At 59.5% G+C, this 57671-nt stretch carries 51 protein-coding genes and 1 pseudogene (1 of these 52 running past the window's edge); 30 read left to right on the top strand and 22 right to left on the bottom strand.

Annotated elements, in window-relative coordinates; translation table 11 throughout:
- Both FQ182_RS22045 and FQ182_RS22040 read right to left on the bottom strand, forming a co-directional pair.
- A protein-coding gene (locus tag FQ182_RS22045; protein WP_149414696.1) for a non-ribosomal peptide synthetase crosses the window boundary here: on the bottom strand, nucleotides 1–4689 show its 5' end (the start). 8259 nt of this gene lie to the left of the window's left edge; only the first 4689 of its 12948 coding nucleotides appear in the window; it begins with the start codon at nucleotides 4687–4689; the stop codon falls past the left edge of the window.
- Between the two features lie 69 nt (nucleotides 4690–4758).
- Complete coding sequence (locus FQ182_RS22040) at nucleotides 4759–5517, bottom strand: thioesterase II family protein (protein WP_149414695.1); 759 nt, start codon at nucleotides 5515–5517, stop codon at nucleotides 4759–4761.
- A 303-nt stretch (nucleotides 5518–5820) separates the two neighbouring features.
- On the opposite strand from FQ182_RS22040, the gene FQ182_RS22035 reads away from it, so the two are divergent.
- Together FQ182_RS22035 and FQ182_RS30435 are read left to right on the top strand one after the other, a co-directional pair.
- On the top strand, nucleotides 5821–6372 hold the full coding sequence (locus tag FQ182_RS22035; RefSeq protein ID WP_133098807.1) for an RNA polymerase factor sigma-70: 552 nt from the start codon (nucleotides 5821–5823) through the stop codon (nucleotides 6370–6372).
- A gap of 391 nt (nucleotides 6373–6763) precedes the next feature.
- A pseudogene (locus FQ182_RS30435) lies at nucleotides 6764–6868 on the top strand (outer membrane lipoprotein carrier protein LolA); the annotation flags it as partial.
- 173 nt (nucleotides 6869–7041) lie between these two features.
- Here FQ182_RS30435 and FQ182_RS22025 read toward each other — a convergent pair.
- The 3 genes from FQ182_RS22025 to FQ182_RS22015 all read right to left on the bottom strand — a co-directional run bounded on the left by FQ182_RS22025 (nucleotide 7042) and on the right by FQ182_RS22015 (nucleotide 9657).
- Entirely contained in the window at nucleotides 7042–8055 is a 1014-nt protein-coding gene (locus FQ182_RS22025) for a GNAT family N-acetyltransferase (protein WP_149415263.1), read from the bottom strand.
- An 81-nt stretch (nucleotides 8056–8136) separates the two neighbouring features.
- Nucleotides 8137–8934, bottom strand: a complete 798-nt coding sequence (locus tag FQ182_RS22020) for an ABC transporter substrate-binding protein (RefSeq protein ID WP_149415264.1) — start codon at nucleotides 8932–8934, stop codon at nucleotides 8137–8139.
- Nucleotides 8935–9033: 99 nt separating this feature from the next.
- Nucleotides 9034–9657, bottom strand: a complete 624-nt coding sequence (locus tag FQ182_RS22015) for a TetR/AcrR family transcriptional regulator (protein WP_149415265.1) — start codon at nucleotides 9655–9657, stop codon at nucleotides 9034–9036.
- A 154-nt stretch (nucleotides 9658–9811) separates the two neighbouring features.
- On the opposite strand from FQ182_RS22015, the gene FQ182_RS22010 reads away from it, so the two are divergent.
- From FQ182_RS22010 to FQ182_RS21975, 8 genes are all read left to right on the top strand, one after another.
- The gene (locus tag FQ182_RS22010) at nucleotides 9812–11596 is read left to right on the top strand and encodes an acyclic terpene utilization AtuA family protein (RefSeq protein ID WP_149415266.1); all 1785 of its coding nucleotides are present in this window, start codon (nucleotides 9812–9814) and stop codon (nucleotides 11594–11596) included.
- A 12-nt stretch (nucleotides 11597–11608) separates the two neighbouring features.
- Nucleotides 11609–12496 carry an SDR family oxidoreductase gene (locus FQ182_RS22005; protein ID WP_149415267.1) on the top strand — a complete coding sequence of 296 codons (888 nt, stop codon included), beginning with the start codon at nucleotides 11609–11611 and terminating at the stop codon, nucleotides 12494–12496.
- 3 nt (nucleotides 12497–12499) lie between these two features.
- On the top strand, nucleotides 12500–14116 hold the full coding sequence (gene atuC, locus FQ182_RS22000; protein WP_149415268.1) for a geranyl-CoA carboxylase subunit beta: 1617 nt from the start codon (nucleotides 12500–12502) through the stop codon (nucleotides 14114–14116).
- Between the two features lie 50 nt (nucleotides 14117–14166).
- Complete coding sequence (gene atuD, locus FQ182_RS21995) at nucleotides 14167–15324, top strand: citronellyl-CoA dehydrogenase (protein WP_149415269.1); 1158 nt, start codon at nucleotides 14167–14169, stop codon at nucleotides 15322–15324.
- Entirely contained in the window at nucleotides 15324–16112 is a 789-nt protein-coding gene (locus FQ182_RS21990) for an enoyl-CoA hydratase/isomerase family protein (protein WP_218575102.1), read from the top strand. Before atuD ends, FQ182_RS21990 begins: the two co-directional genes overlap by 1 nt.
- A 633-nt stretch (nucleotides 16113–16745) precedes the next feature.
- Nucleotides 16746–18701, top strand: a complete 1956-nt coding sequence (locus FQ182_RS21985) for an acetyl/propionyl/methylcrotonyl-CoA carboxylase subunit alpha (RefSeq protein ID WP_149414139.1) — start codon at nucleotides 16746–16748, stop codon at nucleotides 18699–18701.
- 71 nt (nucleotides 18702–18772) lie between these two features.
- Nucleotides 18773–19315, top strand: coding sequence for an exonuclease domain-containing protein (locus FQ182_RS21980; RefSeq protein ID WP_149414140.1), 543 nt, complete (start codon nucleotides 18773–18775; stop codon nucleotides 19313–19315).
- Nucleotides 19316–19362: 47 nt separating this feature from the next.
- Nucleotides 19363–19647: a pyrimidine/purine nucleoside phosphorylase gene (locus FQ182_RS21975; RefSeq protein ID WP_149414141.1), complete on the top strand. Its 285-nt coding sequence runs from the start codon at nucleotides 19363–19365 to the stop codon at nucleotides 19645–19647.
- A 68-nt stretch (nucleotides 19648–19715) separates the two neighbouring features.
- Here FQ182_RS21975 and FQ182_RS21970 read toward each other — a convergent pair whose 3' ends face one another.
- Nucleotides 19716–20522 (bottom strand): MOSC domain-containing protein, encoded by an 807-nt coding sequence (locus FQ182_RS21970; RefSeq protein ID WP_149414142.1) that lies wholly within the window; start codon nucleotides 20520–20522, stop codon nucleotides 19716–19718.
- 62 nt (nucleotides 20523–20584) lie between these two features.
- Entirely contained in the window at nucleotides 20585–21520 is a 936-nt protein-coding gene (locus FQ182_RS21965; RefSeq protein ID WP_149414143.1) for a chemotaxis protein CheV, read from the bottom strand.
- 553 nt (nucleotides 21521–22073) lie between these two features.
- Here FQ182_RS21965 and FQ182_RS21960 point away from each other — a divergent pair.
- From FQ182_RS21960 to FQ182_RS21950, 3 genes are all read left to right on the top strand, one after another.
- On the top strand, nucleotides 22074–22520 hold the full coding sequence (locus FQ182_RS21960) for a hypothetical protein (protein WP_149414171.1): 447 nt from the start codon (nucleotides 22074–22076) through the stop codon (nucleotides 22518–22520).
- A 460-nt stretch (nucleotides 22521–22980) separates the two neighbouring features.
- Complete coding sequence (locus tag FQ182_RS21955; protein ID WP_149414172.1) at nucleotides 22981–23874, top strand: sensor histidine kinase; 894 nt, start codon at nucleotides 22981–22983, stop codon at nucleotides 23872–23874.
- A complete protein-coding gene (locus FQ182_RS21950; protein ID WP_149414144.1) occupies nucleotides 23871–24530 on the top strand; it encodes a response regulator transcription factor in 660 nt (219 codons plus the stop codon). The genes FQ182_RS21955 and FQ182_RS21950 overlap by 4 nt, the downstream gene beginning before the upstream one ends.
- Here the strand turns inward: FQ182_RS21950 and yegS are convergent.
- The 3 genes from yegS to moaB form a co-directional block, all read right to left on the bottom strand.
- Nucleotides 24514–25416, bottom strand: a complete 903-nt coding sequence (yegS, locus tag FQ182_RS21945) for a lipid kinase YegS (RefSeq protein ID WP_149414145.1) — start codon at nucleotides 25414–25416, stop codon at nucleotides 24514–24516. The genes FQ182_RS21950 and yegS overlap by 17 nt on opposite strands.
- 87 nt (nucleotides 25417–25503) lie before the next feature.
- Nucleotides 25504–26730, bottom strand: coding sequence for a gephyrin-like molybdotransferase Glp (gene glp / locus FQ182_RS21940; protein WP_149414146.1), 1227 nt, complete (start codon nucleotides 26728–26730; stop codon nucleotides 25504–25506).
- Nucleotides 26714–27253 (bottom strand): molybdenum cofactor biosynthesis protein B, encoded by a 540-nt coding sequence (gene moaB / locus FQ182_RS21935; protein WP_149414147.1) that lies wholly within the window; start codon nucleotides 27251–27253, stop codon nucleotides 26714–26716. Before moaB ends, glp begins: the two co-directional genes overlap by 17 nt.
- A gap of 76 nt (nucleotides 27254–27329) precedes the next feature.
- On the opposite strand from moaB, the gene mobA reads away from it, so the two are divergent.
- Together mobA and FQ182_RS21925 are read left to right on the top strand one after the other, a co-directional pair.
- On the top strand, nucleotides 27330–27926 hold the full coding sequence (mobA, locus tag FQ182_RS21930) for a molybdenum cofactor guanylyltransferase MobA (protein WP_149414148.1): 597 nt from the start codon (nucleotides 27330–27332) through the stop codon (nucleotides 27924–27926).
- An 86-nt stretch (nucleotides 27927–28012) separates the two neighbouring features.
- The gene (locus FQ182_RS21925; RefSeq protein ID WP_133098826.1) at nucleotides 28013–28234 is read left to right on the top strand and encodes a YgdI/YgdR family lipoprotein; all 222 of its coding nucleotides are present in this window, start codon (nucleotides 28013–28015) and stop codon (nucleotides 28232–28234) included.
- 63 nt (nucleotides 28235–28297) lie between these two features.
- Here FQ182_RS21925 and FQ182_RS21920 read toward each other — a convergent pair whose 3' ends face one another.
- The 3 genes from FQ182_RS21920 to FQ182_RS21910 form a co-directional block, all read right to left on the bottom strand.
- Nucleotides 28298–29188: a pseudouridine synthase gene (locus FQ182_RS21920; RefSeq protein WP_149414173.1), complete on the bottom strand. Its 891-nt coding sequence runs from the start codon at nucleotides 29186–29188 to the stop codon at nucleotides 28298–28300.
- Between the two features lie 72 nt (nucleotides 29189–29260).
- Nucleotides 29261–29596, bottom strand: coding sequence for a transcriptional regulator (locus tag FQ182_RS21915; RefSeq protein WP_149414149.1), 336 nt, complete (start codon nucleotides 29594–29596; stop codon nucleotides 29261–29263).
- Nucleotides 29597–29671: 75 nt separating this feature from the next.
- On the bottom strand, nucleotides 29672–29908 hold the full coding sequence (locus tag FQ182_RS21910) for a glutaredoxin family protein (RefSeq protein WP_133098828.1): 237 nt from the start codon (nucleotides 29906–29908) through the stop codon (nucleotides 29672–29674).
- A 187-nt stretch (nucleotides 29909–30095) separates the two neighbouring features.
- Here FQ182_RS21910 and FQ182_RS21905 point away from each other — a divergent pair, with 187 nt between their 5' ends.
- On the top strand, nucleotides 30096–31826 hold the full coding sequence (locus FQ182_RS21905) for a monovalent cation:proton antiporter-2 (CPA2) family protein (RefSeq protein ID WP_149414150.1): 1731 nt from the start codon (nucleotides 30096–30098) through the stop codon (nucleotides 31824–31826).
- On the opposite strand, the gene FQ182_RS21900 is transcribed toward FQ182_RS21905, so the two are convergent.
- Nucleotides 31813–33021: an ammonium transporter gene (locus FQ182_RS21900; RefSeq protein ID WP_149414151.1), complete on the bottom strand. Its 1209-nt coding sequence runs from the start codon at nucleotides 33019–33021 to the stop codon at nucleotides 31813–31815. The two genes, FQ182_RS21905 and FQ182_RS21900, sit on opposite strands and share 14 nt — an antisense overlap.
- A 362-nt stretch (nucleotides 33022–33383) precedes the next feature.
- Here FQ182_RS21900 and FQ182_RS21890 point away from each other — a divergent pair, with 362 nt between their 5' ends.
- The 8 genes from FQ182_RS21890 (at nucleotide 33384) to FQ182_RS21855 (ending at nucleotide 42317) form a co-directional block, all read left to right on the top strand.
- Entirely contained in the window at nucleotides 33384–33698 is a 315-nt protein-coding gene (locus tag FQ182_RS21890; RefSeq protein WP_133098832.1) for a YqjD family protein, read from the top strand.
- A gap of 2 nt (nucleotides 33699–33700) precedes the next feature.
- The gene (locus tag FQ182_RS21885; protein ID WP_149414152.1) at nucleotides 33701–34087 is read left to right on the top strand and encodes a phage holin family protein; all 387 of its coding nucleotides are present in this window, start codon (nucleotides 33701–33703) and stop codon (nucleotides 34085–34087) included.
- Nucleotides 34084–34425, top strand: coding sequence for a hypothetical protein (locus FQ182_RS21880; RefSeq protein WP_149414153.1), 342 nt, complete (start codon nucleotides 34084–34086; stop codon nucleotides 34423–34425). The genes FQ182_RS21885 and FQ182_RS21880 overlap by 4 nt, the downstream gene beginning before the upstream one ends.
- A 110-nt stretch (nucleotides 34426–34535) precedes the next feature.
- Nucleotides 34536–35699: an EAL domain-containing protein gene (locus FQ182_RS21875; RefSeq protein WP_149414154.1), complete on the top strand. Its 1164-nt coding sequence runs from the start codon at nucleotides 34536–34538 to the stop codon at nucleotides 35697–35699.
- Nucleotides 35700–35771: 72 nt separating this feature from the next.
- The gene (locus FQ182_RS21870) at nucleotides 35772–37103 is read left to right on the top strand and encodes a deoxyguanosinetriphosphate triphosphohydrolase (protein ID WP_133098836.1); all 1332 of its coding nucleotides are present in this window, start codon (nucleotides 35772–35774) and stop codon (nucleotides 37101–37103) included.
- A gap of 249 nt (nucleotides 37104–37352) precedes the next feature.
- A complete protein-coding gene (locus FQ182_RS21865) occupies nucleotides 37353–37814 on the top strand; it encodes a response regulator (RefSeq protein ID WP_149414155.1) in 462 nt (153 codons plus the stop codon).
- Between the two features lie 241 nt (nucleotides 37815–38055).
- Nucleotides 38056–38682, top strand: a complete 627-nt coding sequence (locus FQ182_RS21860; RefSeq protein ID WP_149414156.1) for a response regulator transcription factor — start codon at nucleotides 38056–38058, stop codon at nucleotides 38680–38682.
- Between the two features lie 8 nt (nucleotides 38683–38690).
- Nucleotides 38691–42317 (top strand): transporter substrate-binding domain-containing protein, encoded by a 3627-nt coding sequence (locus tag FQ182_RS21855; RefSeq protein ID WP_149414157.1) that lies wholly within the window; start codon nucleotides 38691–38693, stop codon nucleotides 42315–42317.
- A 48-nt stretch (nucleotides 42318–42365) separates the two neighbouring features.
- Here the strand turns inward: FQ182_RS21855 and FQ182_RS21850 are convergent, their stop codons facing one another.
- Nucleotides 42366–42848, bottom strand: coding sequence for a GAF domain-containing protein (locus FQ182_RS21850; protein ID WP_149414158.1), 483 nt, complete (start codon nucleotides 42846–42848; stop codon nucleotides 42366–42368).
- Nucleotides 42845–43735 (bottom strand): ATP-binding protein, encoded by an 891-nt coding sequence (locus FQ182_RS21845; protein WP_149414159.1) that lies wholly within the window; start codon nucleotides 43733–43735, stop codon nucleotides 42845–42847. Before FQ182_RS21845 ends, FQ182_RS21850 begins: the two co-directional genes overlap by 4 nt.
- 168 nt (nucleotides 43736–43903) lie before the next feature.
- On the opposite strand from FQ182_RS21845, the gene FQ182_RS21840 reads away from it, so the two are divergent.
- Nucleotides 43904–46228: a response regulator gene (locus FQ182_RS21840; RefSeq protein ID WP_149414174.1), complete on the top strand. Its 2325-nt coding sequence runs from the start codon at nucleotides 43904–43906 to the stop codon at nucleotides 46226–46228.
- Here the strand turns inward: FQ182_RS21840 and FQ182_RS21835 are convergent.
- The 3 genes from FQ182_RS21835 to msrB all read right to left on the bottom strand — a co-directional run bounded on the left by FQ182_RS21835 (nucleotide 46212) and on the right by msrB (nucleotide 47680).
- A complete protein-coding gene (locus FQ182_RS21835) occupies nucleotides 46212–46673 on the bottom strand; it encodes a MarR family winged helix-turn-helix transcriptional regulator (protein ID WP_149414160.1) in 462 nt (153 codons plus the stop codon). The two genes, FQ182_RS21840 and FQ182_RS21835, sit on opposite strands and share 17 nt — an antisense overlap.
- The gene (locus FQ182_RS21830; protein WP_149414161.1) at nucleotides 46670–47155 is read right to left on the bottom strand and encodes a glutathione peroxidase; all 486 of its coding nucleotides are present in this window, start codon (nucleotides 47153–47155) and stop codon (nucleotides 46670–46672) included. Before FQ182_RS21830 ends, FQ182_RS21835 begins: the two co-directional genes overlap by 4 nt.
- Nucleotides 47156–47287: 132 nt before the next feature.
- Entirely contained in the window at nucleotides 47288–47680 is a 393-nt protein-coding gene (gene msrB / locus FQ182_RS21825; RefSeq protein WP_149414162.1) for a peptide-methionine (R)-S-oxide reductase MsrB, read from the bottom strand.
- Between the two features lie 201 nt (nucleotides 47681–47881).
- On the opposite strand from msrB, the gene FQ182_RS21820 reads away from it, so the two are divergent.
- Nucleotides 47882–49093, top strand: coding sequence for a pyridoxal phosphate-dependent aminotransferase (locus FQ182_RS21820; protein ID WP_149414163.1), 1212 nt, complete (start codon nucleotides 47882–47884; stop codon nucleotides 49091–49093).
- 302 nt (nucleotides 49094–49395) lie between these two features.
- Complete coding sequence (gene htpX / locus FQ182_RS21815; protein WP_149414164.1) at nucleotides 49396–50283, top strand: protease HtpX; 888 nt, start codon at nucleotides 49396–49398, stop codon at nucleotides 50281–50283.
- A gap of 60 nt (nucleotides 50284–50343) precedes the next feature.
- On the opposite strand, the gene FQ182_RS21810 is transcribed toward htpX, so the two are convergent.
- A complete protein-coding gene (locus FQ182_RS21810) occupies nucleotides 50344–51000 on the bottom strand; it encodes a thiopurine S-methyltransferase (protein WP_149414165.1) in 657 nt (218 codons plus the stop codon).
- Nucleotides 51001–51102: 102 nt separating this feature from the next.
- Between FQ182_RS21810 and FQ182_RS21805 the strand changes: the two genes are divergently transcribed.
- The gene (locus FQ182_RS21805; protein WP_149414166.1) at nucleotides 51103–51870 is read left to right on the top strand and encodes a class III extradiol ring-cleavage dioxygenase; all 768 of its coding nucleotides are present in this window, start codon (nucleotides 51103–51105) and stop codon (nucleotides 51868–51870) included.
- 75 nt (nucleotides 51871–51945) lie between these two features.
- On the opposite strand, the gene FQ182_RS21800 is transcribed toward FQ182_RS21805, so the two are convergent.
- Complete coding sequence (locus tag FQ182_RS21800) at nucleotides 51946–53619, bottom strand: DEAD/DEAH box helicase (protein ID WP_149414167.1); 1674 nt, start codon at nucleotides 53617–53619, stop codon at nucleotides 51946–51948.
- 422 nt (nucleotides 53620–54041) lie between these two features.
- Here FQ182_RS21800 and FQ182_RS21795 point away from each other — a divergent pair, with 422 nt between their 5' ends.
- Nucleotides 54042–54833 carry a crotonase/enoyl-CoA hydratase family protein gene (locus tag FQ182_RS21795; RefSeq protein ID WP_149414168.1) on the top strand — a complete coding sequence of 264 codons (792 nt, stop codon included), beginning with the start codon at nucleotides 54042–54044 and terminating at the stop codon, nucleotides 54831–54833.
- A gap of 22 nt (nucleotides 54834–54855) precedes the next feature.
- Here FQ182_RS21795 and FQ182_RS21790 read toward each other — a convergent pair whose 3' ends face one another.
- On the bottom strand, nucleotides 54856–55611 hold the full coding sequence (locus FQ182_RS21790; RefSeq protein ID WP_149414169.1) for a spermidine synthase: 756 nt from the start codon (nucleotides 55609–55611) through the stop codon (nucleotides 54856–54858).
- A gap of 161 nt (nucleotides 55612–55772) precedes the next feature.
- Here FQ182_RS21790 and FQ182_RS21785 point away from each other — a divergent pair, with 161 nt between their 5' ends.
- Nucleotides 55773–57119, top strand: a complete 1347-nt coding sequence (locus FQ182_RS21785; protein ID WP_149414170.1) for a class II 3-deoxy-7-phosphoheptulonate synthase — start codon at nucleotides 55773–55775, stop codon at nucleotides 57117–57119.
- Nucleotides 57120–57671 lie beyond the last annotated feature (552 nt).

The following is a 57671-nucleotide window of genomic DNA, read 5'->3' as shown; positions in this document are numbered from 1 at the left end:
GTAGCCGATCAACTGCGCACCGGCAGCCGTTTCCCGCACCAACACCACGGCCTGGGCGATGCCGCCCAGGGCCAGCAGGCGGGCCTCGACTTCCTCCGGTTCAACGCGAAAACCGCGCAGCTTGACCTGATGATCCAAACGACCGAGGTATTCCAGCACGCCGTCGGTGCTCCAGCGCACACGGTCACCGGTGCGGTACAGGCGTGCGCCCTCCTCTCCCAACGGGTCGGCGACAAAGCGTTCCGCCGTCAGCCCGGCACGGCCGAGATAACCACGGGCCAGACCCACTCCGCCGATGCACAACTCACCCGGCACACCCACCGGCAGCGAATTGAGCTGGTCATCCAGCACCCGGCAAATCACGTTGCCCAATGGCCGACCAATCGGCGAACGCTCACCATCTTCGGCGCGGCAGTGCCAGTGGGTGACGTTGATCGCAGTTTCGGTCGGGCCATAACGGTTATGCAGTTGCACCGCCGGCAATTGCGCCAACACCCGATTGCGCAGCTGCGCGGGCAAGGCTTCGCCACCGGAGAACAGCCGACGCAAGCTGGTGCATTCGCCCGCCTGCGGCTCATCGACAAACAGCTGCAACAGCGGCGGCACGAAGTGCAGCGTGGTCACGCCATGCTCCTGCACCAACTGCGCGATGCGATGAGGATCACGATGCTCGCCGGGGCCGGCCAGTACCAGGCGGCAGCCGGTGATCAACGGCCAGAAACACTCCCACACCGAGACGTCGAAACTGATGGGCGCCTTTTGCATCAGTACATCGGTTTCGTCGAGTTGATACGTGGCCTGCATCCACTGCAAACGCTCGGCCAGGGCAGCATGGGTGTTGCCCACGCCCTTGGGCTGGCCGGTGGAGCCGGAGGTGTAGATCACGTAGGCGAGGTTGTCGCCATTGAGGTGCAGGCCAGGCGCGTGACTCGGCCAGCTGTCGAGCTTGAGGCTGTCCATGGCGATGACGCAGACGCCCTCGGCCACAGGCAGTTGTTCCAGCAAGTGGGTTTGCGTGAGCAGCAGTTGCACGCCGCTGTCCTTGAGCATGTACGCCAGGCGCTCGGCCGGGTAATCCGGGTCCAGCGGCACGTAGGCGCCGCCGGCCTTGAGGATCGCCAGCAGGCCGATCAGCAGTTGCGGCGAGCGCTCGGCGGCAATCGCCACACACACGTCGGGGCCGACGCCTTTGTCGCGCAGGTAATGGGCGAGGCGGTTGGCCTGGGTGTGCAACTGGGCAAAGGTCAGGCTGGCGTCCTGCCACACCAGCGCGGTGCGCTCCGAAGTGTGTTGGTTGAGTTGCTCCGGCAGCAGGCGTTGCGCCGGCAGGCACGGCGCCTCACTCCATTGGCGTTGCTGCGCGTGCTCGTCGGCATTGAGTAATGTCAGGTCACCAATGGCCTGTTGCGGTTGTTCGCACACCGCTTGCAGCAAGCTGACGAAGTGTTCGGCCAGCCGCTGGATCGTGGCGCTATCGAACAGTTCATCGGCGTAGTCGAAGGACAGGCTCAAGCGCCCGTTGCGGTCTTCTTCGCTGTGCAGTTGCAGGTCGAACTTGGCTTCGCGGCTGTGCCACGGCAGTTCCTCGGCGAGCAGGCCAGGTAAACGGCGCAAGGCACTGAGGTCGCGTTGCTGGTGGTTGAACATGACCTGGAACAGACCTTGTTCGCGGGCTTGCGGGAACACTTCCAGCAGTTGCTCGAACGGCAGCTCCTGATGCGCCTGGGCGCCCAGGGCGGCATGACGGGTTGCCGCCAGCAGCTCGCTGAACGGCAGACGCGCGTCCAGCTCGGCGCGCAGCACAAGGGTGTTGATAAAGAAGCCGATCAGGCCTTGGGTTTCCTGGCGCCCACGGTTGGCGTTGGGCACGCCGATGCGGATGTCGCGCTGGCCGCTGTAGCGGTGCAGCAGGCTCTGGAATGCCGCCAGCAACAGCATGAACGGCGTGGATTCATGGGCCTGGGCGGTCTGGCGAATAGCTTCGCCCAGGCTCGCGCCCAACCGCACACTGTGGCGTGATGCGCTGCGATGCTGTTGGGCCGAGCGCGGATGATCTGTGGCCAGGCTCAAGGTCGGGTGCTCGTCGCCCAACTGTTCCTTCCAATAGGCCAACTGCCGCTGACCTTCGCCCTCGACCAGCCATTGGCGCTGCCAGCTACCGTAGTCGGCGTACTGCAAGGCCAGGACCGGAAGTTCGATGGTTTGCCCCTGAGACGCGGCAGCATACAGGCGTGAGAATTCGTCGATCAGCACGTTGAGCGACCAGCCGTCAGCGATGATGTGGTGCATCGTCACCAGCAGTTGGTGGTCTTCATCGTCGAGGCGCACCAAGGTCACCCACAGCAGCGGACCTTTCTCCAGATCGAACTGGGTACGGGCTTCGTCTTCGCGGATTTGCTGGGCGCGGGCTTCGCGCTCAAAGGCAGGCAGGTCGCTGAGGTCGATGACTTGCAGCTCGAAAGCCGTGGTGGCGTCGACCCGTTGGAACGCCTGGCCGTCACGTTCAAAGAAGCGCGTGCGCAGGGCTTCGTGGCGCTGGATCAACTGCTGAAAGCTGGCGCGTACCGCGTCTTCATCCAACGCCCCGCGCAAGCGCAAGCCGCCGGGAATCGTATAGGCGCTGCTCTGCGGGTCCAGTTGCCAGGTGATCCACAGGCGGTTTTGCGCAAGAGATTGCGGCAGGTCGTCCTGGCGCGACAACGCATGGATCGAGCCTTGGGCCACGCCGCCGTCCTGTTGTAACAGCGCAACACTGGCAGCGAAGGTGGCGAGAGTCGGCGCTTCGAACAGCAGGCGCAGGTTCAATTCCAGGCCCAGGCTTTCCCGCAGGCGGGCAACCACCTGGGTGGCGCTGATGGAGTTGCCGCCCAGCAGGAAGAAGTGATCGTCGGCGCCAACCTGAGCCACCTGTAACTGTTCGCACCAGATGGCGGCAATGCGGCCTTGCAACTCGGATTCCAGGCGGGCGCTATCGCTTGTTTGCGCGTGCAACTGCGGGAACTGCGCGTAGCTGTCGAGGCTGCCATCGGCCAGACGATTACGGCAGGCGGACCGCTGGACTTTGCCGCTGGAGGTTTTCGGCAACGCGCCGGGGTTGAGCAATACCACTACGCACGGCGCTTGCTGATAGGCCTCGGCCACGGCTTGGCGGATGACCTTGATCAGCGCTTCAGGCGCCAGGATTTTTTGCACGCTACGGCTGATTTCGGCGGCAATGCCGATGCCTTCCAGGCCCTGGTCATTGACCGCAAAAGCGGCGACCCGGCCCTTGCGCACCACTTCCACTTCGCGCTCGATGGTTTGTTCAATGTCCTGGGGATAGAGGTTGTGGCCACGCACGATCAGCAGGTCTTTCAAGCGACCGGTGATGAACACCTCGCCATCGCGGATAAAGCCCAGGTCGCCGGTACGCAGCCAGGTGCGGCCGGCGTGCTGGACGAAGGTCTCGGCGGTGGCCTCGGGGTTGCGCCAGTAGCCGTGGGCAATGCTCGGGCCAGCGGCCCAGATTTCGCCGACGGCATTGTCGGCCAGCTCCGCCAGGGTATGCGGGTCGGCAATCAGCACCGCGTGTTCGGGCTGGCTGGTGCCGCAACTCATGATCGCGCAGCCAGGCCCCGGCTCGGCTCGGTTGGCGGCCAACGCCTGTTCGTCCAGGCGCAAGGCCGGGATGCCTTGGCCGCGAGTGCTGCCAGCGACAAACAGAGTCGCTTCGGCCAGGCCATAGGAAGCGAAGAAATTATTCGGGGTAAAACCGCAGGGCGCGAACTTCTCGGCGAAACGTTCCAGAGTGTCCAGGCGGATCGGCTCGGAGCCGGAATAGGCCACACGCCATTTGCTCAAGTCCAGGCGTTCCAGGGCCGAATCGCTGACCCGCTCGCTGCACAAGCGGTAGGCAAAGTCCGGCCCGCCACTGATAGTGCCGCCGTACTCGCTGATCGCTTCCAGCCAGCGCAAGGGCCGGCCGAGGAAGTAGGCCGGCGACATCAACACGCAAGGCACACCGCTGAAGATCGGTTGCAGCAGGCCGCCAATCAGGCCCATGTCGTGGTACAGCGGCAGCCAACTGACGATCACATCGTCGGGATTGAGATCAATGCCAAAACCGCGACGAATCAGCAGTTCGTTGGCCATCAGGTTGCCATGGGTGACTTGCACGCCCTTGGGCAGCGCCGTGGAGCCGGAGGTGTATTGCAGGAAGGCGATGTCATCGCCTGCCAGGTTCGGGGCGATCCAGTGGTCAGCGATCCCGCTATCCAAATCATCGACACACAGCAACGGCGGTGCTGCATTTATCTGCGCCAGCGAATCGCGCAGGCCCGTGGTGGTCAGCAACAACCGTGGCTCAGCGTCAGCGATGATCGACAGCAGCCGCTCCTGGTGATGACCACGGGTGGACTCCGGCGGATAGGCCGGCACCGCGATCACCCCGGCGTACAGGCAGCCGAAAAACGCCGCGACATAATCCGCACCGCTGGGAAACAACAGCACCGCACGGTCGCCCTGGCACGCCGTGGCCTGCAAGGCTGCGGCGATGGTGCGGGCACGCAGGTCCAGGTCGCGGTAACTGAGGACGACGTTTTGCTCGGCGGACTCGGCCAGAAAACGCAGGGCCAGTTGATCCGGGGTCTGCGCGGCACGATGCTGGAGGGACTGGACCAGGGTACGAGGAAGTTCGAAGGCGTCCATCATGGGGTTCCTGCCTGAAATCGGCTTACGGGGAAATCGAGGGAATGTGTGGCCAGGGAGGCAATGGCTTTTTCAGCCGGTCGCCTGGGCCAAATGCCGCACCGCGCCATTGCGCCAGCGGGCCAAGTGTTCGTCGGCATAACGCCTGAGGCAGCGCAACACGCTGTCTTGCTGCTGCACGAGGAAGAAGTGATGGCCGTCGAACATGTCCAGGGAGAAACCGGTGGAGGTGTCTTCCTGCCAGTCCAGCAGTTGCTCGGCACGCACGCTGTCCTGTTTGCCGCCAAACACATGGATCGGCATCAACAACGGCTCGCGCTCGCCGTACTGGAAACTGCCACAGAGGAGAAAGTCGGCCCGCAGGATCGGCAGCATCAACTGCATCAGCTCGTGGTTGGCGAGGACGTCTTCTGCCGTGCCCTTGAGTTCACGCAAGCGAGCGATCAGTTCTTCGTCGGTTTTCTCGACGGCGTATTCGCTGACATCGCGATGGGCCGGGCCAGCAGTACCGGACGCAAACAGCGCCAGCGGCTGTGGCAACCCACGCATGCGCAGGGCATGGGCCAACTCGAACGCCAGCAGGCCGCCGAGGCTGTGACCAAACAAGGCGTAGGGGCCATCGAGTTCGGTGCTGATTTCATCGGCCAGTTGCGCGGCCAGGGCCTTGATGTCGCGTTGCAACGGCTCATCCATGCGCATGCCGCGACCCGGTAGTTCCAGCGGACAAACCTGCAACCAATCCGGCAATGCTCTGCGCCAGCGGCTGTAGACCATGGCGCTGGCGCCTGAATAAGGCAGGCAAAACAGGCGCAATCGACTCGGCGTGCTCATTTCAGACCACCCCTACCTGGAACACGCTGTTCTCAAGACACGAACCCATTTTGTCCTCCTGCGGGTGCTAATCCTTGGCCGGTTTGTTAACTGGCCTGTCACCCATGAGAACGGATGGCGCCTGCAAATAATTAGTCCTCGGGGGGGCAAGCGAGACGCGGTTCACACCTCACAACAAGGCACAGGATTAGTTCGTCTTCTCATTTGACAATCATTATCATTAAGCATAATTTGTTGCCCGATGTGTAGGAGGACTCAGCACGGACGCCCTCCACTAACCTTATTTGCAGCAAGGTGATTTCCATGACGGAACAAGTATCCACAAGCAGGTGCGACTCACCGCTACTCCAGGCCTTTGTCGACAACCGGCTGATTCTGGTCAAGATCGCAGCACGTATCACCGGCTGCCGCTCCCGTGCTGAAGACGTGGTGCAAGACGCCTACTTCAGGCTGCAATCAGCGCCACAGATCACTTCTTCGTTCAAGGCTCAACTCAGTTACCTGTTCCAGATCGTGCGCAACCTGGCCATCGACCACTACCGTAAACAGGCCCTGGAACTGAAATACTCCGGGCCTGAAGAGGAAGGTTTGAATGTGGTGATTCACGGCGCTTCACCGGAAACCTCCCACATCAATTTCTCCACCCTGGAAAACATCGCCGACGCATTGACCGAACTGCCCAAGCGCACTCGCTACGCGTTCGAGATGTACCGCCTGCACGGGGTGCCGCAAAAAGACATCGCCAAGGAACTGGGGGTTTCGCCGACGCTGGTGAACTTTATGATTCGCGATGCGCTGGTGCATTGCCGCAAAGTTTCGGGCACTCATAGCGATACGTTTGCGCGGCGGGTCTGACAACCCTTGGGGGTGCTGAAAGAACCGGTTCAATGTGTTTGGGTTCGGCTGGGCTGGGTGCATATCCGTTATTTTGGTCGGGGCGGCTTAGGGTTACGCCCTTACGGCGTGTCACTTTGCAAAAGCGGCAAAGTAACCAAAGCGCTCTTGCCCCACCACTTGGTGCCTCGCTGTGGCTCGGCATGCCTTCTCTGCGGCATTGCTCCGTGGGCCGCCGCGATGGGCCATCCTTGGCCCAGCGCGGCTAAACCGGCGTCCTGCCGGTTTACCCACGGATCAATGCCTGCGTTCAGCCATCGTGGTTTAACGGGGCGCCTAAGATCAAAAGCAAAAGCACGGCGGCCTGGTAGCCGGCCTGAGTGGTGAAAATGTAGGAGCGAGCTTGCTCGCGATGGTCGTTAACGATGACACGGGCTTCCTGGATGAACGCGGCGCCCTCAGGTTCTTCGCGAGCAAGCTCGCTCCTACAGAAAAACGGATGGCTCTTGATCTGCCTGCCCATAAAACCAGAGGCCGAACGTAGGTGTTGCGCCGAGAGGTAGGGCAGGAGCGCTTTGGTTACTTTCGTCTGGGCCGGCATTCCGGCTTTTCGAAAGTGACACGCCGTAAGGGCGTAACCCTAAGTAGCCGTTACCGCAGCAACGGATATGTACACGGCAAGCCCCCGCCTCAAACCAACCCGCATCGATCAAAAAACCGCTCACGCCCCAGAATCATCAGCGCCGCGCGCTTGTGGGGAAAGTCGAATTCCTTCTCGCAGTGGAAACACTGGTTCTGCATATGGCTGATCATCTTCGCGTTATCGGCGCGAGGCTCGGCCACCACCCGCTGGGTGCGTGGGTCATCAAGAAACAGGTAATGCACCAGCGCCGACAACCAACTGGCAACCTTGTGCGGCCCACGGTGATGCTCCTCTCCAACCAGCATATGAATGCCCCGATCGTAATCGGCAACGTCATAGAACGGCGCAATGCGATCTTCCTTGGCCCAATAGGCCTCGAAATAGGCAAACGGCTCATCGTCGAAACAGCCCATCAGCGTCAGGGTATGAGGGTCGGCATCAAGCTTGGCCAGGTACTCTCGGTGCTGCTCCAGGCTGCCGCTTTCCTCCCAGAAATTCGCCACTCGCGTGCTGTTCTGCCAGCGATTGAAGCGGGTCAGGTCAACGTCGATCTCCACCGTACGCAATGACACCCAGGCGCCCAGGCACGTATCGAAACGTCGATAGACTTCACCGCGAGGCTTGGGCGCACGGGCGGGATGACGCTTGCCGGCACTGATGATCATTTGCTGCGCATAGCCGCCACTGAAGGGCTGGCCCAGCCAGGGTTGCGGCAATTGCCAGAACAGGGTGCGCTCGCAGTGGAATTGGCCTGCCGCCTCAGTGGCCACCAGCAAACCGCTGCACAAGGCGTCGTCGGGTGCGTGCTCAAGGTGCCAGGTCAGGCGCTGACGCAACGGTTCCTTGGCAAACAGCCAGTAACACGCTGCCCACAAGGCACGTACCGAAGGCACCTCACTCGGTATTTGCAGGTGAAGATGCAGCGCATCGCCCCGCTCCAGTCGCAGACGGATCAGCGGCTGGCCTTCCAGGGTCAGGATCAGCCGGCTATCGGTTTCATCTGCATTCAGGGCGGGCCCTGTCGGTAGCGGCAGGACAGACAAGTCATTGAGATTGGACATGGAGAGGGCTCACGGTAATCGTCGACAGTTAGACGAAGTGACGTGAGCCGGCAGGAAAAATTTAAGCCTATCTTGCGCAGGTCATGGCGTAGCAGGCACGGACAGGACGTCGATCCGGTAAGGTTCGAAGATTTTCAGCAGCTCGCCGCTGTCCCGCAAGCCCTTGAGCAACTCGGAAAACTCCGCGCCACTGATATGCGCCTTGGGCCGCAACAACGCGTAGTGGTGATACACCTGATCAGTCCGCTCGGACACCAGGAACTGCCCAGCCGTATCAGCATTGCGCACTAAAAAATCGCTGAGGTAGGAACGGGTCACCAAGGCGATGTCGGCGCGGCCACGGGTGACCATCAGCAGGTTGCTGTCGTGGGAATAGGTCAGCGTGGCGTTGAACTTCTCGGCCATGTATTTGGGGTCAGCGTTGAAGTTGGCAAAGGCGTAGTGATAACCGCTGAACACCGCAAGGCGCTTGTCATTCAAGTCGGTGAAGTACGACTGGTCACGACCGGGTTCACGCTGGGCGACGAATATTTCCGCGTCTTCCAGGCCCATGTCGACAGTGGTGTGGGCGATGTTCTGCCAGCCCCATTGCGGGTTCTCGAAGATCGCCATGTCGATCCGGCCTTGCTGCAAGTCACGAAAACGCCGGGGAATCGAAGTGGGTACCAACACAAACTGATAGTCGGTTTGCGCACGGTTCAAGGCTTCCACCAGTTGCGGCAGCAAGCCGGTGTCGGCGCCCTGCTCCGGGTGCACGGTGTAAGGCGGAAAATGCACGGCACCGATCCTCACCAGTTGGGCGGCCGAAGCAGGCATCAGCCACAGTGTGCCAAGCGCCAATAGTGTAAGTCCCGCAGCCAGCCGCAATGGCGAAAACATCAAGGCACGCACCGTTCAAAACTTTGATCGCGCTAAACTAGGCGTTTTTTTCTGGAGAGACAACTTTGTACCCAACAATTAATAGCTTGCGTAACTTTTCTAGTCAGCCTTGAGCACCAACAGCAGCGCTTCGTCTGCCAGTTGCTCCAGGGTCATGCTGCCCTGGGCACGGAACCACGTATTGGTCCAGGACAAGGCACCCGTGAGAAAACGCCGTGTGATAAACACATCGCCCTTGATATAGCCCGCCTGCTTGGCCTCGCCCAGCACCTGCAACCAGATGTCTTCGTAGACATCGCGCAACGCCAGCACCTGGGCCTGCCCTTCGGCTGACAGCGAACGCCACTCGTACACCAGCACCGCCATCGCCTCGCCACTGCCGCCCATGATCGACTGCAGTTCGCAGCGAATCAGCGCCAGCACTCGCTCGCGAACATCGCGGGCCTCGGCCAGGGACGCGCGCATCATGGCCGTGTTGTAGTGGATGGTTTCTTCCATTACCGCCCGCAGGATTTCATCCTTGCTCTTGAAGTGATGAAAGATACTGCCGGACTGAATACCCACCGCGCTGGCCAGGTCACGCACCGTGGTGCGCTCAAAACCCTTGTTGCGAAACAGGTGAGCCGCCGTTTGCAGCAACTTGCCCCTGGCACTGTCGGGGTCGGTCAATTGCCCGCCGTCGACCATGGTGCGCATTACCCGCAGGGCTTTTTGCTCATCCATGCTGCTCTCCTCAACTACTTTATGGCGTCATGGCCGGCAATTTAGGCCGTGACAGCCACCCAAGCAAGCGCTTGGGCGAAAGTTGCGAGCAGAGTTTACAAACCAAGCGCTTGCTTGGTAGTCTCAGCCCAGCGATTTCAGAGAAGGACTTCTCATGAACAAGACCGTTCGTATCGGCTGCGCCAGTGCCTTCTGGGGCGACACCTGCACCGCTGCCGCGCAACTGGTGCACGGCGGCGCGCTGGACTATCTGGTGTTCGACTACCTGGCGGAAGTCACCATGTCGATCCTCGCCGGGGCACGGATGAAAGATCCCCAGGCCGGCTACGCCACAGACTTTGTTGAAGTCCTTACACCCTTGTTGGCGGATATCCAGCGCCAGGGCATCCGCGTGATCAGCAACGCCGGTGGTATCAATCCCCAAGCCTGCGCCGCCGCGTTGCAGGCCGCCTGCGATCAGGCGCAGATCCCGTTGAAGATCGCCGTGCTGCTGGGCGATGACCTGCAACCCACCTTCAAACACCTGCGCGGCATCAGCGACATGTTCAGCGGCGCGCCATTGCCGGCGATGTGCGTCTCCACCAATGCCTACCTCGGCGCACCAGGCATCGTCGAGGCGTTAAAGCTGGGCGCCGATATTGTCATCACCGGCCGCGTGGTCGATAGCGCCGTGGTCAGCGCGGCGCTGGTGCATGAGTTCAACTGGTCCTGGCAGGATTACGATCACCTGGCCCAGGCCGCGCTGGCCGGGCATATCATCGAATGCGGTGCCCAGTGTACCGGCGGTAATTTCACCGATTGGCGTGATGTGCCGGATTACGAGCACATCGGCTTCCCCATCGTCGAAGTCAGCGCCGATGGCCAGTTCACCGTCAATAAAGCCCAAGGCTCGGGCGGGCTGATCAGCGAGCTTAGCGTCAGCGAACAATTGCTCTACGAGATCGGCGACCCACGCGCCTATCTGTTGCCCGACGTGATCTGCGATTTCAGCCAGGTCAAACTCCAACAGCAAGGCAAAAACTGCGTGCGGCTGCACGGCGCCAAAGGCATGCCGCCCACCGACCAGTACAAGGTCAGCGCCACCTACCCGGACGGTTTTCGCTGCACCGCCAGTTGCCTGATCGCCGGCATCGATGCGGTGGCCAAGGCCGAACGGGTCAGCCAGGCGATCATCAACAAGACCTCGCAGTTGTTCAGCCAGCGCGGCTGGGCTCCTTATACCGACGTCAGTATTGAGCTGCTGGGCAGCGAAGCCACCTACGGCGCCCACGGCCAACGCCAGGACTGCCGGGAAGTGGTGGTGAAGCTGGCGGTCCGTCACCCAGGCAAACAAGCCCTGGTGCTGTTCGCCCGGGAGATCGCCCAGGCAGCCACCGGCATGGCACCGGGATTGACCGGCATCGTCGGCGGCCGGCCAACGGTGTATCCGTTAATTCGGCTGTTCTCGTTCTTGATCGACAAATCCGCCTGTACGCTTTCGATCGACTTTCTCGGCGAACGTCACTCTTGCGACCTCCCGAAAAGCGCACCGCTGAACACCCAAGCCCTGCCCGTCCCTCTCGACCCACCCAAACCCCAGGGCTGCGCCGACGCCAGCGTGCCTTTGGTGAAACTGGCCGTGGCCCGTTCCGGCGACAAGGGCAACCACAGCAACATCGGCGTGATCGCCCGCCAGCCCGAATACCTGCCGTGGATCGCCGAGGCGCTGACGCCTGCGGTCATCGTCGACTGGATGAGCCACGTACTCGATCCGATTCACGGCCGCGTGGAGCGCTGGTATTTGCCCGGCAGCCACAGCCTCAACTTCCTCCTGGAGAACGCCCTGGGCGGCGGCGGGATTGCCAGCCTGCGCATCGATCCCCAAGGTAAGGCCTTCGCCCAGCAACTGCTGGAGATACCCATTGCGGTGCCGCAACACATCGCTGATCAACTTAACTAGAGGACGCACGCCGTGGCCTTCGACTCGATCTTCAAAGCCGATCTGTTCCAGGGGCAGACCATTATCGTCACCGGTGGCGGCAGCGGCATTGGCCGTTGCACCGCCCATGAGCTGGCGGCCCTCGGCGCCCATGTGATCCTCGTGGGTCGCAAGCCCGAGAAGCTGCAAAAGGTCGCGGCGGAAATTACCGAAGACGGCGGCCGCGCCAGTTGGCAGGCCTGCGATATTCGCGATGAGGAAGCCGTCAAAGCCTTGGTCAGCCAACTGATCCAGGAGCACGGCGCGATCCACGGCCTGGTGAATAACGCTGGCGGCCAATACCCCTCGCCCCTGGCATCGATCAATCAGAAAGGCTTTGAAACCGTGTTGCGCACCAACCTCGTCGGCGGGTTCCTGATGGCGCGGGAAGTGTTCAACCAATCCATGAGCAAGCCTTCCTTGGGAACAAAAGGCGGCGCCATCGTCAACATGCTCGCCGACATGTGGGGCGGTATGCCGGGCATGGGCCACTCCGGTGCGGCGCGTTCAGGCATGGACAATTTCACCAAGACCGCCGCCTTCGAATGGGGTTACGCCGGGGTGCGGGTCAACGCCGTGGCACCAGGCTGGATTGCCTCAAGCGGCATGGACACTTACGAAGGCGCGTTCAAGGCCGTGATCCCGACCTTACGCGAACACGTGCCCCTCAAACGCATCGGCACCGAGTCGGAAGTCAGTGCGGCGATAGTGTTTCTGCTCAGCCCCGCCGCCGCCTTCATCAGCGGCAGCACCTTGCGCATCGACGGCGCCGCCAGCCTGGGCAGCCGTGCCTGGCCGCTGCACAAGGCGCACCCTTCGAGCGCACCCTTTAACGGATTTCACCGGGCGTATCTGCCAGATGTGCTCAAGGAGGAGAAATAAGCCATGCCGGTGATCGACTCGCAACTCGACGTCCACAGCCCGCCGTTTGCCCAGAACCGCGAAGTCATGCTCACGACCCTCCACCACCTGCGCCAACTGGAGCAAAACCTGCTGAGCAAGGCCCTGGAGGCCAAGCCAAAATTCGACAAGCGCGGGCAACTGCTGCCCCGTGAGCGCCTTAACCTGTTGCTCGATCCGGGTGCGCCATTTCTCGAACTGGCTAGCCTTGCCGGCTACAAACTGCACGATGACAAGGACGGCAGCCAGGCCGGAGGCGGGCTGATTGCCGGGATTGGTTTTGTCTCAGGCGTACGCATGCTGGTGGTGGCCAACAACAGCGCGATCAAGGGTGGAACCATTTCCCCCAGCGGCCTGAAAAAATCCCTGCGCCTGCAGCAGATCGCCATGGAGAACAAGTTGCCGATAGTGACCCTGGCGGAAAGCGGCGGCGCCAACCTCAATTACGCGGCAGAGATCTTCGTCGAGGGCGCCCGCAGTTTCGCCAACCAGGCGCGGATGTCGGCCATGGGCCTGCCGCAAATTACCGTGGTTCACGGCTCGGCTACGGCAGGTGGCGCTTATCAGCCGGGGCTTTCGGATTACGTAGTAGTGGTGCGTGGCAAGGCCAAGCTGTTTCTCGCCGGCCCACCGTTGCTCAAGGCAGCTACCGGCGAGGTGGCCACCGATGAAGAGTTGGGCGGCGCCCAGATGCACGCACAAATCGCCGGCACCGCCGAATACCTGGCCGAAAACGACGCCGACGGTGTGCGCATCGTTCGGGAGATTGTCAGCCTGTTGCCCTGGGATGATCGGCTACCCGTCACGCCGGCGCGGCCCTATGCCGAGCCGTTGTATCCGGTGGAGGAACTGTTGGGCCTGATCCCCGATGATCCGAAAAAACCCTACGACGTTCGCGAAATCATTGCGCGGGTGGCGGACGCTTCCAACTTCCTCGAATTCAAGGGTGAGTTCGATCCCCACACGGTGTGCGGCCACTTGCAGATCCAGGGCCGCGCCTGCGGTTTTATCGGCAACAACGGCCCGATCACCCCCAAGGGCGCGAGCAAGGCGGCGCAGTTTATCCAGCTGTGTGACCAGAGCCAGACGCCGCTACTGTTCTTCCACAACACCACCGGTTTTATGGTTGGCACTGAATCGGAGCAACAAGGCGTGATCAAGCACGGCGCGAAGATGATCCAGGCGGTAGCCAATGCTCAAGTCCCGAAACTGACCATCGTCGTCGGCGGCTCCTATGGCGCCGGCAACTACGCGATGTGCGGCCGTGGCCTGGACCCGCGCTTTATCTTCGCCTGGCCCAATAGCCGCACCGCGGTGATGGGCGGCGCCCAGGCGGGCAAGGTGCTGCGCATTGTCACCGAGGCCAAACAACTCAAGGACGGCCTGGTGCCCGACCCCAAGGTGCTCGACATGCTCGAACAGGTCACCGCACAGAAACTCGACAGCCAGTCCACGGCGCTTTATGGCAGTGCCAACCTGTGGGACGACGGGCTGATTGATCCACGGGATACCCGCACCTTGCTTGGGCTTCTGTTGGATATTTGCCATGAAGCCCAGGTGCGGCAGTTGCAGCCCAACAGCTTTGGTGTGGCGCGGTTTTAATCATTATTTCGCCCGTGGCGCTTTGCGTCACGACAGGGAGCACAATAAAAATGATCTTCACCCAGGAACACGAAGAACTGCGTCGCACCGTCCATAGTTTTGTCGAGCGCGAGATCAACCCTCACGTCGATGAATGGGAAAAGGCCGGACGCTTCCCGATCCACGAGATTTTCCGCAAGGCCGGCGACCTCGGCCTATTGGGTATTTCCAAACCGGAAAAATTCGGCGGCATGGGTCTGGACTACAGCTACTCGATTGTCGCCGCCGAAGCGTTCGGCACCATTCGCTGCGGTGGCATCCCCATGTCCATCGGCGTGCAGACTGACATGTGCACCCCGGCCCTGGCCCGCTTCGGCTCCGATGAGTTACGCGACGAGTTCCTGCGCCCGGCCATCAGCGGCGAACAAGTGGGCTGTATCGGCGTTTCGGAAACCGGCGCCGGTTCCGACGTCGCCGGGCTGAAAACCCATGCCCGCAAGGACGGCGACGACTACGTGATCAACGGCAGCAAGATGTGGATCACTAACTCGCCGAGCGCTGATTTTATCTGCCTGTTGGCCAACACTTCCGACGACAAACCGCACATCAACAAGTCGCTGATCATGGTGCCCATGAACACTGCGGGCATCAGTGTCAGCCCGGACCTGGAAAAGCTCGGCATGCACAGTTCGCAAACCGCCCAGGTGTTTTTCGATGACGTGCGCGTGCCCCAGCGCAACCGCATCGGCCATGAAGGCGCGGGCTTCATGATGCAGATGCTGCAGTTCCAGGAAGAAAGGCTGTTCGGCGCCGCCAATATGATCAAGGGCCTGGAGTACTGCATCGACAGCACCATCGAGTACTGCAAGGAGCGCAAGACCTTCGGCAAGGCGCTGATCGACAACCAGGTAATTCACTTTCGCCTGGCGGAGCTTGCCACCGAAATCGAATGCCTGCGGGCGCTGGTCTACCAGGCCACCGAGCAATACATCAAAGGCCAGGACGTGACGCGCCTGGCCTCCATGGCCAAGCTCAAGGCCGGGCGCCTGGGCCGGGAAGTCAGCGACAGCTGCCTGCAATATTGGGGCGGCATGGGCTTTATGTGGGACAACCCCGTGGCCCGTGCCTATCGCGATGTGCGGCTGGTGTCGATCGGCGGCGGCGCCGATGAAATCATGCTGGGGATCATCTGCAAGCTGATGGGTACGCTGCCGGGGAAAAAACCATGATCAGCCTGCCCGCTTGCGAAACGCTGTTGCTGGAACCTCACAACGGCGTGCTGCACGTTACCCTTAATCGCCCGCAAAGCCGCAATGCCATGAGTTTGCAGATGGTCGGCGAACTGCGCGCAGTATTGGCAGCCGTGGCCAGTAACAGCCAGGTGCGGGCGCTGGTCATCAGTGGCGCTGATGGGCATTTCTCGGCTGGTGGTGACGTGAAGGACATGATCGGCGCAGGCTCGCGCAGTGCTTTGCGGGATCTGAACCGCGCATTCGGTACGCTGTTGCAGGAAGTCGAAGGGTTGCCACAGGTGGTGATCGTAGTGTTGCAAGGCGCGGTGCTGGGGGGTGGGTTTGGTTTGGCCTGTGTCAGTGACATCGCCATTGCCGATCACCAGGCGCAGTTCGGCTTGCCGGAAACCAGCCTCGGCCTGCTGCCCGCGCAGATTGCGCCGTTTGTGGTCAAGCGCATTGGGTTGACTCAGGCACGGCGCTTGGCTTTGACGGCTGCGCGGTTTGATGGGGTTGAGGCTGAGCGACTGGGGTTGGTGCATTTTGTTGAACACGATGCCCAGGCGTTGGCTGAGCGGCTGGACGAGGTGTTGGGGCAGGTATTGCGGTGTGCGCCAGGGGCTAATGCGCGGACCAAGGCTCTGCTGCTAGCCAGTTTGGAGCAGCCGATGGAGGCGTTGCTGGACCAGGCGGCGGAGTGGTTTGCCGAGGCGGTGACGGGTGAGGAAGGGATTGAGGGGACTCAGGCCTTTGTGCAAAAGCGCAAGCCTCGGTGGAATAGATGAGTGTACATATCCGTTGCTGCGGTAACGGCGGCTTAGGGTTACGCCCTTACGGGGTGTCACTTTCGAAAAGCCGGAATGCCGGCCCAGACGAAAGTAACCATCTCATTAGCGCCTCGCCTAGGCTCGGCGTGCCCTCATCTGCTTTTCTGTAGGAGCGAGGGGGACGCCTAGTTCTTGCTCGCGAAGAACCTGAGGGCACCGCGCTCATCCAGGAAGCCCGTGTCATCGTTAACGACCATCGCGAGCAAGAACTAGGCGTCCCCCTCGCTCCTACAGGTGGCAGTGAATCCGCTCTTGCTTCTCACCACTCAGGTCGGCTACCAGGCCGCCGTGCTTTTGCTTTTGATCTAAGGCGCCCCGTTAACCACGATGGCTGAACGCAGGCATTGATCCGTGGGTAAACCGGCAGGACGCCGGTTTAGCCGCGCTGGGCCAGGGATGGCCCATCGCGGCGGCCCACGGAGCAATGCCGCAGAGAAGGCATGCCGAGCCACAGCGAGGCACCAAGTGGTGGGGCAAGAGCTTTTTGGTTACTTTTGGGCTCTTTTCAAAAGTGACACGCCGTAAGGGCGTAACCCTAAGCCGCCGTTACCGCAACAACGGATATGTACTCAATAAATCAGGGGCCCCCTCATGCCAAAATTCACCAAAATTCTCATCGCCAACCGCGGCGAAATCGCCTGCCGCATCCAGCGCACCGCCCAATCCCTGGGCTACCGCACCGTCGCGATCTACAGCGACGCCGACGCCAACGCCCTGCACGTCCAGATGGCCGACGAAGCCGTCAATATCGGCCCGCCCCCGGTGCAACACTCCTACCTGAACATCCCCGCCATCCTCGACGCTGCACACCGCACAGGCGCCGACGCGATCCACCCCGGCTACGGCTTCCTCTCGGAAAACCCCGAGTTCGCCAGCGCCTGCCTGAATGCCGGCCTGATCTTCATCGGCCCCAGCGCCGAAGCCATCGAACTGATGGGCAGCAAGCGCCTGTCGAAAATCGCCATGCTGGCCGCCGGTGTACCGTGCATCGCCGGTTACCAAGGGGCCGAGCAGGATGACCTCACACTGCAACGCGAGGCAGATCGCATCGGCTACCCGCTGATGATCAAGGCCAGCGCCGGCGGTGGCGGACGCGGCATGCGCCTGGTGCACAGCGCCGACCACTTGTTGGAGCAACTGCGCACCGCACGTTCCGAAGCCCTAAATGCCTTTGGCAGCGCCGAGCTGATTCTGGAACAGGCGTTGATCGAGCCGCGCCATGTCGAGGTCCAGTTGTTCGGCGATACCTCGGGCAACCTGATCTATCTGGGCGAGCGTGATTGTTCGATCCAGCGCCGTCACCAGAAAGTCATCGAAGAAGCGCCCTGCCCGGTCATGACCGTCAAGTTGCGCCAGGCCATGGGCGAAGCGGCGCTCAAGGCAGGGCGCGCGGTGAATTATGTCGGCGCCGGCACCGTCGAGTTCCTGCTGGACAAAAGCGGGCAGTTTTACTTCCTGGAAATGAACACCCGCCTGCAAGTGGAGCACCCGGTGACCGAACTGATCACCGGCCTGGACCTGGTGGATTGGCAATTAAAAATCGCCGCTGGCCAGCCCCTGCCCTTGCGCCAGGACCAAGTCACTCTGACCGGCCATGCCATGGAAGTGCGCCTGTATGCCGAAGACCCGGCCCAGGACTTTCTACCGCAGACCGGCGATGTGCTGCGTTGGGAACCGGCAGCCGGTGTGCGGATTGATCATGGCTTGCGTGAGGGCCAGCAGATCAGCCCGTTCTACGACCCAATGCTGGGCAAGATCATTGCCCACGGCGCCACCCGCGAAGAAGCGCGGCGCAAGCTGCTGCGCGCGGTGGAAGATTGCGTACTGCTAGGGGTTGCCAGCAATCAGCGGCTGTTGGCCAACCTGCTCAAGCACCCACAGTTTGTAGCCGGTGACTTCAGTACCGGTTTTATCCCCGAACATTTCAGCCATGACCCCAGCCTGACACCGCCCACGGCAACCGGTGAGGAACTGGGCCTGGCTGCCGCGCTGTTGTATCAGCACAGCGCCAGCGCCCATCGCAACGAGCTATCGAGTTGGCGCAACAACGCAAGCGTGCCCTGGGCCTACCGCCTGGCCGTACAGGATGAAGTCCGGCCGGTTAGCCTCAGCGTACTGGCGGACAATTTGCTGCAGGTAGAAGTCGATCAGCAGGCCATCGAAATACGCGACCTGAGCAGCGACGGACGATGGGCCACTGTGTCGCTCAATGGCATCCGCCGGCGCATCGCCTACCATCTGGACGGCACGCAACTGTGGTTGTCTGGCGCAACTGGCAGCCTGTGTGTAAGCAACCGCACCCAAACCGTTGCCAGCCGTGAAGCCCCGGCAAGCAGCGGCACGGTGAAGGCGCCGATGGATGGCGCCATCGTCGAGGTGCAGGTACACGAAGGTGATTGGGTGAGCAAAGGCCAACTGTTGCTGGTGCTCGAAGCAATGAAAATGGAACACCCACTCAAAGCCGGCATCGACGGTGTGATCAAGCGAATTCAGGTATCGGCCGGCGATCAGGTGCGCAATCGCCAGGTTTTACTGGAGATCGAGTAACCGCTGGGCGGAACTACCAGGCTTGGCTACGCTCTATCCCCATCAGGACGGGAAGAGTACGGGAATCTGCGATGCCTCATTGGCTGATTATTGATCTTGAAGCCACAACGGATGAAGGCGGCTGGCCCGTGACGGAGATGGAAATCATCGAAATCGGCGTGAGCCTGGTCAACCGCCAGGGCCGCGAACTGGATCACTTCCAGCGTTTCGTGCGCCCGCAACGTCGGCCTTTATTGACGCCGTTCTGCCGCAAGCTGACCCACATCAGCCAGGCCAATATCGATGGCGCCGCGCCCTTGAGCGAGGTCTGGCCGCTGTTCGAACGCTGGCTGGGCCAGCATCAGGCGCGCCTGGAAGGTTGGGCCAGCTGGGGCGACTATGATCGCCAGCAACTGCAACTGGCCTGGCAACAGCAGGGTCTGAGCAGTGCCTTGGAGCACACGCCCCATGTGAACCTCAAGCAGCACTTCGCCAAGGCCCGACGCCTGGACAAGCCGCTGGGGCTCAACGGCGCGTTGCAACTGGCGGGCATGCAGTTCAATGGCCAACAACACCGGGCACTGGAAGATGCGCGCAATACGGCGCGCCTGCTGCCGTTGATTTTGCCCGTGTAGAAGGCATACTGGCCGACCTTTCTTGACCCTTTTTCGAGGATTCGCCCATGTTTAAAGTCAACGAGTACTTCGACGGAACCGTCAAGTCGATCGCTTTCGGCACCGCAGAAGGTCCGGCAACCATAGGCGTTATGGCTGCGGGCGAATACGAATTCGGCACCGCCCAGCGGGAAATCATGCACGTGGTGTCGGGCGCGCTGAGCGTCAAGCTGCCGGACAGCAGCAACTGGGAAACTTTCGCCGCCGGCAGCCAGTTCCATATACCGGCCAACAGCAAGTTCCAGCTTAAAGTCGAAGTGGACACCGCTTACCTGTGTGAATACCGCGGTTAAAACACAAAGCCAACGTTCAAAAAAATGCCCGTCTCGTGAGAGACGGGCATTTTTCATTCCGGCGCCTGTTACTCCAGAATCGTCACCGGCATGCCGACTTCCAGGCGACCAGCGCCGTCGTTGACCAGGTTCTGGCCGAACATGATGTCGCCCTCCTGCTCGCGGTAAGTCTTGAGCGTGGCCAAAGGTTCGCGGTCGGCACTGCGCTCACCGGTCTGAGGGTCGATGGTGGTAAGGATGCAGCGCGAGCAGGACTTGACCACGCGAAACTCCACATCGCCAATACGCACCCGCTTCCAGCCGTCTTCGGCGAAGGGCTCGCTGCCTTCAATCACCAGGTTGGGGCGAAAACGCAGCATCTCCATCGGCCGGCCGATCCGTTGCGACAGGTCGTCCAGGGATGCCTGGCCGATCAGCAACAGCGGGAAGCCATCGGCGAACGCCACCTGGTCATCATCCTTGCCATAACCGGCTGCCGTGGTCCGCGCACGTTCCAGCGGCACCTGAACCAGGCGCGTGGGTTTGCCGATAAAGTCACTGACCCACGCGGCCGCCTCGGCGCCAGCATCCGGCACACGCAGCGTGTCGCGCCAGATAGTGACGCCGCGCAGTTGCGCGTCAGCGCCAGGCAGCGCTACTTCCAGAGTAGGGGAACCCGCCGCGCTCAAGGTCAGCCCGCCCTGCCCGTTCCACAAGGCCGATAACTGGCTCATCTGCGCGACAGCCCGCTGGGTCAGGAAGCGCCCGCTGGCTTCATCCACCAGCATCCAGCGTCGATCCCCTTCCAGCCCGAGTTTATCCAGGCTGATATGGGGCAAGGTTTCACCCTTGCCGGACTTTAATGGGTACCGATACAACGCGCTGAGACGCAGCATGAGCCTACTTTCCTGATGGGCAAAAACGTCACCCTATACGAGGGTGGCCCGGGAATCAAAGGTCAGGCTGGCACTTCATCGAGCATCAGGCGCTGGCGAACCACGTCCACCAGTTTGTCCGGCTGGAATTTGGAGAGGAAGTTGTCGCAGCCGACCTTCTTCACCATTGAATCGTTGAAGCTGCCGGACAAAGAGGTGTGCAACACCACATACAGACTGCGCAGGCGCGGGTCGTTGCGAATCTCGGTGGTCAGGCGGTAGCCGTCCATCTCGGGCATTTCGGCGTCGGTGAAGATCATCAGCAGCTTGTCGGTCATCACCTGGCCGCTGTCCGCCCAGCCCTTGAGCATTTTCAGGGCCTTGAGGCCGTCGCTGGCGATGTGCATCTTCACTCCCAACTGCCCCAAGGTGTCACGCAGTTGCGACAGGGCCACGTTGGAATCGTCCACCAGCAGCACTTCGCGGCCGCGGGCCCGCTCCAGAACCGGGTCCTGCAGCTTCTCCCGGGAGACCTTGGCGTTGTAAGGCACGATCTCCGCCAGGACTTTTTCGACGTCGATGATTTCCACCAACTGGTCATCGACCTTGCTGATAGCGGTCAGGTAATGCTCGCGCCCAGCGCTGGCCGGTGGTGGCAGGATGGCTTCCCAGTTCATGTTGACGATGCGGTCCACACCGCCCACCAGGAACGCCTGTACCGAACGGTTGTACTCGGTGACGATGATGGTGCTGTTGGGGCCCGGCACCAGGGGGCGCATGCCGATGGCTTGGGACAGGTCAATCACCGGCAGGGTCTGGCCGCGCAGGTTGACGACGCCGCAGACAAAGGGATGGCGCTGGGGCATCAAGGTCAGCTTGGGCAACTGGAGCACTTCCTGCACCTTGAACACGTTGATCGCGAACAACTGCCGCCCGGCCAGGCGAAACATAAGGATCTCCAGGCGATTCTCACCCACCAATTGCGTGCGTTGATCTACCGTGTCGAGAATGCCGGCCATTAAAGACTCCTAGGTTGCGCTGAAGGATTTTCTGCTTACTGAATGAAGTTATCGGCGGTAAACGCCGGACCTTGACCCCCGATAAAATGCCACGCAAACGCATTGATGTCACACTGACATCATGCTTTACTGATCCTGCCTTTCCTCTGGGCAGTCAAACAACGTCGCGCGACCCTCAAATCGCCGCGAAGTTCCGTCATATAAGGGATTCCCCTAGCTGCAATCAGGTCCAACCTGATATTCGCGATATCCAATAGCCATTAATGTGACGCCATTCTCATTGCATGAATGGAGTCAGGCTTTTGTTTGCTATCGCAAGCCCACGTCTCACGGACCTGCCAGGCACTTATGTCTTGGCAACCGAAGTTGAGCGAATGACCCTGAATATCGCCACAAACAGGGACACTGGCCACCACGGCCATCATTTAGATAAAAGCACTACGGCAAAATTAGAAACGAACTACAGACTTTGGTCATATTTCAGCGGTAGCTTGACGCCATTCCCTCGGTACGATTTCTCATCGTCTGGCCGTATGTTGTGGAGACTTGCATGATGAACGACGGTAAAGAGTGGCAAAATGCACTTCCCGAGTTCCTTCTTGAGGCTGAAATGCTGCTGGCCAAGTCTGAAGAATGCTTGAGCCACCTGCATTTGATCCGTAACGACAACGACGCCATCGACTGTATGAAAAACAGCCTGATCAAGCTCGCTGAGAAGGCCGACGCCATGACGCTAGGGGCTATCAGCGATTTTTCCCGTCATATCCAGGATCTGATCAGTAACGCCCAGAGCCCGATGCAACTGCATGACAAAGCACTTTCGGCACTGCACGACTGCCTGACACTGATGGCCTGGCAACTGGAATTGGTTGATGCCAAGACCGGCAAGCTCAGCCTGGATGAAAGCGAACAAACCACGCTGATTGCGACGGCGACCCAACAGATCCCGCAAAAAGACTTTGGCTATAAATCCCGACAGCACCTGCCGCACGCATCCTGAGTGTTCTTCGCCTTTCATTCGCGCCTGCCAACGGATGTCGCGTCCAACTACCGCCCGGTCCAAAAATGACAAAGACAACTAGCACGCGGGCGTGTGTTCATTGAAATAACTATCAATAGGCCAGCAACGCTAATAGCGATACAAAATAGCTTTAATAAGACAATTTTTTCCCTCTGGGACTAATAGGACTAACACCCAGTTTGCCCCTGGATTCGCGGCCGTCGTCGATAACCGCTCCAGGCGACCAACTGTAATTGTTAGTGGTACTATGCCGCGCTCGAAGTGGCTGAACTTCATGATGCACAAGAACCTGAAAGGCACCTCGAACCAACGTCAAAGCCAACACCCTGTCGACCCGGTGTTGAATCGGGATCATGACCCGGTAGCGCTTTCCAAACAGAGCCCAGTCAGCCGCCTTGACCGGTCTCCCCGCAGCGAACATCCATTGGCTCCATCCGCTATGTACGCCAGCCTCAAGTCACTCATCGCAAGGTCCGTGTCCCGAAGCAATGCACACTGGATGACACTCGGCCTCTGCGCTTGCGCGACGCTGGTCAGCCTGTGGGTCTATGCCCACTCCGAGCCGTTGCCCATAGCGCTGTTGATACTCAACCTGGCGACCCTGGTCGCCGCCGGCCTGCAACGCTGGCGCTCGCGCAAGTCGATAAAATTCCAGCCCCAGGAACTGGCCGACCGCCTGCTGCAAGTCCAGAAAAACGAACGCCATCGCTTGAGCCGAGAGCTGCATGACGATATCGGCCAATTATTGACCGCCGCCAAGCTGCAAAGCGAATGGCTCAAGCGCCGCCTGCCGCAAGAGTTGCAAGGCCAATGCGCGGTGCTGTGCAACACATTGAACGAAACCCTGACCAAGGTGCGGGACGTCTCCGCCATTCTCAACCCCCGGCAACTGGCCAGTCTTGGCCTGGAGGCCAGCCTGCGGGCGCACCTGCTCAAGACCCTGGAAAATACCAAGGTGAGCTGGAGCCTGGAATGCCAGCAGCAGTTGACCGGCATTGCGGAAGAGATGGCCGTCGCGGCCTTTCGTATTACCCAAGAAGCGGTCACCAACATGCTGCGCCACGCCCAGGCATGCAATCTGCTGGTGCGCCTGCAACGCCTGCCCCAAGGCCTTTCGCTGTTTATCAGCGATGACGGCCTGGGGTTTTCGCCCGCCATCAACCCTGGCCAGGAAGGACAACGGGGTATGGCCGGCATGTCTGAGCGGATTGATCAACTGGGAGGCACATTGTCCGTCAATAGCCAGCCAGGCAAAGGAACCCGGATCGAAGCGCTTTTCCCCTGGGCGCCACGCGCCCTCGAACGGGCCAGCCCCCATAAGGTTCTAGAGTGACCTGCAACTTACTCCTGGTGGATGACCACGCGTTGATCAGGGCCGGCGTGCGCGCGCTGGTGCTGGATATTCCCGGCTACGCGGTGATCGGCGAGGCCAATGATGGTGCGCAAGTGCTGGAGAAATTCGACGCCCTGCAGCCCGATATCGTCCTGCTGGACCTGTCGATGAAGCACACCAGCGGGCTGGATGCCCTGCAGCAACTCAAGCGCGCCTATCCCAAGAGCAAAGTGCTGATCCTGTCGATGCACACCGATCCGGAGTTGATCATGTGCGCCCTGGAGGCAGGCGCCCACGGCTACCTGCTCAAGGACACCACCGCCAATGAGCTTGAGCATGCGCTGCTGGCCCTGCGCAACAACGAACGCTACCTGAGCCCTGCCATCGCCCACACGGTGATCAACCAGGCGCTGATCCGCAACCATGCCCAGGCCTCTACCCCGGCTCACCGCCACAATCTGACCGCGCGCCAGCTGGAAATCCTGCGGCTGATCGTGCGCGGCAAGTCCACCCGAGAGATCGCCAATGGCCTGGGCTTGAGCATCAAGACCGTGGAGGCTCACCGCTCGCAAATTATGAAGCGCTTGCAGATTTTCGATGTGGCGGGCCTGGTGCTATTTGCCGTGCGTGAACAGATCATCAGTCTGGACGACTAGACACCACCGGCGAGTCCTTCGGCAGGTGCACCCGCAATGCCCGTGGCAATGCCGCGAAACGCAGGTCGTCGCCCTTGAGCGGTTCGCCGTCCAGGTTGATATCCAACCCTTCGGCGACCTTGATTTCCACCCACGGCAGGCGCGCGCGGACAAATAGGTTGTCCAGGCCCCAGCCGTCGGTCATCAAATTGCGCAGGGTACCGACCACCTCCTGGGGTGCCGGCAGGATACTGATGTCCAGCAAACCATCATCGACCATGGCTTGCGGGCACAACACATGCCCACCGCCGGCCTGTCTACCGTTGCCGATACCCAGGGCCAGTAACTCACCCCGCCAATGGAAATCCGGGCCCTGTAACTCGCCGTAGGCAGCGTGCAATTCGCTGAACCGCGACAAGCCGGTAAACAGGTAGGCCGCACCACCCAGTACCTTTTTCAGGTCTTCGGAGGTATTGGCGGTGACCTGGCTGCCAAAACCGCCGGTGGCCATGTTCAGGAAAACCTGCCCGCCGACCTCGCCCAGGTCGATGGCAACGGCCGGGACATCCAGCAGGTTCAGGGCCTGATCGGGCTCCAGCGGTACGCCGGCGGCACGGGCGAAATCATTGGCGGTGCCCAGGGGCATCAGCACCAGGCTGGCGTCAGTCTTGGCCTGGGCCATGGCTTGGGCGACATCGCGCAATGTGCCATCGCCGCCGCCGGCGATCAGCCGGGTGTAGCCAGCGTCCAGCGCTTCGCCGACCAGGCGCTGGGCATCCCCGCCCTCCCAGGTCACGCGCACGGCCAGGTCCCAGCCTTGTTCGCGCTTACCTTGCACCGCCGCCCGCACCTGCTCGTTGAGGGCTTGCTTGCCGTGCAGAACCAACAGTGCCTTGGGCTTGCTCATGGGTTGAGGCTCCTACAGTTCAAAGGGTCATGAGGGATGTGGACCTTGAACAACGGGAAAAAGCCATTGGCCTGATGAATTAATTCATCAGACCAACAGCTCGCTCAAAGGGATAAAGTTGACTCGATCGCCCTCTGCCAGCGTCGTACCTTCCAACACCTCTACCAACCCCTCGGCCCAGGCGGCACTACGCAGCACACCGGAACTCTGGTTCTGGTAGATGATCGCTCGCCCGTGCTCCAGGCGCCCGCGCAAGTACTCGCGACGATTACCCGGCTTGGGCCAGACAAACCCCACTGGCACGTCGAAACGCAGTGGCTGCACATCTTCTACACCCTGGCGACGCAACAGATAGGGCCGAGCCAGCAAGGCGAAAGTCACCAGCGTGGAAGCCGGGTTACCCGGCAAACCGATCACCGGCACGCCGCGAAAATGACCAAACGTCAGCGGCTTGCCAGGTTTGATCGCCAGCTTCCACAGGGCCAACTCGCCCTCTTCGCGCAAGGCGATGCCGAGGAAGTCCGCTTCTCCCACCGAAACCCCGCCCGTGGACAGGATCAGGTCGACCGACCCCAGCCCCCCCAGCCGAGTGCGGGTCTGTTCCAGGTCATCGGGCAAGATACCGGCGTCCACCACCTCGCACCCGAGGCGCTCCAGCCAGCTACACAGCACCCGACGGTTGCTGTTGTAAATCTGCCCCGGCCCCAGCGGCAGGCCGGGCTCGATCAATTCGTCGCCGGTGGAAAGCACGGCTACGCGAGCGCGCCGTATCACATCCAACCGAGCACAACCCAGGGACGCCGCCAGCCCCAATTCAATCGGCCCCATGCGTGTGCCAGCGGACAAGACCTGTTCGCCAACGGTAGTTTCTTGGCCTTGGGGGCGGATGTTCTGCCCGGCGCGCAAGGCTTCGGTAAAGCTCACCCGCTGGTCGACGTGGACCTCGGCGTTTTCCTGCATCTCGACGCAATCCGCACCTTCAGGCACCGGGGCACCCGTGAAGATCCGCGCACAGGTGCCTGCCGCCAGCGGCTCCGGCACCTGGCCGGCAAAAATACGCTGGCTCACCACCAGAGGCTCGCCGCTCCAATCCGACAGGCGCAGGGCGTAGCCGTCCATGGCGCTGTTGGGCCACGGCGGCAGGTCAAGGGTGGAAATCAACGCCTGGGCCAGGACGCGCCCGTCGCACTCGGCCAGCGGCAAACTTTCCCGCTCGCGGATGGGGGTGGCTTCGGCCATGGTCAACAAGCGCCCGAGGGCATCTTCTACCGGCATCAAGGCGCCCGTCTTGCCTGGCTTATCCACGAGATTCACAAGGCTCGGCCTGTTTCAGGTGCGGGACGAAATTGCACGGACCGTGACGAGAGTCCAGCTGCTCGGCGAGAATCCCATCCCAACCAGTGCGTACGGCGTTGGTGGACCCCGGTAGGCAGCACACCAAGGTGCCATTGGCCAGGCCAGCCAGGGCGCGCGACTGCACGGTGGAGGTGCCGATATCGGCCACGGATATTTGCCGGAACAGCTCGCCGAAACCATCCACTTGCTTGTCCAGCAGGCAACTGACGGCTTCCGGTGTGCTGTCACGGCCGGTGAAGCCGGTACCGCCGGTGATCAGCACCACTTGCACCACGTCCTCGGCTATCCAATGGGCCACTTGCGCACGGATTTTGTACAAGTCATCTTTGAGCAGTACCCGCTCGGCCAGACGATGGCCAGCCGCAATCAGGCGGTCAACGAAGACTTGGCCAGAGGTATCGGTTTGCAGGGTGCGGGTGTCGCTGACAGTCAAAACAGCGATGTTCAGGGGTACGAAAGGCGCATCAGCCTTGGCTTTCATGGCTCGGTCCGGTTGTCGAAGGAACAGTCCGATGTTATATCACAGCCCCCTATTTCACTGCCGCAGCGGAGCCGTCATGCCATTCAATTCTTCGCCCTTGCCTTGCTCGATCCTGCTGCTGGCCGGCGGTCGCGGCCAGCGCATGGGCGGCCTGGACAAGGGTTTGCTCGACTGGCGCGGGGAGCCGTTGATTGCCCACCTGCATCGACTAGTGCGCCCGCTGACCGATGACCTGATCATCTCCTGCAACCGCAATCAGCCGCAGTACGCGCCCTACGCAGACCAGTTGGTAAGCGACGACAGCCCGGACTTCCCTGGCCCGTTGGCCGGTATTCGCGTCGGGCTGGCCGCCGCTCGCCATGAGCACTTGCTGGTACTGCCCTGCGATGTGCCGCAAATTGACGCGGGACTGTTGAGCGACATGCGTGAGAAGGCGCAGCAAAATCCCCAGGTTCCGCTGATGCTGCGCCACGGTGATTACTGGGAACCCTTGCTCTGCGTCATACCGACACGCCTGCGCGCAGACATCGAAAGCGCCTGGCAGGCCGGTGAGCGCAGCCCGCGGCAGATCCTGCTGCAACTGGGAGCCCAGGCTCTGATTTGTCCGGAAAATGATCCGCGCCTGGCCAACTTCAATACACCGCAGTTGCTGCACACCCCGCCCGGCGTGTAAGAATGGGCCTTGAACAAGGAACTTTGCGTACGTTCTATACGTCACAAGGTCAGTACTCAAAAAAGCATTCTCTCGGAGACAGACTCATGACTCAACGGACCATCGCCGCTCTCATGCTTGCACTAGGCCTCGCTACCCTTGCCGGTTGCGCCTCGCCAACAGTGATCACCCTGAATGACGGTCGCGAAATCCAGGCTGTCGATACCCCTAAATTCGACCAGGACTCGGGTTTCTACGAGTTCCAGCAGCTTGATGGCAAGCGCACCCGGATCAACAAGGATCAGGTTCGCACCGTTAAAGACCTGTAAGTCTTAACGCTCGCCACGACAAAGCCCGCTTGATGCGGGCTTTGTCGTGTCTGGCACCTGGAATTACCACGCAAGGGTAATTTCACTGTTGAAGCGGCGCTCCACCCCACTCACCGGATCAATGAACCGCACCCCTTGGGCCAGCAGTTTAAGCGGGTTGGCGTAGTCATCCTCGGCGTCCTTGATAACCTGGGGGTAAAACGGATCGTTGCAGATACTGGCCCCCAGCGCCGTCATATGGACCCGCAACTGATGCTTCTTGCCGGTCACCGGAAACAGCCCATAGCGCCACAGGTCACCGTTCTTTTCCCGCACCTCGACCGCTGTTTCGGTGTTGCTCACACCGGGACCTTCCTGCATGCGAAAGAACGGTTCGCCGTCCACTAGCCGGCTCTTGTGTACCAGCGGAAATGTCACCCCAGGCAAAGCTGGCGCAATGGCTTCGTAGAATTTTTCGATCTGGCGGGTGGGAAACAACTGTTGATACGCCGAGCGGCTTTGCGGGTTGACGGAAAACAGCACCAACCCGGCCGTGTGGCGATCAATGCGGTGCAGCGGCACCAGCGAAGGGTTGTCCAGACGGCGAATCAGGCGCCGCAGCAGCGTCTGTTCGACATACTCACCAGAGGGCGTAACGGGCAGGAAATGCGGCTTGTCAGCCACCACCAAATGCTCGTCGGCATACAGGATCTTCTCCTGTACCGGAATTGGTTTTTCGTCCGGCACTTCGCGAAAGTAGTGGATGCGAAGGCCTTCCTTGTACGAAAAATCCAGGGGAATCGGCGTGCCGCTGCTATCAAGTACCCGGCCACGAGCAATGCGATCCAGCCATTGCTCACGGCTGATGGCTCGAAAATGTTCGCACAAGCAATCCAGAACCGTTGCCCAAGGGCCAGGAGGCAGGTGCAAGGTACTGGCTTGGTTCTGGGAAGCGGAAAAACCGGAATCGGACATGCGTGCGCTCAAGGCCTGAAAGTACAGGCGAGCATTATCCTGCATTCAACCGGATCAGGCCCAGGAAAGATCTCAAGCCTTGGCCAATTGCGCTCGCAATACCGGCGACGTACTGGCGGCCTCGGTAAACTCCTTGAGCCAGCGCAATACATCCACCGCCTCCCAGCGGCCCGGATCGTAAAGCGCATACAGCAAGCCCTGGTACCCGACCACATCCAACTGCTTGTGATAACCGGCACGCTGGAAAAGTGCCTCGATTTCCGCAAAGCAGGTATTGAAATGCACTTTGTTAAACGGCGTCTTGCCTTCCGTGACTAGCCCATCGAGGCGCAGCTCATTCACCGCATCGCGCACAACCTCTGCGGACATGCGATTGACGCTGCTTTTCAGTTGTTCGACATTCACCACGGGCTTTCCCTCTCACTCAGTCACTGTACAACCATACAGTAACCGAATAATCGGTAGCCCGCCATTGGATTAGTGCTAGAACAGAAAGGCCACGACCTGTTCGGTATCGAACGGCCAACCCAGTTCGGCCCCCGTGTCCACCCGGCGCAGCACCGGAATACGCAGGCCGTAGGCTTCGAACAGGGCTTCGGAATCGGCGATATCCACCAGTTCCACCAGCAGCCCATGCTCGACCAACGGCATGACTTCGGCTTCGGCAACTTCACAGAGATGGCAACCCAGGGTGCCGAATAACTGGCATTCAGGAGGCATGACGAACGGACCTGACAAGGAATAGGCATCCATTCTAGACCGCAGGAAAAACATCGTCGATGTCGACCGTACTTATTGCGGCCGCATCCAAAAAAACCTGATCCAGATCACCATGACCTATAACTGATTCAGCGACTCTCACGACTTTTTTCCAAGCGATAGCCCTGGTCCCTCGACGGAGATGTTTGTGTTTGCCAACCTGCTGATCATTCTTGCCTCATCCTTGGTAGTCATTGCACTGTTTCGCCGGCTGCAACTGCCGCCCGTGCTCGGTTACCTCTGCGTGGGCCTGGCCGTAGGGCCTACCGCCCTGGACTGGGTGAATGACAGCGAAGACCTGCCGGATCTGGCCGAATTGGGCGTGGTGTTTCTGCTGTTCTCCCTGGGCCTGGAGTTTTCCCTGTCGAAAATGCTCGCCCTGCGCCGGGTGGTGTTTGGCCTGGGCAGCTTGCAAGTGCTGTGCTGCGGGCTGCTGCTGGGAGGCTTGCTGACGTTGTGGGGACTGTCACCCACCGCCGCTCTGTTGCTCGGCGCCGGATTGGCCTTGTCGTCGACCGCCATCGTCAGCAAGGAGCTGACCAGCCTCGGCGAAATTTTCAGCAGTCATGGCCAGAATGCCATTGGTGTCTTGTTGTTCCAGGACATAGTGGCGGTGCTGTTGCTGACCCTGGTGCCGGTGTTCGCCGGCAACAGTGAGCACGCCTGGTATTGGGCGTTGCCCGTGACCCTGGGCAAGACGCTGGTGCTGTTCCTTGGCCTGCTGCTCGCCAGCCGCTGGTTGCTGCCCCGACTCTTCCATGAAGTGGCCGCCTCTCATTCCGCGGAACTGTTCGTGCTGCTGGCGTTGGTGATTGTGCTGCTCACGGCATGGCTGACGCACTTGCTGGGCCTGTCCCCTGCCCTCGGCGCTTTTCTCGCTGGCATGCTGTTGGGTGAAAGCCACTATCGGCACCAGATCGAAGCCGACATCCGGCCGTTTCGCGACATTCTGCTGGGGCTGTTTTTTGTCAGCATCGGTATGCTGATCGACCTGCAGCTATTCGTCAGTCACAGCCTGCTGATTCTCGGCCTGACCCTGGCATTGATGCTGATCAAGGGTGGTGTCGTCGCGCTACTGGTTAAGCTGCGTGGCAGCGACAGCGAAACCGCCTGGCGCAGTGGCCTGGCCTTGGCCCAGGGCGGTGAGTTCTGCTTCGCCCTGATGGCGCAAATGCAGCTGAGCCGGCTGCTGCCCGACGAGATCAGCGACTTGCTGCTGGCGGCAACATTCTGCTCGATGCTGCTGACGCCACTGCTGCTTCGGGCTGCTCCCGCCATCGCCCTGCGCCTGCACCACAAGCCTAACCAGCAAGTCCAGCTGGAAGAAATCACGGCCCTCAATGCCGAGCTGCAAGGGCATGTGTTGATCTGCGGCTATGGCCGGGTCGGGCGGTCCATCGGGCGTTTTTTACGCCACGAACAACTGGCCTTCATTGCACTGGATGATGACCCGGCCCGAGTTCAGGAAGCCGCCACAGAAGACGCCAGCGTGCACTATGGCGATTGTCGCCGGGGCGCCTTGCTCAGCGCCGTCGGCCTTGAACGAACGCGCTTGGTGGTTATTGCAGTGGACAATACCGACGTCGCATTGACCGTGCTCAAGGAGGCGCGTCGAATCAACCACAGGGTGCCAATCCTGGTGCGTACCCGCGACGACAGCCAGTTATCCGAACTGAAAGCCGCCGGGGCCAGTGAAGTGGTGCCCGAACTGCTGGAGTCCAGCCTGATGCTCGCGTCTCACGCGTTGATCATGCTGGGGTTGCCGGACCAACAGGTGCAGGCCCGTGTCGACGAAGTGCGGCATAACCGCTACCACTTGCTCCACGGCTTTTATCAGGGCGCGGACACTAATCAGGAGGCGCCAATCAATCCTGACTGACGGCGCCAATTTTGTGGATCGACAAGTCCGCGCCGTAATACTCCTCTTCCTGACTCAAGCGCAAACCGCAGACGCGCTTGATCACCCCGTACACCAGGAACCCGCCTGCCAGAGCCACGACCACGCCCAACGCGGTGCCTATCAACTGACTGATCAGGCTCACCCCACCCAGCCCACCCAAGGCGCTCTGACCAAAAATGCCGCAGGCAATCCCGCCCCACACCCCGCACAACCCATGGAGCGGCCAGACACCCAGCACATCATCAATTTTCCAGCGACCCTGGGCGGCGATGAAGCACCAGACGAACAGGCCCCCCGCCACCACGCCAGTCACCAGCGCGCCCACCGGGTGCATCAAGTCCGACCCGGCGCAAATCGCCACCAGCCCGGCCAACGGACCATTGTGCAAAAAGCCTGGGTCATTGCGGCCTATCACCAGCGCCGCCACGGTGCCGCCGACCATTGCCATCAGCGAATTGACCGCCACCAGCCCGCTGACCCCGGTCAGGGTTTGCGCGCTCATGACGTTAAAGCCGAACCAACCGACAATCAGAATCCACGAACCCAACGCCAGGAACGGAATGCTCGACGGCGCAAACGCCACCAGCCGTCCGTCCCGATAACGGCCCTGACGCGGTCCCAGCAACAGCACCGCCGCCAGCGCCAGCCAACCGCCCATGGCATGGACCACCACGGAACCGGCAAAATCATGGAAGCTGGCACCGAAGCTGGCCAGCAACCAGGCTTGCAGACCGTAATTGCCATTCCAGACCATGCCCTCGAAAAACGGGTAGATAAACGCCACTATCAACGCCGTAGCGCACAACTGCGGTGCAAAACGTGCACGTTCGGCAATGCCACCGGAAATGATCGCTGGAATGGCAGCGGCGAAGGTCAGCAGGAAAAAGAACTTCACCAGGCCATAACCATGGTCGGCACTGATTACCGCCGCTGGTTGCATGAAGGTGACGCCATAGGAGATCCAATAGCCTATAAAGAAATAGGCCAGGGTCGAGATGGCGAAGTCACTGAGGATTTTCGACAGTGCATTGACCTGGTTCTTCTGGCGCACGGTCCCGACTTCGAGAAAGGCGAAGCCGGCGTGCATGGCCAGCACCATGACCGCACCGATCAGGATAAACAGGGTATTGGAGCTGTGGACCAGAGTGTCCACCGCACTTTGCAAATTTTCCATGGAGGTTGGCAGGCCTGCAGTTCAGGAAAAAGCACCAAAGCAGTTCGTTGCCTTAATTTCGCGCACTAAATTGGTACCGCTGGCACCACCCTCCTCAGAGGGCGTGAACCGCTTTAGCGCAGCGAGGGTTGAAGAAGGCAATTACTCCCTGGTTTTTCCGCTAGTTTTAGTTATTTAGGGTAAGGTTTTTTAAGGCTTTGCCCACAACCGCCCAAATTCAGCGCAAACCGACAGGTTTGCGCACCAAGGCAAAGCAAAAGCTGTACCAGGCATTTGCAGTGAACCTTCACTGACGCCGATGACTCGAAACCAAAAGCTTCAATAAGCTCGAAAGCACCCGACAGCCACTCACGGAGATAACCATGGCCAGCAAAACGGCAAAGACTGCTCAAGAAATACTGATGGCGGATTTTCAAACCCTGGTCAGCGATACTGAAAAGCTGCTGGACGACACCGCGATACTGGCGGGTGACCAGGCGGATGAACTGCGTACGAAAATTCACGACAGCCTGCTCAAGGCCCGTGAAACCCTGCAACTGACCGAAGACTCCCTGCGCGAACGTAGCAAGGCAGCGGTCACGGCCACCGAAGACTATGTCCAGGCCAACCCTTGGCAGTCCGTCGGCATCGCTGCCGGCGTCGGCTTTCTGATCGGCCTGTTGGCTACAAGGCGCTAATCATGTCTATCGGCGAATCCGGCTCGTCCTCGGGCACAAGTTCCTCATCGCGGCGCCTGGGCGCTGCAGTCCTGGGTTTGCTACACAGCCATGTCGAGTTGTTCGGCATTGAGTTGCAGGAACAGAAGGCACGCACCGTCAGCCTGTTGCTGTTCGCCGGGCTGGCATTGGTGTTTGCCCTGCTGTTGCTGGTGGGCTTGTCGGCGCTGGTGATGATCCTGGTGTGGGATACCTATCGCCTGACGGGGATAATCAGCCTATGCGTCTTCTATGTGCTGGCTGCGGCGTTCTGCGGGTTGCGCTTGAAGGCGGCCATCTTCGATGAGTCCACTCCTTTCCACGCCACCCTCGAAGAGCTGGCCAATGACCGTGAGCGCCTGTTGCCATGAGCCTGACTGAACTGCCGCAAACCAACTCCCGGCGGGAAATGCGCAAGGCGTTGATCCGCCTGCGCATGGAGATGCACCGCCAGGAAATTCGCCATGAGTCCCAGAACCTGCTGCTGCCGCTGCAAAAGGTGCGCAACATGGGACAAAGCTGGCAGGACGGCTTCGGCATCAAGCATGCGCCGCTGTGGGGCGTAGCCGTGGTAACGCTGCTGGGCTTTCTCACCGGCAAAGGCGCCAAGGGTGGAGGTATCGGCACCATGACCCGCCTTGTGCGGCTCGGCGCCGGGCTCATTCCCTTGATCAAACTGGCGATGCAGGGCGCCTCGCGCAAGAACTGACAGACGCTGGCTACATTCTTGCACACGGATCAGGCCCGGTACCCTTGCATAGGGACCGGGCCTTTTTCATGTCGACTCTTTTCCCATCAGACGTAACTTAAGGAGGCTCTGTGATCGACGGGCAACCGCTCGCCTACTTTCAGCCATTCATCGATACCGCCACCGGGCGCATTGCGGGAGTGGAAGCGCTGGGACGCCTGCGCCAGGTTGATGGAGAGCTGCGCTCGGTAGGCTCGTTGTTTGCCGATCCGCGCGCGCCCACTGTGGCCTTGCTCCGCCTGGATCGGCAGATCCGCGACAACGCCTTAAGCCGCCTGCACGAAGCGCCCGAAGACTGGTTCCTGAGCCTGAATATCTCACCGCGCTGGATCACTCGCCTGCGCCCCGGCCAGCCTTTGCCGAGCCTTAAACAACTGCAGGCCCACAGCGTCGACCCACGGCGCATCGTGTTCGAGATCACCGAACTGGGGGGAGACAGCCTGCGCCTGGCTGAAGTGGTGGCGCGCTATCGTCAGGCCGGTGCGCGTATTGCCATCGACGACTTTGGCGCCGGCTACTCGCAACTGGATCGGGTGCTGGCCTTGCAGCCGGACATTCTCAAGCTGGATATGCGTCTATTCCAAGCCGCTGCCCTTGGTGGCCCCAGCAGCGACGTAGTACGGGCACTGGCGCAGATGGCGGAAAAAACCGGCTGCTGGATCATCGCCGAAGGTGTGGAAACCGAGGCGCAACTGAGCTTTGCCCTGGAGTGTGGATCGCGCTATGTCCAGGGCTATCTATTTGCCCAGGCACAACTGGACTGGTTCGCCGCCGACGCTTTTGTACCGCGCTTCGCCCAGTTGCGCGCGGCTTATGTCCAGCAGAAACTGGCAGAGCGCGGTCGGATCATGCAACTGCGCCAGCAACTGGGCGAACTGATGCAGATCCTGCAAACCTGGGCTCAGGCACAAGCGCCCCTCAGCCAGTTGCCGCAGTTGCCGGCCTTCCCCTGGCTACTGCGTTTTTACCAGTGCGATCGCCATGGCACGCAGCTGACGCCCAACTTCGAGTGGCGCCAGGAAGCCTGGCAGGCCGACAGCCGTTATCTGGGGCACAACTGGTCATGGCGTCCTTACTTCTACTATTTGCTGGCCGAGGGCTGGGACGAGCGCCGCCTGACACTCTCCACCACCTACCGCGACGCCACCACCAATCAGTACTGCCTGACAGCAGGACAATTCTTCGATAACGGTCAGCGCTTGCTGTTAATCGATATCGACGCGGTCGGCTTATAGTTTTCCTCTTGCGCCCAAGGGGCTGAACCGGGAAGCTGGAACGCCTCATTCACCGCACGGAGAGACCCTGACTTGGATTGGCCCACCCTGCTTACCCGCGAACGCCTTGGAAAACCCCTGCACAGCCCGGAAGAACTGGGTCGCAGCCCGTTTCACAAAGATCATGACCGGATCATCTTCTCCGGCGCTTTCCGCCGCCTGGGCCGCAAGACTCAGGTGCACCCGGTCTCCAGCAACGATCATATCCACACCCGTCTGACCCACTCCCTGGAAGTCAGCTGCGTCGGGCGCTCCCTGGGCATGCGCGTGGGCGAAACCATCCGTAACGCTCTACCCGACTGGTGTGATCCCAGCGACTTGGGAATGGTGGTGCAATCGGCCTGCCTGGCCCACGACATTGGCAACCCGCCGTTCGGCCATTCGGGTGAAGATGCGATTCGCCACTGGTTCCAGCAAGCTGCAGGCCGTGGCTGGCTGGATGACATGAGCAGTGCCGAGCGCAACGACTTTCTCAACTTCGAAGGCAACGCTCAAGGTTTCCGGGTACTGACACAACTTGAATACCATCAGTTTGATGGTGGCACCCGCCTGACCTACGCCACCTTGGGCACCTACCTGAAGTACCCGTGGACCGCCCGCCACGCCGATTCCCTCGGCTACAAGAAACACAAGTTCAGCTGTTACCAGAGCGAGCTGCCGATCCTTGAACAGGTCGCCCAGAAACTGGGCTTGCCACAGCTGGAAGAACAACGCTGGGCGCGCCATCCACTGGTGTATCTGATGGAGGCGGCCGACGACATTTGCTATGCCCTGATCGACCTTGAAGATGGCCTGGAAATGGACTTGCTGGAATACGCCGAGGTCGAATCGCTGCTGCTGGACCTGGTGGGCGATGATTTACCGCAAACCTATCGCCAGTTAGGCCCCTTGGATTCCCGGCGACGCAAGCTGGCCATCCTGCGAGGCAAGGCCATCGAGCACTTGACCAATGCAGCGGCACGGGCCTTCGTCGAGCAGCAGGACGCACTGCTGGCAGGCACCCTTGAAGGTGATCTGGTGGAACACATGCACGGTCCTGCCAAGCGCTGCGTACTGAACGCCAAGGACATGGCACGCAAGAAAATCTTCCAGGACAAGCGCAAGACGCTGCATGAAATCGGCGCTTATACCACCCTGGAAATCCTCTTGAATGCCTTCTGCGGCGCCGCCCTGGAACAGCATGGTGGTCGTACACCGTCCTTCAAGAATCGGCGCATCCTGGATTTGCTGGGCAACAGTGCCCCCGACCCGGATGGGTCACTGCATCGCTCGTTCCTGCGCATGATCGACTTCATTGCCGGCATGACCGACAGCTACGCCAGCGAGATGGCGCGAGAAATGACCGGGCGTTCAAGCCCTCAATAAAGAATCGCCCTGTCGGGTTGTCCTGACAGGGTGATTCCCCTAAAAGAATCTGCCTACGAAAGGAACAGAGCAGACTGATCGAATTAATCCCAACACCCGATGAATAATCACCCGCCTTCTTATTCAATACAGCAATCGACTCCTACATTCCTGCGACCCAACAACAGTTCGACACATGACTCACGGGCCGTAGCGGTACAAGCCCTGGTTGGCGTCATTCCAGCATGGGCCATTCTCATGGAACTCCCTATGCTCAAACAACAACCGCGCATCCTGTTAGTGGAAGATCACCCCTTTCAACTTCTGGCCACCCAATGCCTGCTTAAAATTTTCGGTTTCAACCAACTGACACCGGCAGAGAATGCCGAGCAGGCAATAAAATTGATGACGCAGGCTCAAACCCCCTTCGACATCATGCTGTGCGATCAATGCCTGCCAGACCTGCCAGGACTGGAGTTGGTAGAAATAGCCAGCCGCGCAGGGTTTATACGATATGCCATCCTGCTGAGTGGACTGCCCGCTGTCGAACTGGAAAACCTCCAAGTCCAGGCAATACAACGTGATATCCCCTTGCTCGGCTACCTGGTCAAGCCTTTGAACAAGGAGCAACTTGGCGCACTGATCAGCCGGGCGGTATTGGCCAGAAATAAACAACATCATGAAAACCCAGTTAACCTGAAGTACGGCGACATTGAACATGTAGGACATTAAACATCCAGTCATTACGATAATTTCGCTATTACCCAGTCGTTCGATAGCTAGTTTTCGCATTCCCATACGCCACTTGCAAAACACTTAAATCTCGTCAAGGAAAGCCTGACAAAGGGTAATCCATTACATTTTTTACGTAGGACTTTTCCTATTTTACATCTGCCCTGCATTCACCTCACGCTCCCGCATCATCTTCTGAGCTAATGTGCCCGCTTTATTTGCACATACATGGGATTTGATCATGAACTCAGTTTTTATTATCGACGACCACCCCGTTATCCGACTTGCAATTCGAATGCTGTTAGAACATGAAGGTTACAAAGTAGTTGGAGAAACGGACAACGGTTGCGATGCAATACAAATGGTCCGCGAATGCCTTCCCGACCTGATAATACTTGACATCAGCATCCCGAAACTTGATGGCCTGGAAGTGCTTTGCAGGTTCAACGCCATGAGTTCCCCCATGAAAACCCTGATTTTGACGGCCCAATCCCCGACACTCTTCGCAACACGCTGCATGCGATCAGGCGCTGACGGCTATGTCTGCAAAGAGGGCGACTTGAGTGAACTGCTAAGTGCCATAAAAGCTGTTTTATCCGGGTACAACTATTTCCCCAGCCAAGTATTAAATGGTAACTGCTCAGAAACTGACGAAAACGAAGAATTAAACCTCTTCAAATCAGTCAACGACCGCGAACTTATGGTTTTGCAACTTTTTGCACAGGGCAGAACAAACAAGGAAATAGCCAAAGGCATGTTTCTTAGTAACAAAACAGTCAGCACCTACAAAAAGAGACTCATGCAAAAACTTAAAGCCACCTCTTTGGTAGCGCTTATCGAGATAGCAAAACGCAACGCGTTAGTGTGAGAAACAGAATGCCCAGGTGCTTAAAGGACCTTCTAATCATATTGAGTACAGGTTTGTGCTTAAGCACAGCCGTGCCTGCCACTCTAACGGCTCAAGAGCGTTACTCACTGCTGAGTCGTGTAGGCAGTGCTCAAATGGATACTCAACTGGACAAAACACAGCGCCAATGGTTACAAAGCAAACGCGAGTTGGTGCTGGGTACCTCAGCACCCGACTATCCACCCTTTGATATCACCGCCAGCGGTCATGACTATGAGGGCATCACAGCCGACTATGCCGGCATCCTGTCCAAGGCACTCGTATTACCCGTCAGCGTGCTGCGCTACCCAACCCGAGAAGCGGCGATCCAGGCATTGCAAGCCGGCGAAGTAGACTTGCTGGGCACTGCCAACGGGTTTGAGGCGAGTAACCCCGAGATCGTCCTGTCAACGCCCTACGCCGTGGACCAGCCTGTGCTGGTCACCCGCGAAGGAGAAAACCGCTCGCTCAGCGACGGCCTGATCGGCATGCGGTTAAGCCTGGTCTACCACTATCTGCCCCTGGCGGAAGTCGAAGCGCTGTACCCAAAGGCAATTATCCAGGCCTATCCGTCCTATCAAAACGCTCTCAACGCCGTTGCCTTCGACCAGACTGACGTATTTCTCGGCGACACCATCTCTACCCACTACATGATCAACAAGGGCTATCTGAAAAATATTCGCATGGCCAACTTCGGCAAGCACGAAGCCTACGGTTTCAGCTTTGCCGTACGCCGGGATCAGCCGATCTTGTTGAGCATCATCAATTCAGTCCTGGGGGTCATTGCAACCAACGAGCAGGAAAACATCTCCAAACGCTGGAGCGCCGGCAGCGACATATTACTGACCGATCACAAGCTGCAACTGAGCCAGCGCGAGGAGCGCTGGCTCAAAGAGCATCCCGTGGTAAAGGTGGTCATCAATAAAACCTTCGCACCGATGACCTTCCTCGACGCAGACGGCACCCTGCGCGGCATCACTGCAGATCTTCTGGAGCTGATTCGGCTGCGCACCGGTTTACGCTTCGAGACCCAGCACTCCCGCAACCTCAACGACATGATCCAGCAGGTAGAAAGCAACAAGGCCGACATCATCGCAGCAATCATCCCCAGCACCGAACGGAAGTCCAAGCTGAGCTTCAGCCGGCCCTACCTGGAAAATTCCTATGTACTGCTAACGCGCAAAGGGCCTGACGCCCCCTCAAGCCTTGAACAACTGACGGGCAAACGCCTGGCGATAACCGAAGGCAACCCCTTGGTGAGCTATTTGCGTCAAGCGTTCCCGCAGATCAAGTTGGTGCAAGCCAGCGATACCTTCAAGGCCTCGAAATTATTGGCCCAAGGGCACGTGGAAGGTGCCGTCAGTCCGCTGGTGGTCGCCAACTACTTCCTCTCCTCACAGGTATTCCAGGACAAATTGCAGATCAGCTCCAGCATCGGCACCCAACTGGCCTCCTTTTCCCTGGCCACCTCGCGTAGCGCCACCGAGCTAAGCTCGATTCTCGACAAGGCATTACTCAGTATTGCCTCGGATGAACTGGGGATCATCAACAGTCGCTGGCGTGGTTACACGGCGGCATCCGATAGCTATTGGCGTAACTACCATCACCTGATTCTCCAGGTCATCATCGGCGCAGGCCTCCTGCTGCTGACGTCCCTGACCTGGAATGCCTATATGCGCAGGCAGATCAAGCACCGACAGATGGCTGAACGTGCCCTCAACGACCAGCTTGAATTCATGCGGGCCCTGGTTAACGAAACGCCTCATCCGATCTATGTACGCGATCGCAACGGATTGCTTCAAACCTGCAATGACAGCTACCTGCAGGTTTTCGGCGTCAGGCGCGAAGAGGTGATTGGCAAAAGCGTTACCCAGATCGGCCTGGACATCGATTTGGAAGCCAGCCAATACCACGCCGATTATCAACGGGTAGTCGCCGAAGGCAGTCCGTTGATTCTCGACCGTTCGTTGCACATTCATGGGAAAAAACTGACGATCTACCACTGGATTCTGCCGTACCGCGACTCCACCGGCGAGGTCAGGGGGATCATTGGTGGCTGGATCGACATCAGCGAACGACGCCAATTATTCGATGAACTGCGGGCCGCCAAGGATCGTGCAGATGAGGCCAATCGGGCAAAAAGCACATTTCTGACGACCATGAGTCATGAAATCCGCACCCCCATGAATGCAGTCATCGGCATGCTTGAGCTGACCCTCAAACGTGCCGAGCACGGCCATCTGGACCGTCCCGCCATCGAGGTCGCCTACAACTCGGCGAAAGACTTGCTGGAGCTGATCGGCGATATCCTGGACATCGCCCGTATCGAATCCGGCCGCCTGAGCCTGGCACCAGAGCGGGTCAATCTGTGGGAGCTCATTGAGTCGGTGGTACGGGTCTTTGATGGCTTGGCGCGCCAGAAATCCCTCAGCCTGTTACTTGAGTTCAACCGCAGCGTCGAACATACCGATGTGCTGATCGATCCACTGCGCTTCAAACAGATCCTTTCCAACCTGGTGAGCAATGCCATCAAATTTACTGAGCAGGGCCAGGTGAAGATCAAGGTGGATATCCAGGCCGACAGCCAGACACAACAAATCAACATGAAACTGGCGGTCGAGGACACGGGCATCGGGATCACCTGGGACGATCAGCAACGGCTGTTCGAACCTTTTGCCCAGGCTGACAACTCGGGGCATTTGGCCAGAAGCGGTGCCGGCCTGGGGCTGGTGATCTGTCGCAGCCTGTGCGAAATGATGGGCGGGCATCTGAGCTTGAGCAGCGTGCCCAGAGTCGGCACCCAGGTGTATGTTTCGCTGAACATGACCAGCCTGGCGCCGACACATCCCGTGATTGAGTTGAAGCCGGTGGTAGTGGAAATCGCAGCCGTACTGAACGTGCTGGTGGTAGACGATCACCCCGCAAACCGCTTGCTCATGTGCCAGCAACTGGGTTTTCTCGGCCATCAGTTCACAGCTGTCCAACATGGCGCAGCAGGATTCCAGGCATGGCGCCAGGGACACTTCGACCTGATCATCGCCGACTGCAATATGCCGATCATGAACGGCTATGAACTGACCCGCTCTATTCGCGAGCACGAGCAACGGGAAAACATGGCGCCCTGTATTGTCCTAGGCTTCACCGCCAATGCCCAGCCGGAGGAGAAACAACGCTGCAAGGAGGCGGGCATGAATGACTGCCTGTTCAAGCCCATCAGTCTCACGACCCTGGGGCGGCACTTGGCCGAGGTCAGCCCCCTGCCTTCCAGCAAACTTTTCAATCTCGACAGCCTGCATGCACTTACCGGCGGTGATCCGGCGTTAAGCCGGCGTCTGCTGGAAGAGCTGTTGAGCAGCAGCCGCAATGATCGTGGTGAACTCATGGCGTTGCTGGCACAAGGAGTCCGGCAGGACCTTATCGACCAGGCTCACAAGATCAAGGGGGCTGCCCAGATCGTCCAGGCCCATGCATTGGCCGAACATTGCGAAGCCCTGGAAAAAGCCTGCGACGGCACCGATCAGCTGAGTATCGATCCCTGGGTCAAGGCAATCGAGGCGTCCATGCTGGAACTGGAGCGGACCCTGCAAATGCAACTGGACAGACTGATAAGTCGTTGACGACAGACTGCAACCTGGCTGCAGGTTGCAGCCAGGGCCACTAATCATTCAACAATCGGTAAGGCGCAGGAAAATCGCTGCCAGCTGTTCAATACCGACCTGATCCCGAGAGGTAAAACGCGCCAGCTTCGGGCTGTCCAGGTCCAGAACGCCGATTAGCCGTCCGTCCTTGACCAGCGGCACTACCAATTCGCTACTCGACGCGCTGTCACAGGCAATGTGCCCTGCAAAGGCGCGAACATCTTCCACCCGTTGTGTTTGCCGCGTGGCAGCAGCAGCGCCGCAAACACCACGCCCAAAGGGAATGCGTACACAGGCTATCTGCCCCTGGAAAGGCCCAAGCACCAATTCTTCATTGCGGTTGAGGTAGAAGCCGGCCCAGTTCAAGTCATCGAGCTGATTGAACAGGAACGCCGAAAACTGCGCAGCGTTGGCGATAAAGTCCCGCTCATCGGCCAACAACGATTCCAGTTGTGCGTAAAGCATGTCGTATCCATCAAGGCCGGTACCGGCCTGCTGCAAATCAATCATGGCTGACGTTCCAGCAATTTGAGGCCAACCCAATAGCGGGCGAACTGATACGCGCAACGGCCGTTGCGATTACCGCGACCGGTTGCCCAACGTACCGCGAGGATGTCCAGTGCTTCGTCACGTTGCCACGGCAAGCCGGCCTTGCTGGCCAGCTCACCGATCCAGTGCTCGACCACGTCGAGAAAGTGCTCCTGGTTGAACGGGTAAAACGACAGCCACAGGCCAAAACGATCAGACAGGGCGATCTTGTCTTCCACCGCTTCATTGGGGTGCAACTCGCCATCGACCATCTTCCAGTTTTCGTTGTCGCTCTGGTTTTCGGGGACCAGGTGGCGGCGGTTGGAAGTGGCGTACAGCAAGACGTTTTCCGGTGCCTGCTCCAGGGAGCCGTCGAGTACACTCTTGAGGATCCGGTAATCACTTTCGCCGGCCTCGAACGACAGGTCATCACAAAACAGCACAAAGCGTTGTGGCAATTTGACCAATTGCTCGACCACCCGTGGCAGGTCGGCCAGGTGATCTCGCTCGATTTCGATCAGGCGCAGGCCGGCCTTCGCATGCTGGGCCAGCAAGGCGCGCACCATCGAGGATTTACCGGTGCCGCGCGAGCCCCAGAGCAACGCATGGTTGGCCGGTAGGCCATCGAGAAACTGTTGGGTGTTACGGGCCAACTGTTCGCGCTGTTTGTCCACACCGATCAAGTCGGACAAGCGCATGTCCAGGCTGACTTCCAGCGGTAACAAGAAGCCACTGCGGCCTTCACGCTGCCAGCGGGCGGCCAGGCACTGATTCCAGTCAATGGACTGGCGAGGCGCCGGCAATAAAGGTTCCAGACGAGCGAGCACCGCATCGGCCCGCTCAAGAAAGGCATTCAATCGAGAATCCACGACTATTCCTCTGGCTAGTTCTTGTAAAAGATGGCGTATTGGAAGCCCTGACGCAGACCGCACAGGGCTGCACCTGAATAAATCGATTCATGCCGGGCAAGGCCGATAGCCTCTGATGTTCAGCTATGCTTGCCGGGCGAAGGGAAACGTAAAGTGGTTCAGCACCCGATGGATATCAAGTTCGCCCACCGCTTGTCTTATAAACAAGCCAGACTGACTGTGCTGGTCGGTTTCGTCTTGGGAACCTTGCTCAGCCTGATCCAAATCGGTATTGATTATGCCAGCGAAGACGCCTCCATCAACCGGGAAATACGCTCGCTGATTGAAATCAGCCATAACCCGGCCTCGCGCATCGCCTACAACATCGACGCCGAGCTGGCGCAAGAGCTGACGTTGGGCCTGTTGCACTCCCCTGCCATCACCCGTGCCCAACTGATCGACAACAACGCAACGGTACTGGCCGACGTTGATCGACCACGCAAGGAAAGCAGCTACCGCCCCATCAGTGACTTCCTGTTTGGCGCCAATCGCCAGTTCGAAGACCGGCTGTTCCTCGCCCACATGCCAACCGAATCCCTTGGCGTCTTGCGCCTCGACGTCGACACCTACGCATTCGGCAGCCGCTTTCTTCGGCGCGCCGAGATCACCCTGCTCAGCGGTTTTATCCGCAGCCTGATCCTGACCGGGATCCTGCTGGGATTGTTCTACGTGATGCTGACTCAGCCGCTGGTGCGGATCATCCGCGAGTTGAGTACCCGCAACCCGCGTGGCGCCGCCCAGAACCGCCTGGACTGCCCGCCAGGGCATGAGCACGACGAGATTGGCGTGTTGGTCAACGTCGCCAACCAACAGTTCGAAAACATGGAAGCCGAAATTCAGCAACGCCAGCAGGCCGAGGACCGTATAACCGAGTACCTCGGGCAACTGGAAAACATTGTTTCTGCCAGGACTACCGAGCTCAAGGGGATCAACCACCGGCTGAGCCAATCCAACGAAGAATTGGAAGCAGCGAAGATGACGGCCCTCGGTATGGCCCAGGCCCGTGCCGCCTTCCTGGCCAACATGAGTCACGAGATTCGCACGCCACTTAATGGGCTGCTGGGAATGATCGCCCTTTCCCTGGACAGCCCACTGAATGCCGAGCAGCGCCAACAGCTATCGATTGCCCATGACTCAGGCAAAGTCCTGGTGGAATTGCTCAACGACATTCTCGATATGTCCAAGTTCGATGCCGGCCAGCTTGAGCTGGAGACGATCCCGTTCGACCTTGGTTCGCTGGTGGAAGACACTGCCAATCTGTTCTCGCAAAACGCCGCGCCCAACGTCGAATTGACGTGCCTGATCGACCATCAGTTTCCCGCTCAGGTCATCGGCGATCCGACCCGGGTCAGGCAAATCGTCAGTAACCTGCTGTCCAACGCCTTGAAGTTCACCCGATTTGGTCGGGTCGATGTGCGTCTCAGTGCACGCAACGGTCGAGTCAGGGTCGAGGTCTGCGACACCGGTATCGGCATTGCTCAGGATGCCCAAGTGAGAATTTTCCAACCGTTCACCCAGGCCGGCGCTGGCATCACCCGCCAGTTTGGCGGCACGGGACTGGGGCTGGCGTTGACCCACAACCTTTGCAAAGCCATGCACGGCACCCTGAGCATCAACTCGCAAACCGGCTTTGGCAGCCAGTTCTGCGCTGACCTGCCTCTGCCCACCCATATACCTGTCGTGCGCCTGGCGCCCCTGACGGGCGAGGTGGTTGCCATTACCTCTGCCAGTAGCGGTCTGGCGGAGCTGCTGAACACCCTGTTGCCCAGTTGGGGGCTGACACCGCATTGTCGCACCATCGACGATGACTTGAGTGGGCTCAAACCTGACCTGCTGATCACCGATTGCGCCGAATGCCTGTTCCGCCTGCGCCCGGCGATTAGCGCACCGATCCTGCTGGTCACCGCCTATGGCAACTTCATGCCCAGCGAAGAAGTCGCCGCCCTGGCCCCTCTGCAACAACAGGCGCGGCCATTGAGCCGCAATGCGCTGTACCAGATCCTGCATCGCAACCTGCGCCCCGACACAAATATCGTCCTTGACCTTACCCAGCTGGAAACCGGCCCGATCACCCATAGGGCGCGCATCCTGCTGGTGGAAGACAATCCGGTCAATCAGCTGGTGGCCAAGGGCATGCTGAGCAAGCTCGGCTGTGAGGTGATCGTCGCGGCCCACGGTGGCGAGGCCCTCAAGTTGCTTGAAGAACAACGTTTCGACATGGTGTTGATGGACTGCAACATGCCGGTCATGGATGGCTACGAGGCAAGCCGGCAGATTCGCCGCAGCGGGCGCTGGCCGGAATTGCCAATCGTCGCGCTGACCGCCAACGCCCTGTCCGAAGAACGAGAGCGCTGCCGAGCCGCGGGAATGAATGACTATCTGGCCAAGCCTTTTCGACGGGAAGAACTCAACGGCCTGCTCGACCTTTGGGTGCCGACTACGACAAGTCTTTGATCTGCCTGAGCAACTGATCCAGGCCATGGCGCAAGGCATCTGCCTGACTCAGGTCGACGCCACTGTCACACAGCAAGCGAGCCTTTAGCGGTTGAACCCTGTCACGCAGGCGCCTGCCCGCCTCGGCAAGACTCAGGTGCACCTCACGTTCGTCGCTGGCACTGCGCTGACGCCTGACCAGGGCCAATTGCTCAAGGCGCTTGAGCAGCGGCGTCAATGTGCCGGAATCCAGTAACAGACGTTCGCCCAAAGCCTTGACCGTCGGCTGCGGTGGCGCCGCATCCTGCCATTCCCACAACACCAGCATCACCAGGTATTGCGGATAGGTCAGGCCCAACTGATCGAGCATCGGCTTGTAGGCCCGCGTCATCGCACGGGAGGCTGCGTACAGCTTAAAACACAACTGACTGTCGAGGGCCAGGGACTCGTTGGGCAGGTCGGTCATTTGAGCAACGCTTCGATCTCTTGGGTCAGTTCCTGAGGTTTAGTGGTGGGCGCGAAGCGCTTGACCACCTGGCCGTCACGGTCGATCAGGAACTTGGTGAAGTTCCACTTGATGCCCTTGGAACCCAGTAAGCCCGGCGCACGCTGTTTAAGTTGCACAAACAACGGATGAGCCTCGCCACCGTTTACATCGATCTTCTTGAACAGCGGGAAGCTGACACCGAAATTCAACTCGCAAAATTCGGAGATGGCACCTTCGTTGCCCGGCTCCTGCTTGCCAAACTGGTTACAAGGGAAGCCCAGCACCACTAGCCCCTGGTCCTTGTATTGCTGCCAGAGTTGCTCCAGGCCCTTGTATTGCGGGGTGAAACCGCACTTGCTGGCGGTATTGACCACGAGGATCGCCTTGCCGGAGAAATCGGCCAACGTCTTTTGCTCACCCTTTATGGTGGTGCAAGGGATGCTCAGCAGGTTGTCGCTCATGGCAGTGCCTCGAAAGAGATAAGGAGACCTAAAAGATAGTAGGCAATTCAATTGTGTGCAATTTAATTTTCCAGGCTTATACCTTCATATAGCCGCCCCTGCAGGCGCGAGTGCCTGCAGAGGGTTTACTGTCTAGCGCGGCACCAGATCCAGGCACACCGAATTGATGCAATAGCGCAAACCGGTCGGCGGCGGACCATCAGGGAACACATGACCCAGGTGAGCATCACACTTGGCGCAGGTGACTTCAGTGCGAACCATGCCGTGGCTGACGTCACGGATCTCGACCATTGCCTGCTCGGCAATCGGTTCGTAGAAGCTGGGCCAGCCGCAGCCTGAATCAAACTTGGCCTTCGAATCGAATAACGGTTCATTGCAGCAAATGCAGTGGTACACACCGTCGACCTTGGAGTCGTTGTACTTGCCGGAAAACGGCCGTTCGGTGCCCTTGAGGCGACAAACGTTGTACTGCTCTGGGTCGAGCATTGCCTTCCACTCATCAACGGTTTTCTGCAACTTTTCCATCGGTACACCTCGGCAACTGAAAAAGCCTGATCTGTGTCTTTTCCATGGATCAGGCGGCACGTATGATTGCGCCTCGTCAAAACGCCAGTCTGGCACCCGTTTTACCGGCATTCAAACGTATTTATGGGTGCGCCAGCGCAGGATTCCCAGCACGGTAGTGTCCACGCCGTCTGGATCGTTCATTTTCGGGATCACATCGCCATGCAGGTCAGCAAATCGAACAAGCTCGCCAACGTCTGCTACGACATTCGCGGCCCAGTGCTCAAGCACGCCAAACGCCTGGAAGAGGAAGGCCATCGCATCCTCAAGCTGAACATTGGCAACCCGGCGTCCTTTGGTTTCGAAGCGCCAGATGAAATCCTCCAGGACGTGATCCGCAACCTGCCCACCGCCCAGGGCTACAGTGACTCCAAGGGGTTGTTCAGCGCCCGCAAGGCGGTGATGCAGTACTACCAGCAAAAGCAGGTGGACGGCGTCGGCATCGAAGATATCTACCTGGGCAACGGTGTATCCGAGCTGATCGTGATGGCCACGCAGGCCTTGCTCAACAACGGTGACGAAGTGCTGGTACCAGCACCCGACTATCCGCTGTGGACTGCCGCCGTGACCCTGGCCGGCGGCCATCCAGTGCATTACCTGTGTGATGAACAAGCCAACTGGTGGCCGGACCTTGCGGACATCAAGGCCAAGATTACCCCCAACACCAAGGCATTGGTGATCATCAACCCGAACAACCCCACCGGCGCCGTCTATTCCAAGGAAGTGCTGCAGGGTATGCTCGAACTGGCTCGCCAGCACAATCTGGTGGTGTTCTCCGACGAGATCTACGACAAGATCCTCTACGACGATGCCGTGCACATCTGCACTGCATCCCTGGCGCCGGACCTGTTGTGCCTGACGTTCAACGGCCTTTCCAAATCCTACCGGGTGGCGGGTTTCCGTTCCGGCTGGGTGGCCATCTCCGGGCCCAAGCACAACGCGCAAAGCTACATCGAAGGCATCGACATGCTGGCCAACATGCGCCTGTGCGCCAACGTGCCAAGCCAGCACGCGATCCAGACCGCCCTCGGTGGCTACCAGAGCATCAATGACCTAGTGCTGCCGGCCGGTCGCCTGCTGGAACAGCGTAACCGCACCTGGGAACTGCTCAACGACATTCCCGGCGTCAGTTGCGTCAAACCCATGGGCGCCCTGTATGCCTTCCCGCGGATCGACCCGAAAGTCTGCCCGATCCACAACGATGAAAAGTTCGTCCTCGACCTGCTGCTGTCGGAAAAACTGCTGGTGGTCCAGGGCACGGCGTTCAACTGGCCGTGGCCCGATCACTTCCGCGTGGTGACTTTGCCGCGCGTGGATGACCTGGACATGGCCATAGGTCGAATTGGCAACTTCCTGAAGTCCTATCGCCAGTAATGAATTTTTCCACTGTACGACTCACTTAAGGTCGTACAGCGATTATCTGGCAACACATCTGTGCCTGACACGGGCGCAGGCATTTATAGCCCCCACCTCGCCCCTCTGGTCGCGCACTCGCCAATAACCATGGGGCTGAGCGGGGATTTTCACCGACCTGCAAACTCGGAAATCCCCTTCAAAGCTTTACATTCAGGCTGTAGGACACAGTTTGAAATAGTCGCCCGGTTGAATAGCCCAGTGCCGCACCTTATATACCCCGCAGTACGCAACACATTAAGCATGAGGAGAATTCTACAACCATGATGCGCATCCTGCTGTTCTTGGCCACTAACCTGGCGGTCGTGCTGATTGCCAGCATCACCCTGAGCCTTTTCGGCTTCAACGGGTTCATGGCGGCCAACGGGGTTGATCTGAACCTCAATCAGCTGCTGGTTTTCTGTGCGGTTTTTGGTTTCGCCGGGTCGATTTTCTCGCTGTTCATCTCCAAGTGGATGGCGAAGATGAGCACCAGTACCCAGATCATCACTCAGCCGCGTACGCGGCATGAGCAATGGCTGATGCAAACCGTCGAGCAATTGTCCCGCGAAGCCGGAATCAAGATGCCCGAGGTCGGGATCTTCCCGGCCTATGAAGCCAACGCGTTTGCCACGGGCTGGAACAAGAACGATGCTCTTGTTGCCGTCAGCCAGGGCTTGCTGGAGCGTTTCTCGCCCGATGAAGTGAAGGCCGTGCTGGCCCACGAAATCGGTCACGTGGCCAACGGTGACATGGTCACCCTGGCGCTGGTACAAGGCGTGGTGAACACCTTCGTAATGTTCTTCGCGCGCATCATCGGCAACTTCGTCGACAAGGTCATTTTCAAGAATGAAGGCGGCCAGGGTATTGCCTACTACGTGGCAACCATCTTCGCCGAACTGGTACTGGGCTTCCTCGCCAGCTCGATCGTGATGTGGTTTTCGCGCAAACGGGAATTTCGCGCTGACGAAGCGGGTGCCCGCCTGGCCGGCGCCAATGCGATGATCGGTGCCCTGCAACGCCTGCGCTCCGAACAGGGTCTGCCGGTGCATATGCCCAACACCCTGACCGCCTTCGGCATCAACGGTGGCGTCAAGCAAGGCCTGGCTCGCATGTTCATGAGCCACCCGCCACTGGAAGAGCGTATCGACGCCTTGCGTCGTCGGGGCTAACGAGTTGGTAGCAACACAGAAAGGGGCGATTGGATCGCCCCTTTTTTTGTGGGTGCCTCTTCAGCCCTTGGCCAACCGGTAAACCCGCTCATCCAGTCGCGTGACACCGTCTTGCAAGAACTTCCAACTCTCTCCCAGAATGTCCTGCTCATCAAGAACGTCCAGCTGCCAGTGTTGCCCCAACAGCAACCGTACTTCTTCGTCAGGCACTGCAAACGGCGGCCCGGCCTTCTGCGCCTGCTCATAGTCGAGGGTGATCAATAGGCCCTGGCAACCTCGGGCCAGGATGCTGTTCAGGTGCGCGGCATACTGCTCACGCATCAACGGAGGCAAGGCTATCATCGCCGCACGGTCATAAAACGCTGTGCACTCGGCCACGTCCCCCTCATCCAAAGCGAAGAAATCACCGCACCACAGCTCAATAGATCCCGCCTGATAAACCCTGAACAACCCCCTCTGACTGATTTGCGGTGTGAGCCCCTGCTCACTGAAAAAGCCTTCAATGGCCGTTTCCGACAGCTCCACGCCGATAACTTGATGACCCTGACTGGCCAGCCACGCCAGGTCCAGGCTTTTACCGCACAACGGCACCAGCACTCGCGCCCCGCTCATCAAGACCAATGCGGGCCAGTGGCGCTGCAGGTAAGGATTCACCTCGGGCAAATGAAAGCCAATCTGATTGCGTGCCCAGCGCTCATGCCAAAACTTGGGATCCATGAATCACCCTGAAAATTCGATCAAATAGGACTAAAACTTATATTAGATTTAGATCAATGATCTGATTGAAGATGGCACCATCTTAACCTCAGGACCGCTCTCATGCTCCCCAGCCTGTTTATCTCTCACGGTTCACCCATGCTCGCCCTGCAACCGGGCGCCAGCGGTCCGGCCTTGGCGCGGCTGGCGGCCGAGTTACCGCGCCCCAAGGCAATTGTCGTGGTGTCGGCGCACTGGGAAAGCCAGGACCTGTTGGTCAGCGGCAGTCCGGCTCCAGAAACCTGGCACGACTTCGGCGGCTTCCCCGCGGAACTGTTTGCCGTGCAATACCCGGCGCCCGGCCAACCGCAGTTGGCAGTACAAATTGTCAACTTGCTCCAGAAGGATGGTTTGGATGTGATGATCGACACCAAACGTCCATTCGACCATGGCGCCTGGGTGCCGCTGTCGCTGATGTACCCCGATGCCGATATTCCGGTGCTGCAAGTCTCGCTGCCCACTCGCCTCGGTCCTGCCCTGCAAACCCGAGTTGGCCATGCGCTCGCCAGCCTGCGCGAGCAAGGCGTGCTGCTGATCGGCTCCGGCAGCATTACCCATAACCTTGGCGAGCTGGATTGGCACGCCGGGCCGGAAAGTATTGAACCCTGGGCTCGGGACTTTCGCGATTGGGTTGTGGAGAAGCTTGCAGCCGGTGATGAAGCCGCATTGCACGACTATCGTCGCCAGGCACCCAATGCAGTACGCAGTCATCCCAGCGATGAGCATTTGTTGCCGTTGTATTTTGCACGGGACGCAGGCGGGCAATTCAGCGTTGCTCACCAAGGCTTCACCATGGGGGCGCTGGGAATGGATATCTATCGATTTGGCTAGCTCAAACTTCAGGCATAAAAAATCCCCGAACCAGTCGGGGATTTTTTATGTTCGATCAATCAGCTCAAGAGCGGATCAATCTTCGCGATAGCGACGCAGCTTGAGCTGCTTACCGGCAACACGAGTGTCCTTCAGCTTGGTCAGCAGTTTTTCCAGACCATCTTCCGGCAGCTCCACCAGGGAGAAGCTGTCACGCACCTGGATGCGACCGATAGCTTCACGTGCCAGGCCACCCTCATTGAGGATAGCGCCCAGCAGGTTCTTGGCAGCGATACCATCACGCGCACCCAGCGCGGTACGGCAGCGAGCACGGCCTTCAGCCAATGGAACCGGAGCACGACGCTCACGATCACCACGGTCCGGACGATCACCGGTACGCTCTGGACGATCACCGCGCGGAGCGTTGTTCGGTACCAGTGGACGATCTTTCTCGATGGCAGCCAGGGTCAGTGCTTGACCGTTGGTAGCCTTGCGCAGCAGGGCTGCAGCCAGGGCACGTGGGGTGCAACCGATATCGGCAGTCAGGCGGTCCAGCAGATCACCGTGGGTCGATTCAGCGTCAGCCACCAGCGGCGACAGGCTGTTGGTCAGTTTCTTGATGCGAGCATCGAGAACGGCCTGGGCATCCGGCAGGCGGACTTCGGCAACTTTCTGACCGGTAACACGCTCGATCACTTGCAGCATGCGGCGCTCACGCGGAGTCACCAACAGCAGTGCACGACCTTCGCGACCGGCACGGCCAGTACGGCCGATACGGTGAACGTAGGATTCCGGATCGTACGGCATGTCAACGTTGAACACGTGAGTGATGCGCGGAACGTCCAGGCCACGAGCGGCAACGTCGGTCGCCACAACGATGTCCAGACGGCCATCCTTGAGGGATTCGATCACGCGTTCACGTTGGTTCTGGGCAATGTCACCGTTCAGCGCAGCGGCTTTGTAGCCTTTGGCTTCCAGGGCACTGGCCAGGTCCAGGGTCGCTTGCTTGGTGCGCACGAACATGATCAGGGCATCGAAGTCTTCGACTTCCAGCAGGCTCAATACAGCCGAGGTCTTCTGGTCAGCGTGAACCAACAGGTGAGCCTGTTCGATCGCGGTAACGGTCTGAGTCTTGGTCTGGATCTTCACGTGCTGCGGATCGCGCAGATGGCGTTCGGCAATGGCACGGATCGACTGCGGCAGAGTCGCCGAGAACAATACGGTCTGACGGGTCGCTGGCAGAGCCTTGAAGATGACTTCCAGGTCGTCCATGAAGCCCAGCTTGAGCATTTCGTCAGCTTCGTCGAGAACCAGATGGTTCACGGTCGACAGGACTTTTTCGTCGCGACGCAGGTGGTCGCACAGACGGCCCGGAGTGGCGACAACGATCTGTGCGCCGTTACGGATTGCTTTCAGTTGTGGGCCCATAGGCGCGCCGCCGTAAACGGCCACAACGGTTACGCCTGGCATTTGCTTGGCGTAGGTTTCGAAAGCAGTTGCTACTTGCAGCGCCAACTCACGGGTTGGCGCCAGGATCAGGGCTTGCGGCTCGCGCTTGGCAGGATCGATGCAGTGCAGGATTGGCAGAGCGAACGCGGCGGTTTTACCCGTACCGGTTTGCGCCTGGCCAATCATGTCTTGGCCGGCCATGATGATCGGGATCGATTGATACTGAATCGCCGAAGGTTCTTCGTAGCCGGTCGCAATGACGGCAGCAAGAATGTTCGGGTTAAGATTAAAAGCGGCGAAGCCGCCGGTTTCCTGGGTCATGGGTCTGCCTCTAAGTGCATCCGCAAAGACCCATGCTCCAAAGCTGCGCATGCCGTGTTGAGACTCAAGAGTCGCCCTGGCTGCTTTGTCGGCGGGGATTTGCGAAAACGAATGAATGAAAAAGATTCGTCAAGGAAGAGTCCGCTGTACGGACGAGCAGCCGAAGCTGACTTCGGGGAATTGCGCTACCTAAACGCGGCCCGGTTAAAGGCCGGCGCGCACTATACCGGAAATACCTGAAAAAGGGAGCTTTTTTTATCGAAAAAACCCGTTGAACTGCTCTGTGTCACAGGCTTTGCACATCCTTGCAGTAGCGTCTATTTTTCAAAGACCCGGCCCTGCTGGTCATGACGCTTAAACGGTTCACTTTTCGCAGCGGGCCCTTCGGTCCGAAACTACCCTTCGCGCCCGAGGACTCACCCATGAATCAAGCCAGCAGCAGCCGCGTCAGCCGTGAACAGCAGGGTCACGTCCTGCTTCTGGGCCTGGATCGCGTGGCCAAGCGCAATGCCTTCGACCTCGACCTGCTGAACGAGCTGAGCCTGGCCTATGGTGAATTTGATCGTAACGACGAGGCGCGAGTAGCCATCGTCTTCGGCCACGGCGACCACTTCACTGCCGGCCTGGACCTGGCCAATGTCGCCCATGCCATGGCCCAGGGCTGGCAACCGCCGCTGGGTGGTTGCGACCCGTGGGGTGTGTTCGCCGGGCCACGGGTCAGCAAACCGGTGATTGTCGCCGCCCAGGGTTATTGCCTGACCATTGGCATCGAATTGATGCTGGCAGCGGATATCAACCTGTGCGCCAGCAATACCCGCTTTGCGCAGATGGAAGTGCAACGTGGGATCTTTCCTTTTGGTGGCGCGACGCTGCGCTTCCATCAAATCGCCGGCTGGGGCAATGCCATGCGCTGGTTGCTTACCGGCGATGAATTCGATGCCCATGAAGCGCTGCGCCTAGGCCTGGTGCAGGAAGTCATGGCCAGCGAAGACCTGTTACCCAGGGCGCTGGCGCTGGCCAATCGCATCGCACGGCAAGCGCCGCTGGGGGTGCAGGCCACCTTGATGTCGGCGCGCCAAACCCGCATCGAGGGTGAAACGGCCGCTGCTGCCGGGTTGCCGGTGCTGGTGGAAAAACTGCTTAACAGTGAAGACGCCAAGGAAGGTGTTCGAGCGATGATCGAAAAACGACCGGGGGTGTTCAAAGGCTGTTGATGACTGACACAAGTGCCCAACCTCAGGTCGCTGGCCGAATCGCCTTGATCAACGATTGCAACGAATACCCCAGTCGCGGCGCCAGCGCTTCGGCGCGGGCAGCCAGTGCATCTCGGTCCAGCTCCTGATCCAGGTCCGCCGGCACGATCAGGATCACATTGCCCTCCTTCACCGGCAGCTCCCAGTAGTGCCGGTGATAAAGCCCGCGCAGCAAAGCGGCGCCCAACGGCTTGCCGTCATCGGTGGCCCACTGGTTGATGATCAGCCAGCCACCAGGATTGAGGTGCTTCTGGCAGTTTTCCAGGAAGGTCCAGGCCAGATGCCCGACACCCGGACCAAGGTCGGTATACAGGTCGACGAAAATCAAGTCCGCCGGCTCCGCGGTTTCCAGCAATTGCAGAGCGTCGCCCACACGGATATATAACCGCGGATCATCATCCAGGCCTAAAAATTCGATGGCCAGGCGCGGTACATCTGGACGCAGCTCAATGGCTTCGACATCGTCCAGCGGCAGGAACTTGAGGCACGCCTGAGTCAGGGTTCCGGCACCAAGCCCGAGGAACAACGCACTTTCCGGCTGTTCATGACACAGCGCACCGACAAGCATGGCGCGGGTGTAGTCGTACTCCAGCCAGCTGGGGTCAGCAGTGAACACGCAACTCTGCTCAATGGCGTCACCAAATTCAAGAAAGCGGTAATCGGCCACTTCCAATACACGGATCATGCCGAAGTCATCATGGACTTCGGCCAGCAGGCGCTCGACGCGCTCCTCAGTCATCTCATCTCCTAACGGCTACCAGGCAATAACCTGGGCACCAGATCAATCCAGCCGCCTGAGCCCAAGCGGGAAAGGCGCGATTGTCCGCGAACCGGCGCCAACAGGTCACGCACTAATTGCTGATAACATGGCAACCCGACCGTAAATCACTCGAGTTCATGATGAGCCAACCCTGGAGCCCCGATAGCTGGCGCGCCCTGCCGATCCAGCAACAACCCCACTACCCTGACGCTGCGCACTTGCTGCAGGTCGAGCAAAGCCTTGCCAGCTATCCGCCGCTGGTGTTCGCTGGTGAAGCCCGTGAGTTGCGCCGTCAGTTTGCCGAGGTTACCCAGGGTCGCGCTTTCCTGCTGCAGGGCGGCGATTGCGCCGAGAGTTTTGCCGAGTTCTCGGCGGCGAAAATCCGCGACACGTTTAAAGTGCTGCTGCAGATGGCCATTGTCATGACCTTCGCCGCCGGCTGCCCAGTGGTGAAAGTCGGGCGCATGGCCGGTCAGTTTGCCAAGCCGCGCTCGGCCAACGATGAAACCATCGACGGCGTCACGCTGCCGGCCTACCGTGGCGATATCGTCAACGGTATTGGCTTCGATAAAAAAAGCCGCGTGCCGGACCCGGACCGCCTGTTGCAGTCCTACCATCAATCCACCGCCACCCTGAACCTGCTGCGGGCCTTTGCCCAGGGCGGTTTTGCCGACCTGCACCAGGTGCATAAGTGGAACCTGGACTTCATCGCCAATTCAGCCCTGGCCGAGAAGTACAGCCAGTTGGCCAACCGCATCGATGAAACACTGGCCTTCATGCGTGCCTGCGGCATGGACAGCTCACCGCAATTGCGCGAGACCAGTTTTTTCACCGCCCACGAAGCGTTGCTGCTCAACTACGAGCAAGCATTTGTCCGTCGCGACAGCCTGACCAACGATTACTACGACTGCTCGGCCCATATGCTATGGATCGGCGATCGCACCCGCCAACTCGACGGCGCCCATGTCGAATTCCTGCGCGGGGTGAACAACCCGATCGGGGTCAAGGTCGGCCCGAGCATGAACCCGGACGACCTGATTCGCCTGATCGACATCCTCAACCCGGACAACGACCCCGGCCGCCTGAACCTGATTGCGCGCATGGGTGCCAACAAGGTAGGCGATCACCTGCCCAACTTGATCCGCGCGGTGCAGCGCGAAGGCAAGCAAGTGCTGTGGAGTAGCGATCCAATGCACGGCAACACCATCAAGGCCAGCAGCGGCTACAAGACCCGGGATTTTGCGCAGATCCTCAGTGAGGTGAAGGAGTTCTTCCAGGTCCATGAAGCCGAAGGGACTTACGCCGGCGGGATTCATATCGAGATGACCGGGCAGAACGTCACCGAGTGCATCGGCGGGGCGCGGCCGATTACGGAAGATGGTTTGTCGGACCGCTACCACACCCATTGCGACCCACGGATGAATGCCGATCAGTCGCTGGAGTTGGCGTTTTTGATTGCCGAGACGTTGAAGCAGGTGAAAAGGTAAGGTTTTTTTGTTGCCTGATTAGGCACCTACACATCTCTTGAAGTTGCTGATGGCTGGGGGGTAGGTTCGGTTCTACGGGGCTATTGGGTACATATCCGTTATTTTCGTCAGGGCGGCTTGGGGTTACGCCCTTACGGCGTGTCACTTTCGAAAAGCGCGAAAGTAACCAAAGCGCTCTTGCCCCACCACTTGGTGCCTCGCTAGGGCTCGGCATGCCCTCTCTCCGGTATTGCTCCGTGGGCCGCCGCGATGGGCCATCCTTGGCCCAGCGCGGCTAAACCGGCGTCCTGCCGGTTTACCCACGGATCAATACCTGCGTTCAGCCATCGTGGTTAACGGGGCGCCTTAGATCAAGATCAAAAGCAAAAGCACGGCGGCCTGGTAGCCGACCTGAGTGGTGAAAAGCAAGAGCGGACCCCATGCCTCCTGTAGATACTCTGTTCACGGTCAAGCTTTCGCGAGATGTTTTTCGCTAAAAAGCTTGGCCGTATTAAATTCTTCTCCGGAACGCATGCACGCCCACAACCCAGTCAGGTATTTACGCATCACCGC

This window comes from Pseudomonas sp. ANT_H4, assembly GCF_008369295.1.
Lineage (GTDB): Bacteria > Pseudomonadota > Gammaproteobacteria > Pseudomonadales > Pseudomonadaceae > Aquipseudomonas.
The sequence above is the reverse complement of the archived record's forward strand: the minus strand, read 5'-3'. Positions and strand labels throughout refer to the sequence as shown.

Bases quoted from the DNA above. Each gene is read 5' to 3' on its own strand.
- FQ182_RS21835 (WP_149414160.1), bottom strand. From the start codon at position 46,673: ATGACCGACCTGCCCAACGAGTCCCTGGCCCTCGACAGTCAGTTGTGT.
- FQ182_RS21925 (WP_133098826.1), top strand. From the start codon at position 28,013: ATGACTCAACGGACCATCGCCGCTCTCATGCTTGCACTAGGCCTCGCT.
- FQ182_RS22040 (WP_149414695.1), bottom strand. From the start codon at position 5,517: ATGAGCACGCCGAGTCGATTGCGCCTGTTTTGCCTGCCTTATTCAGGC.
- FQ182_RS22020 (WP_149415264.1), bottom strand. From the start codon at position 8,934: ATGTTTTCGCCATTGCGGCTGGCTGCGGGACTTACACTATTGGCGCTT.
- FQ182_RS21920 (WP_149414173.1), bottom strand. From the start codon at position 29,188: ATGTCCGATTCCGGTTTTTCCGCTTCCCAGAACCAAGCCAGTACCTTG.
- FQ182_RS21910 (WP_133098828.1), bottom strand. From the start codon at position 29,908: ATGCCTCCTGAATGCCAGTTATTCGGCACCCTGGGTTGCCATCTCTGT.
- atuD (WP_149415269.1), top strand. From the start codon at position 14,167: ATGATCTTCACCCAGGAACACGAAGAACTGCGTCGCACCGTCCATAGT.
- FQ182_RS21830 (WP_149414161.1), bottom strand. From the start codon at position 47,155: ATGAGCGACAACCTGCTGAGCATCCCTTGCACCACCATAAAGGGTGAG.
- FQ182_RS21970 (WP_149414142.1), bottom strand. From the start codon at position 20,522: ATGCTGCGTCTCAGCGCGTTGTATCGGTACCCATTAAAGTCCGGCAAG.
- FQ182_RS21795 (WP_149414168.1), top strand. From the start codon at position 54,042: ATGAATCAAGCCAGCAGCAGCCGCGTCAGCCGTGAACAGCAGGGTCAC.
- htpX (WP_149414164.1), top strand. From the start codon at position 49,396: ATGATGCGCATCCTGCTGTTCTTGGCCACTAACCTGGCGGTCGTGCTG.
- FQ182_RS22035 (WP_133098807.1), top strand. From the start codon at position 5,821: ATGACGGAACAAGTATCCACAAGCAGGTGCGACTCACCGCTACTCCAG.
- FQ182_RS21790 (WP_149414169.1), bottom strand. From the start codon at position 55,611: ATGACTGAGGAGCGCGTCGAGCGCCTGCTGGCCGAAGTCCATGATGAC.
- FQ182_RS21805 (WP_149414166.1), top strand. From the start codon at position 51,103: ATGCTCCCCAGCCTGTTTATCTCTCACGGTTCACCCATGCTCGCCCTG.
- mobA (WP_149414148.1), top strand. From the start codon at position 27,330: ATGCCATTCAATTCTTCGCCCTTGCCTTGCTCGATCCTGCTGCTGGCC.
- FQ182_RS21785 (WP_149414170.1), top strand. From the start codon at position 55,773: ATGAGCCAACCCTGGAGCCCCGATAGCTGGCGCGCCCTGCCGATCCAG.
- FQ182_RS21800 (WP_149414167.1), bottom strand. From the start codon at position 53,619: ATGACCCAGGAAACCGGCGGCTTCGCCGCTTTTAATCTTAACCCGAAC.
- FQ182_RS21960 (WP_149414171.1), top strand. From the start codon at position 22,074: ATGAACGACGGTAAAGAGTGGCAAAATGCACTTCCCGAGTTCCTTCTT.
- FQ182_RS21865 (WP_149414155.1), top strand. From the start codon at position 37,353: ATGCTCAAACAACAACCGCGCATCCTGTTAGTGGAAGATCACCCCTTT.
- FQ182_RS21980 (WP_149414140.1), top strand. From the start codon at position 18,773: ATGCCTCATTGGCTGATTATTGATCTTGAAGCCACAACGGATGAAGGC.
- FQ182_RS21880 (WP_149414153.1), top strand. From the start codon at position 34,084: ATGAGCCTGACTGAACTGCCGCAAACCAACTCCCGGCGGGAAATGCGC.
- FQ182_RS21975 (WP_149414141.1), top strand. From the start codon at position 19,363: ATGTTTAAAGTCAACGAGTACTTCGACGGAACCGTCAAGTCGATCGCT.
- FQ182_RS21965 (WP_149414143.1), bottom strand. From the start codon at position 21,520: ATGGCCGGCATTCTCGACACGGTAGATCAACGCACGCAATTGGTGGGT.
- FQ182_RS21840 (WP_149414174.1), top strand. From the start codon at position 43,904: ATGGATATCAAGTTCGCCCACCGCTTGTCTTATAAACAAGCCAGACTG.
- FQ182_RS21890 (WP_133098832.1), top strand. From the start codon at position 33,384: ATGGCCAGCAAAACGGCAAAGACTGCTCAAGAAATACTGATGGCGGAT.
- FQ182_RS21820 (WP_149414163.1), top strand. From the start codon at position 47,882: ATGCAGGTCAGCAAATCGAACAAGCTCGCCAACGTCTGCTACGACATT.
- atuC (WP_149415268.1), top strand. From the start codon at position 12,500: ATGCCGGTGATCGACTCGCAACTCGACGTCCACAGCCCGCCGTTTGCC.
- FQ182_RS21810 (WP_149414165.1), bottom strand. From the start codon at position 51,000: ATGGATCCCAAGTTTTGGCATGAGCGCTGGGCACGCAATCAGATTGGC.
- FQ182_RS21900 (WP_149414151.1), bottom strand. From the start codon at position 33,021: ATGGAAAATTTGCAAAGTGCGGTGGACACTCTGGTCCACAGCTCCAAT.
- yegS (WP_149414145.1), bottom strand. From the start codon at position 25,416: ATGAGCAAGCCCAAGGCACTGTTGGTTCTGCACGGCAAGCAAGCCCTC.
- FQ182_RS21860 (WP_149414156.1), top strand. From the start codon at position 38,056: ATGAACTCAGTTTTTATTATCGACGACCACCCCGTTATCCGACTTGCA.
- FQ182_RS21850 (WP_149414158.1), bottom strand. From the start codon at position 42,848: ATGATTGATTTGCAGCAGGCCGGTACCGGCCTTGATGGATACGACATG.
- msrB (WP_149414162.1), bottom strand. From the start codon at position 47,680: ATGGAAAAGTTGCAGAAAACCGTTGATGAGTGGAAGGCAATGCTCGAC.
- FQ182_RS21855 (WP_149414157.1), top strand. From the start codon at position 38,691: ATGCCCAGGTGCTTAAAGGACCTTCTAATCATATTGAGTACAGGTTTG.
- moaB (WP_149414147.1), bottom strand. From the start codon at position 27,253: ATGAAAGCCAAGGCTGATGCGCCTTTCGTACCCCTGAACATCGCTGTT.
- FQ182_RS22015 (WP_149415265.1), bottom strand. From the start codon at position 9,657: ATGGATGAGCAAAAAGCCCTGCGGGTAATGCGCACCATGGTCGACGGC.
- FQ182_RS22025 (WP_149415263.1), bottom strand. From the start codon at position 8,055: ATGTCCAATCTCAATGACTTGTCTGTCCTGCCGCTACCGACAGGGCCC.
- FQ182_RS21955 (WP_149414172.1), top strand. From the start codon at position 22,981: ATGTACGCCAGCCTCAAGTCACTCATCGCAAGGTCCGTGTCCCGAAGC.
- FQ182_RS21985 (WP_149414139.1), top strand. From the start codon at position 16,746: ATGCCAAAATTCACCAAAATTCTCATCGCCAACCGCGGCGAAATCGCC.
- FQ182_RS21885 (WP_149414152.1), top strand. From the start codon at position 33,701: ATGTCTATCGGCGAATCCGGCTCGTCCTCGGGCACAAGTTCCTCATCG.
- FQ182_RS22010 (WP_149415266.1), top strand. From the start codon at position 9,812: ATGAACAAGACCGTTCGTATCGGCTGCGCCAGTGCCTTCTGGGGCGAC.